Origin of the sequence: Pseudomonas sp. (genome assembly GCF_050739655.1) — a bacterium.
Classification (GTDB): Bacteria; Pseudomonadota; Gammaproteobacteria; order Pseudomonadales; family Pseudomonadaceae; genus Aquipseudomonas.
This window is the reverse complement of sequence record NZ_JBOIBY010000636.1, coordinates 1-55,947: the sequence shown is the minus strand read 5'-3', so window position 1 is coordinate 55,947 and position 55,947 is coordinate 1. Positions and strand designations below refer to the sequence as shown.

At 57.3% G+C, this 55,947-nt stretch carries 54 protein-coding genes (1 of these 54 only partly in view); 22 read left to right on the top strand and 32 right to left on the bottom strand.

What is annotated here, in order from left to right:
* Together ACRESJ_RS30490 and ACRESJ_RS30485 are read left to right on the top strand one after the other, a co-directional pair.
* On the top strand, nt 1–211 hold the 3' portion of the coding sequence (locus tag ACRESJ_RS30490; RefSeq protein ID WP_431761216.1) for an SDR family oxidoreductase. The gene continues 578 nt to the left of window position 1, outside the view; 211 of the gene's 789 nt are visible here — the last part of the coding sequence; the start codon falls outside the window, past its left edge; its stop codon occupies nt 209–211.
* A gap of 27 nt (nt 212–238) precedes the next feature.
* Complete coding sequence (locus ACRESJ_RS30485; protein ID WP_431761215.1) at nt 239–1,471, top strand: dienelactone hydrolase family protein; 1,233 nt, start codon at nt 239–241, stop codon at nt 1,469–1,471.
* A gap of 69 nt (nt 1,472–1,540) precedes the next feature.
* On the opposite strand, the gene ACRESJ_RS30480 is transcribed toward ACRESJ_RS30485, so the two are convergent.
* Nucleotides 1,541–3,058 carry a nucleobase:cation symporter-2 family protein gene (locus ACRESJ_RS30480; protein WP_431761214.1) on the bottom strand — a complete coding sequence of 506 codons (1,518 nt, stop codon included), beginning with the start codon at nt 3,056–3,058 and terminating at the stop codon, nt 1,541–1,543.
* A 243-nt stretch (nt 3,059–3,301) separates the two neighbouring features.
* Here ACRESJ_RS30480 and ACRESJ_RS30475 point away from each other — a divergent pair, with 243 nt between their 5' ends.
* Together ACRESJ_RS30475 and ACRESJ_RS30470 are read left to right on the top strand one after the other, a co-directional pair.
* Complete coding sequence (locus ACRESJ_RS30475) at nt 3,302–3,583, top strand: BrnT family toxin (RefSeq protein WP_431761213.1); 282 nt, start codon at nt 3,302–3,304, stop codon at nt 3,581–3,583.
* Nucleotides 3,584–3,586: 3 nt separating this feature from the next.
* Nucleotides 3,587–3,913 (top strand): BrnA antitoxin family protein, encoded by a 327-nt coding sequence (locus ACRESJ_RS30470; RefSeq protein ID WP_431761212.1) that lies wholly within the window; start codon nt 3,587–3,589, stop codon nt 3,911–3,913.
* Nucleotides 3,914–3,975: 62 nt separating this feature from the next.
* On the opposite strand, the gene ACRESJ_RS30465 is transcribed toward ACRESJ_RS30470, so the two are convergent.
* Nucleotides 3,976–4,803, bottom strand: coding sequence for an arylamine N-acetyltransferase family protein (locus tag ACRESJ_RS30465; protein ID WP_431761211.1), 828 nt, complete (start codon nt 4,801–4,803; stop codon nt 3,976–3,978).
* A gap of 113 nt (nt 4,804–4,916) precedes the next feature.
* Entirely contained in the window at nt 4,917–5,711 is a 795-nt protein-coding gene (locus tag ACRESJ_RS30460; protein ID WP_431761210.1) for an exodeoxyribonuclease III, read from the bottom strand.
* Nucleotides 5,712–5,883: 172 nt separating this feature from the next.
* On the opposite strand from ACRESJ_RS30460, the gene ACRESJ_RS30455 reads away from it, so the two are divergent.
* The gene (locus ACRESJ_RS30455; RefSeq protein ID WP_431761209.1) at nt 5,884–6,177 is read left to right on the top strand and encodes a hypothetical protein; all 294 of its coding nucleotides are present in this window, start codon (nt 5,884–5,886) and stop codon (nt 6,175–6,177) included.
* 56 nt (nt 6,178–6,233) lie between these two features.
* Here the strand turns inward: ACRESJ_RS30455 and ACRESJ_RS30450 are convergent, their stop codons facing one another.
* Nucleotides 6,234–7,640, bottom strand: a complete 1,407-nt coding sequence (locus ACRESJ_RS30450; RefSeq protein WP_431761208.1) for a DUF1254 domain-containing protein — start codon at nt 7,638–7,640, stop codon at nt 6,234–6,236.
* A gap of 144 nt (nt 7,641–7,784) precedes the next feature.
* Nucleotides 7,785–9,356, bottom strand: a complete 1,572-nt coding sequence (locus ACRESJ_RS30445; protein WP_431761207.1) for a sensor domain-containing diguanylate cyclase — start codon at nt 9,354–9,356, stop codon at nt 7,785–7,787.
* Between the two features lie 190 nt (nt 9,357–9,546).
* Between ACRESJ_RS30445 and ACRESJ_RS30440 the strand changes: the two genes are divergently transcribed.
* A complete protein-coding gene (locus tag ACRESJ_RS30440; RefSeq protein WP_431761206.1) occupies nt 9,547–10,017 on the top strand; it encodes a hypothetical protein in 471 nt (156 codons plus the stop codon).
* 64 nt (nt 10,018–10,081) lie between these two features.
* On the opposite strand, the gene ACRESJ_RS30435 is transcribed toward ACRESJ_RS30440, so the two are convergent.
* A complete protein-coding gene (locus ACRESJ_RS30435; RefSeq protein ID WP_431761205.1) occupies nt 10,082–11,830 on the bottom strand; it encodes a L,D-transpeptidase family protein in 1,749 nt (582 codons plus the stop codon).
* Between the two features lie 82 nt (nt 11,831–11,912).
* Between ACRESJ_RS30435 and ACRESJ_RS30430 the strand changes: the two genes are divergently transcribed.
* Both ACRESJ_RS30430 and ACRESJ_RS30425 read left to right on the top strand, forming a co-directional pair.
* Entirely contained in the window at nt 11,913–12,617 is a 705-nt protein-coding gene (locus ACRESJ_RS30430; RefSeq protein WP_431761204.1) for a murein L,D-transpeptidase catalytic domain family protein, read from the top strand.
* Between the two features lie 127 nt (nt 12,618–12,744).
* Nucleotides 12,745–13,536, top strand: a complete 792-nt coding sequence (locus ACRESJ_RS30425; RefSeq protein ID WP_431761203.1) for a transporter substrate-binding domain-containing protein — start codon at nt 12,745–12,747, stop codon at nt 13,534–13,536.
* A gap of 72 nt (nt 13,537–13,608) precedes the next feature.
* Here the strand turns inward: ACRESJ_RS30425 and ACRESJ_RS30420 are convergent, their stop codons facing one another.
* Complete coding sequence (locus ACRESJ_RS30420; RefSeq protein WP_431761202.1) at nt 13,609–13,959, bottom strand: DUF6124 family protein; 351 nt, start codon at nt 13,957–13,959, stop codon at nt 13,609–13,611.
* Nucleotides 13,960–14,401: 442 nt separating this feature from the next.
* Here ACRESJ_RS30420 and dusA point away from each other — a divergent pair, with 442 nt between their 5' ends.
* Nucleotides 14,402–15,397 carry a tRNA dihydrouridine(20/20a) synthase DusA gene (dusA, locus tag ACRESJ_RS30415; RefSeq protein WP_431761201.1) on the top strand — a complete coding sequence of 332 codons (996 nt, stop codon included), beginning with the start codon at nt 14,402–14,404 and terminating at the stop codon, nt 15,395–15,397.
* 54 nt (nt 15,398–15,451) lie between these two features.
* Here the strand turns inward: dusA and ACRESJ_RS30410 are convergent, their stop codons facing one another.
* On the bottom strand, nt 15,452–16,285 hold the full coding sequence (locus ACRESJ_RS30410; protein ID WP_431761200.1) for an undecaprenyl-diphosphate phosphatase: 834 nt from the start codon (nt 16,283–16,285) through the stop codon (nt 15,452–15,454).
* Between the two features lie 532 nt (nt 16,286–16,817).
* On the opposite strand from ACRESJ_RS30410, the gene ACRESJ_RS30405 reads away from it, so the two are divergent.
* From ACRESJ_RS30405 to ACRESJ_RS30395, 3 genes are all read left to right on the top strand, one after another.
* Complete coding sequence (locus ACRESJ_RS30405) at nt 16,818–17,558, top strand: winged helix-turn-helix domain-containing protein (protein ID WP_431761199.1); 741 nt, start codon at nt 16,818–16,820, stop codon at nt 17,556–17,558.
* 265 nt (nt 17,559–17,823) lie between these two features.
* The gene (locus ACRESJ_RS30400; RefSeq protein ID WP_431761198.1) at nt 17,824–18,483 is read left to right on the top strand and encodes a winged helix-turn-helix domain-containing protein; all 660 of its coding nucleotides are present in this window, start codon (nt 17,824–17,826) and stop codon (nt 18,481–18,483) included.
* Between the two features lie 384 nt (nt 18,484–18,867).
* Entirely contained in the window at nt 18,868–20,262 is a 1,395-nt protein-coding gene (locus ACRESJ_RS30395) for an undecaprenyl-phosphate glucose phosphotransferase (RefSeq protein WP_431761197.1), read from the top strand.
* A 325-nt stretch (nt 20,263–20,587) separates the two neighbouring features.
* Here the strand turns inward: ACRESJ_RS30395 and ACRESJ_RS30390 are convergent, their stop codons facing one another.
* The 6 genes from ACRESJ_RS30390 to galE all read right to left on the bottom strand — a co-directional run bounded on the left by ACRESJ_RS30390 (nt 20,588) and on the right by galE (nt 26,809).
* Nucleotides 20,588–22,666, bottom strand: a complete 2,079-nt coding sequence (locus tag ACRESJ_RS30390) for a YjbH domain-containing protein (RefSeq protein WP_431761196.1) — start codon at nt 22,664–22,666, stop codon at nt 20,588–20,590.
* A complete protein-coding gene (locus ACRESJ_RS30385) occupies nt 22,663–23,376 on the bottom strand; it encodes a capsule biosynthesis GfcC family protein (protein ID WP_431761195.1) in 714 nt (237 codons plus the stop codon). Before ACRESJ_RS30385 ends, ACRESJ_RS30390 begins: the two co-directional genes overlap by 4 nt.
* A 44-nt stretch (nt 23,377–23,420) precedes the next feature.
* Entirely contained in the window at nt 23,421–24,086 is a 666-nt protein-coding gene (locus tag ACRESJ_RS30380; RefSeq protein WP_431761194.1) for a YjbF family lipoprotein, read from the bottom strand.
* Between the two features lie 14 nt (nt 24,087–24,100).
* Entirely contained in the window at nt 24,101–25,216 is a 1,116-nt protein-coding gene (locus tag ACRESJ_RS30375; RefSeq protein WP_431761193.1) for a polysaccharide biosynthesis/export family protein, read from the bottom strand.
* A gap of 89 nt (nt 25,217–25,305) precedes the next feature.
* A complete protein-coding gene (locus ACRESJ_RS30370; protein ID WP_431761192.1) occupies nt 25,306–25,542 on the bottom strand; it encodes a hypothetical protein in 237 nt (78 codons plus the stop codon).
* A gap of 250 nt (nt 25,543–25,792) precedes the next feature.
* Nucleotides 25,793–26,809 carry a UDP-glucose 4-epimerase GalE gene (gene galE, locus ACRESJ_RS30365; protein ID WP_431761191.1) on the bottom strand — a complete coding sequence of 339 codons (1,017 nt, stop codon included), beginning with the start codon at nt 26,807–26,809 and terminating at the stop codon, nt 25,793–25,795.
* Between the two features lie 387 nt (nt 26,810–27,196).
* Between galE and galU the strand changes: the two genes are divergently transcribed.
* Together galU and ACRESJ_RS30355 are read left to right on the top strand one after the other, a co-directional pair.
* Entirely contained in the window at nt 27,197–28,030 is an 834-nt protein-coding gene (gene galU, locus ACRESJ_RS30360) for a UTP--glucose-1-phosphate uridylyltransferase GalU (RefSeq protein WP_431761190.1), read from the top strand.
* Between the two features lie 65 nt (nt 28,031–28,095).
* A complete protein-coding gene (locus tag ACRESJ_RS30355; protein WP_431761189.1) occupies nt 28,096–28,515 on the top strand; it encodes a mannose-1-phosphate guanylyltransferase in 420 nt (139 codons plus the stop codon).
* Nucleotides 28,516–28,605: 90 nt separating this feature from the next.
* Here ACRESJ_RS30355 and ACRESJ_RS30350 read toward each other — a convergent pair whose 3' ends face one another.
* The 8 genes from ACRESJ_RS30350 to ACRESJ_RS30315 are packed head-to-tail and all read right to left on the bottom strand — an operon-like array spanning nt 28,606 to nt 38,120.
* Nucleotides 28,606–29,763 (bottom strand): SGNH/GDSL hydrolase family protein, encoded by a 1,158-nt coding sequence (locus ACRESJ_RS30350; RefSeq protein ID WP_431761188.1) that lies wholly within the window; start codon nt 29,761–29,763, stop codon nt 28,606–28,608.
* 27 nt (nt 29,764–29,790) lie between these two features.
* Complete coding sequence (locus tag ACRESJ_RS30345; RefSeq protein WP_431761187.1) at nt 29,791–30,828, bottom strand: acyltransferase family protein; 1,038 nt, start codon at nt 30,826–30,828, stop codon at nt 29,791–29,793.
* 12 nt (nt 30,829–30,840) lie between these two features.
* A complete protein-coding gene (locus tag ACRESJ_RS30340; RefSeq protein WP_431761186.1) occupies nt 30,841–31,944 on the bottom strand; it encodes a hypothetical protein in 1,104 nt (367 codons plus the stop codon).
* Nucleotides 31,935–33,164: a polysaccharide biosynthesis C-terminal domain-containing protein gene (locus tag ACRESJ_RS30335; RefSeq protein ID WP_431761185.1), complete on the bottom strand. Its 1,230-nt coding sequence runs from the start codon at nt 33,162–33,164 to the stop codon at nt 31,935–31,937. Before ACRESJ_RS30335 ends, ACRESJ_RS30340 begins: the two co-directional genes overlap by 10 nt.
* Nucleotides 33,161–34,273 (bottom strand): polysaccharide pyruvyl transferase family protein, encoded by a 1,113-nt coding sequence (locus ACRESJ_RS30330; protein ID WP_431761184.1) that lies wholly within the window; start codon nt 34,271–34,273, stop codon nt 33,161–33,163. Before ACRESJ_RS30330 ends, ACRESJ_RS30335 begins: the two co-directional genes overlap by 4 nt.
* 14 nt (nt 34,274–34,287) lie before the next feature.
* Entirely contained in the window at nt 34,288–35,370 is a 1,083-nt protein-coding gene (locus ACRESJ_RS30325; RefSeq protein ID WP_431761183.1) for a glycosyltransferase, read from the bottom strand.
* 41 nt (nt 35,371–35,411) lie between these two features.
* A complete protein-coding gene (locus tag ACRESJ_RS30320; protein WP_431761182.1) occupies nt 35,412–37,640 on the bottom strand; it encodes a polysaccharide biosynthesis tyrosine autokinase in 2,229 nt (742 codons plus the stop codon).
* Between the two features lie 39 nt (nt 37,641–37,679).
* Nucleotides 37,680–38,120: a low molecular weight protein-tyrosine-phosphatase gene (locus tag ACRESJ_RS30315; RefSeq protein ID WP_431761181.1), complete on the bottom strand. Its 441-nt coding sequence runs from the start codon at nt 38,118–38,120 to the stop codon at nt 37,680–37,682.
* Nucleotides 38,121–38,411: 291 nt separating this feature from the next.
* Here ACRESJ_RS30315 and ACRESJ_RS30310 point away from each other — a divergent pair, with 291 nt between their 5' ends.
* Complete coding sequence (locus ACRESJ_RS30310; RefSeq protein ID WP_431761180.1) at nt 38,412–39,377, top strand: glycosyl hydrolase family 5; 966 nt, start codon at nt 38,412–38,414, stop codon at nt 39,375–39,377.
* Nucleotides 39,378–39,591: 214 nt separating this feature from the next.
* The gene (gene tal, locus ACRESJ_RS30305; RefSeq protein WP_431761179.1) at nt 39,592–40,518 is read left to right on the top strand and encodes a transaldolase; all 927 of its coding nucleotides are present in this window, start codon (nt 39,592–39,594) and stop codon (nt 40,516–40,518) included.
* 221 nt (nt 40,519–40,739) lie between these two features.
* Here the strand turns inward: tal and rssC are convergent, their stop codons facing one another.
* The 3 genes from rssC to ACRESJ_RS30290 all read right to left on the bottom strand — a co-directional run bounded on the left by rssC (nt 40,740) and on the right by ACRESJ_RS30290 (nt 43,421).
* Nucleotides 40,740–41,222: an anti-sigma factor antagonist RssC gene (gene rssC / locus ACRESJ_RS30300; protein ID WP_431761178.1), complete on the bottom strand. Its 483-nt coding sequence runs from the start codon at nt 41,220–41,222 to the stop codon at nt 40,740–40,742.
* A complete protein-coding gene (rssB, locus tag ACRESJ_RS30295) occupies nt 41,222–42,403 on the bottom strand; it encodes a two-component system response regulator RssB (protein WP_431761177.1) in 1,182 nt (393 codons plus the stop codon). Before rssB ends, rssC begins: the two co-directional genes overlap by 1 nt.
* 328 nt (nt 42,404–42,731) lie before the next feature.
* A complete protein-coding gene (locus ACRESJ_RS30290; protein ID WP_431761176.1) occupies nt 42,732–43,421 on the bottom strand; it encodes an MlaA family lipoprotein in 690 nt (229 codons plus the stop codon).
* 198 nt (nt 43,422–43,619) lie between these two features.
* Here ACRESJ_RS30290 and ACRESJ_RS30285 point away from each other — a divergent pair, with 198 nt between their 5' ends.
* Together ACRESJ_RS30285 and ACRESJ_RS30280 are read left to right on the top strand one after the other, a co-directional pair.
* The gene (locus tag ACRESJ_RS30285; RefSeq protein WP_431761175.1) at nt 43,620–44,252 is read left to right on the top strand and encodes an HAD family phosphatase; all 633 of its coding nucleotides are present in this window, start codon (nt 43,620–43,622) and stop codon (nt 44,250–44,252) included.
* 109 nt (nt 44,253–44,361) lie between these two features.
* Nucleotides 44,362–44,625 (top strand): DUF4404 family protein, encoded by a 264-nt coding sequence (locus ACRESJ_RS30280; protein ID WP_431761174.1) that lies wholly within the window; start codon nt 44,362–44,364, stop codon nt 44,623–44,625.
* Nucleotides 44,626–44,757: 132 nt separating this feature from the next.
* Here ACRESJ_RS30280 and queF read toward each other — a convergent pair whose 3' ends face one another.
* Together queF and ACRESJ_RS30270 are read right to left on the bottom strand one after the other, a co-directional pair.
* Nucleotides 44,758–45,588 (bottom strand): NADPH-dependent 7-cyano-7-deazaguanine reductase QueF, encoded by an 831-nt coding sequence (gene queF, locus ACRESJ_RS30275; protein WP_431761173.1) that lies wholly within the window; start codon nt 45,586–45,588, stop codon nt 44,758–44,760.
* 61 nt (nt 45,589–45,649) lie between these two features.
* A complete protein-coding gene (locus ACRESJ_RS30270; protein WP_431761172.1) occupies nt 45,650–46,198 on the bottom strand; it encodes a cupredoxin domain-containing protein in 549 nt (182 codons plus the stop codon).
* Nucleotides 46,199–46,352: 154 nt separating this feature from the next.
* On the opposite strand from ACRESJ_RS30270, the gene ACRESJ_RS30265 reads away from it, so the two are divergent.
* Nucleotides 46,353–47,033: a heavy metal response regulator transcription factor gene (locus ACRESJ_RS30265; RefSeq protein WP_431761171.1), complete on the top strand. Its 681-nt coding sequence runs from the start codon at nt 46,353–46,355 to the stop codon at nt 47,031–47,033.
* Nucleotides 47,033–48,382 carry a heavy metal sensor histidine kinase gene (locus ACRESJ_RS30260; RefSeq protein ID WP_431761170.1) on the top strand — a complete coding sequence of 450 codons (1,350 nt, stop codon included), beginning with the start codon at nt 47,033–47,035 and terminating at the stop codon, nt 48,380–48,382. The genes ACRESJ_RS30265 and ACRESJ_RS30260 overlap by 1 nt, the downstream gene beginning before the upstream one ends.
* Nucleotides 48,383–48,506: 124 nt before the next feature.
* On the opposite strand, the gene ACRESJ_RS30255 is transcribed toward ACRESJ_RS30260, so the two are convergent.
* From ACRESJ_RS30255 to ACRESJ_RS30245, 3 genes are all read right to left on the bottom strand, one after another.
* Nucleotides 48,507–49,751 carry a lipoprotein-releasing ABC transporter permease subunit gene (locus ACRESJ_RS30255; RefSeq protein WP_431761169.1) on the bottom strand — a complete coding sequence of 415 codons (1,245 nt, stop codon included), beginning with the start codon at nt 49,749–49,751 and terminating at the stop codon, nt 48,507–48,509.
* Between the two features lie 63 nt (nt 49,752–49,814).
* Nucleotides 49,815–50,498, bottom strand: a complete 684-nt coding sequence (gene lolD, locus ACRESJ_RS30250) for a lipoprotein-releasing ABC transporter ATP-binding protein LolD (protein WP_431761168.1) — start codon at nt 50,496–50,498, stop codon at nt 49,815–49,817.
* A gap of 7 nt (nt 50,499–50,505) precedes the next feature.
* Entirely contained in the window at nt 50,506–51,756 is a 1,251-nt protein-coding gene (locus ACRESJ_RS30245; protein ID WP_431761167.1) for a lipoprotein-releasing ABC transporter permease subunit, read from the bottom strand.
* 94 nt (nt 51,757–51,850) lie between these two features.
* Between ACRESJ_RS30245 and ACRESJ_RS30240 the strand changes: the two genes are divergently transcribed.
* Both ACRESJ_RS30240 and ACRESJ_RS30235 read left to right on the top strand, forming a co-directional pair.
* On the top strand, nt 51,851–52,432 hold the full coding sequence (locus ACRESJ_RS30240) for a PilZ domain-containing protein (protein WP_431761166.1): 582 nt from the start codon (nt 51,851–51,853) through the stop codon (nt 52,430–52,432).
* 14 nt (nt 52,433–52,446) lie between these two features.
* Nucleotides 52,447–53,169, top strand: a complete 723-nt coding sequence (locus tag ACRESJ_RS30235) for a glycerophosphodiester phosphodiesterase (RefSeq protein ID WP_431761165.1) — start codon at nt 52,447–52,449, stop codon at nt 53,167–53,169.
* Between the two features lie 42 nt (nt 53,170–53,211).
* Here the strand turns inward: ACRESJ_RS30235 and sthA are convergent, their stop codons facing one another.
* Nucleotides 53,212–54,606 (bottom strand): Si-specific NAD(P)(+) transhydrogenase, encoded by a 1,395-nt coding sequence (gene sthA / locus ACRESJ_RS30230; protein WP_431761164.1) that lies wholly within the window; start codon nt 54,604–54,606, stop codon nt 53,212–53,214.
* A gap of 207 nt (nt 54,607–54,813) precedes the next feature.
* The gene (locus ACRESJ_RS30225; RefSeq protein ID WP_431761163.1) at nt 54,814–55,827 is read right to left on the bottom strand and encodes an FAD:protein FMN transferase; all 1,014 of its coding nucleotides are present in this window, start codon (nt 55,825–55,827) and stop codon (nt 54,814–54,816) included.
* Nucleotides 55,828–55,947 lie beyond the last annotated feature (120 nt).

The window sequence follows — 55,947 nt, the reverse complement described above, 5'->3', positions numbered from 1 at the left end:
ACTGGCCGACCGGGTCGGCGCGCCCTTTCATCCGCTTGGACGCATCGGTCGCGGCCACGAGATCGGCAGCGTGGTGGCCTTTCTGTGCAGCGCCGGCGCCGGCTGGATGACCGGTGTCGATGTGCCGGTGGACGGCGGCTTTTCGATTCTAGGCCCGGACCGTGGCGTGTCGCCGCGGGTCTGGTTCCAGCAATACCGTGACAGCCAATAAACCTGATAACCGAATGAGGTAGATGACATGGGCAAGATGATTGAAATCCGGGCAACGGACAGCAGCGCCACGTTCAGCGGTTACCTGGCCCTGCCGGCCAGCGGCAAAGGCCCTGGGGTGGTGATCGGCCAGGAGATTTTCGGGGTCAACGCCAACATGCGCGCGGTGGCCGATTTCTACGCCGAGGAAGGTTATGTGGCGCTGGTCCCGGACCTGTTCTGGCGCCTGCAACCGGGCATCGACCTGGGTTACACCGAAGCAGATTTCGCCGTGGCCATCGACCTGTTCCAGCGCCTGGACGTGGACAAGGCCGTGACGGACATCGACGCCAGCTTCAAGGCCCTGCGCGCACTGCCAGAGGTCGAGGGCACCGGCCTTGGCTATATCGGTTTCTGCATGGGCGGCAAACTGGCCTGGCTGACCGCGACTCGCACCGACGTGGCCTGCGCCGTCGGTTACTACGGCATGGGCATCGAACACCTGCTGCATGAATCGGAAAACCTCAAGGGCCGCCTGGTCCTGCACTTTGCCGAAAACGATGGCTACTGCGACGCCAGTGCCCGCAGCCAGATCAGTGCGCACCTGGCCGGCAACGACAAGGCCGAGATCTATGTGTACCCGGGCGTCGACCACGCCTTCGCCCGAGCCGGGGGCATGCATTACGACAAGTCGGCTTCGCTGATGGCCCATGAGCGCAGCATCGCCGCTCTCAAGCGCGAGATCGGCCCGCACTTCAACCTGTCGGCCCTGTGGGAAGAACACATCCGCCACGAGTTCGACATCCGCGACGTGCCCGCCACCATGGCAACCATGGTCGCCGAACCCTACGTCAACCATATTCCGACCATGACCGGCGGCGTCGGCGCCAAGGAATTGAGCCGCTTTTACCAGCACCATTTCGTCCATGGCAACCCGCCTGACATGAAACTCATCCCGATCTCGCGCACCATTGGCGCACTGCAGATCGTCGATGAATTCATCATGTGTTTTACCCACAGCACCGAGATCGACTGGATGCTGCCCAACGTCGCGCCGACCGGCAAATACGTCGAGATTCCGATGCTGGGGGTGATCAAGTTTCGTGGCGACAAGCTGTATCACGAGCACATCTACTGGGATCAGGCCAGCGTGCTGGTGCAGATTGGCTTGTTGAACCCTGAAGGGCTGCCGGTGGCCGGGGTGGAAACGGCAAGAAAACTATTGGATGAACAATTGCCGTCCAATACGTTGATGGGGCGCTGGACGCAAAGCGAGCAATAGAGAGCCCATAAATGCAAAAGGCCGATCTGTTACTCAACAGATCGGCCTTTTTTTCAAGTGTCTGAAACGTCAGACATGCTCACTGCTTTTCGTGTGAACCGTGCGTGGTTCACCATGCCCGTGATCCACCTCAACCACCGGGATCTCCTTGCCATCACAGTCGTGCAGCTTGCCGTCGCTGAAGTAATCGCCTTCGCGCAACGCCGCCAGATCCTGATAACGCAGCACCCGCTCGGTCCCCGCCGCAAACACCGACTGCTGATCAGAGTTGCCGGCAGTCAGATGGTTAAAGGCCAGGTTCAATACGATGGCCATGATTGCCGACGAACTGATACCCGAATGGAAAATGGTCGCAAACCAGCTTGGGAAGTGGTCGTAGAAGTTCGGTGCGGCGATCGGGATCATGCCGAAGCCGATGGACGTGGCAACGATGATCAGGTTGACGTTGTTGCGGTAGTCGACTTTGGACAGCGTGCGAATACCACTGGCCGCGACGGTGCCGAACAACACGATACCGGCGCCGCCAAGGACAGACGTCGGTACGGCGGCAATGAGCCGCCCCATGAAGGGCAACAGGCCAAGGAGCACCAGGAACAGACCGCCAGTGGCCACCACGTAACGGCTCTTGATCCCGGTTACCGCCACCAACCCGACGTTCTGAGCGAAGGCGCTTTGGGTGAAGGAGCCGAAGATCGGCGCGATCATGCTCGACAGCATGTCTGCACGCAGACCATTGCCCAAGCGCTTGGAGTCAACCTTGGTCTCGATGATTTCACCGACAGCCAGGATATCGGCCGAGGTTTCCACCAGTGTCACCATGACCACGATGCACATCGACAGGATCGCCGCAAAATGGAAGGTCGGCATGCCGAAGTGGAACGGCGCAGGGAACCCGAACATTGGCCCCTGGGCGACAGACGAGAAGTCCGCCATGCCGAGGAACACCGCGACGATCGTGCCGATGACCATTGCCAGCAGGATCGACAGACGGGAGATGGTCGCGCTGCCGATCTTGCTCAAGAACAAAACCAGTACCAGCGTCATCGCCGCCAGGCCAATGTTGGCCATGCTGCCGAATTCCGGAGAATGGCTGTTACCACCCATGGCCCAGCGTGCGGCCACCGGCATTAACGTCAGGCCGATGGTGGTGATCACGATACCCGTGACCAGCGGTGGGAAGAACTTGGTGATTCTGGAGAACACCGGCGTGATCAGCAGACCAATCAGCGACGCCGCTATTACTGCCCCGAGAATCGCCTGGAAGCCGCCCTCCCCGTCTGTGCTGACAATCGCCACCATGGTCGCGACGCCGGAGAACGACACACCCTGAACCAGCGGCAACTGACAGCCGAAAAACGGTAGACCCAGGGTTTGCAGCAACGTGGCCAGCCCCCCCGCAAACAATGAAGCAGCAATCAACAATCCAATGTCTGCCGGCGAGAGACCGGCCGCCTGACCAATGATCAAAGGCACCGCTACGATGCCACCGTACATGGTCAGAACATGTTGCAGGCCGTAAGCCATATTCGCGCCGATCCCAAGATTTTCGTCTTCGGGCCGTTGGTGTGAAACATGGGGCGTTTTCATGTTAGGGGGTTCCCTGGTTTTTGTTATGCGCACACTGTATTCAAGATCAGAGACAAAAGTCTATAGAGTTGTATACAACTTACCCGTCAAGTTATGAACGGTCAGTCATGCAGTCTGTGTGCCATGACGTTCAAACCTGGAAATACATCCCCCCGGCCCATTCTCCTCTGCCCGCTAGGCTTTTGAGTTCCCGACGACCATCGGTCGTGCTTGCTCCTTTCACATACATATAAAGTATGCATAATGAAGCCATTCGAAATTCAGTATCACAAGGCGAAGAACGCAGCCAACAAACTCAAGCATCACGGCATCAGCCTGGCCGAGACGGAACCGGTGTTCCATGACGAACGCGCCCTGACCTTCCAGGACGATGATCATGATGAGCAGCGCTGGATCATCATGGGCCTTGATGGCGAGGGTCGTTTGTTGGTGGTTGCTTACACCTGGCGTGATCCGAATTTCGTACGAATCATTTCCGCGCGCCGCGCCAGCAAAAACGAGCGCCGCCAGTATCAGGAGGCTTGATCCATGAAAGACGAGTACGACTTCAGCCATGCCAAGCGCGGAGCAGTCGCTTCAAGCAAAGGCAAAACCCGAATCACCATCATGCTCGATGATGTCGTCATTGAGGCCGCACGCGCCTTGGCGGAAAGCGAGGGGTGTGGTTACCAGACGGCAATCAACAACACCCTGCGCCGGGCGCTGCTGAAAAATCCGCGCAACGCTGCAGAGCCCAACGCGTCCGGGCACTTGAAAAAAGGCATTACGACTTCCGAACTAAAAGCCCTGGAGATGAAACTTTCGCAAGCACTCAGGGAGATTCACCGCGTGATGGAGCCTGACGCGCAACCGTAGAGGGCACGAAAAAAGGGCAGATTGATTCAATCTGCCCTTTTTTTGTATCCACGAATGCCTGATTACTGCGGCTGAATCAGGCGCTCAAGGGTGCGGATCAGCGATGGGCGGTCAGGTACCCGGATGCCGAATTCATGCTTGAGCAAGGCAGTCAGTTCCTGCACATCAGCCACCTGACGACGCTCGCTCTCGCCTCCCATCGTGTGAATCGCAAAGCTGCCGTTGTTGAGCGTGCGCCGCCATCCTTCCCCCGTCCTCGCCACCATCAGTTGCCTGGCAAACGATGACTGCGGATGAGTCGAGACGTACCAGTTACCGACGGCATAATCGATATCTTCCTGACGCTGCAGATCGAAGATGTACATCGCTCGCCATTCATCGGCGATCCTGGCGCGAAGGGTGTAGCCGTCGACGTGCTGTTCTACGCGGTACGGCTCGTGGGGTGTCTGCTGCTCATCTCGGTTATCGAGCATCAGTGGTGCCGTAGGCACCATGCCACCGAAGCCGACGTCGGTGATGTAGCGTACGCCAGCCAGCGTCACCAGGCTCAAGCGATGGGTTCGTGCGGTCCAGGCGCCTTCCGGCTGCCCCATGACAACCCGCCCGCTGATGCCGTGGGCGTCGAAGCCGAGCTCCTGAAGCAAAGTCAGGTACAGATAGTTGAGTTCGTAGCAGTAACCGCCCCGCCCTTCATGCAGGACTTTACGTTCTATCGACGGCAGATCGATCAGTACCGGTTCACCGGATAAGGTGGTCAGGTTTTCAAACGGGAAAACGCCGGTGTGGCGCAATTGAAGCAAGCGCAAGGTTTCCAGGGTTGGCGCCGGGGGCGCGTCGAAGCCCAGGCGTTGCAGGTACAGCGCACGGTTCGTCAGTCGTGGCTCGCTCATCGTTCAGTCCTTATGCACGCAAGCGGCGGATCGCTCCGCCAGTGGCCGCTATGTATAAGGGATGCAGCGGCGCGACCGACAATTGATTTAGCCAATCGACCCGCAAGTAAACATCAACGCTGCTTACGCGAACCCAATTGAATCCAGGTCGGCGCATGATCGCTGGCATGAGGTTCATTGCGGACCCAGGCATCGACACCGGCCTCCTCCAGATAAGGACTCAAGGCGGGGTTGAGCAGCAGATGATCGATGCGCAGCCCGGAGTTCGTCTGCCAGTGCTGGCGAAAATAATCCCAGAAGGTGTAGACCCGTTCCTGCGGATACAGGTGACGCACGGCGTCGGTCCAACCCTGGTCCAGCAAACGCTGATAACACTCGCGGCTCTCGGGCTGCAGCAAGGCATCCTTGAGCCAGGAGCGTGTGTTGTAGATGTCCAGGTCAGTGGGTACCACGTTGTAGTCGCCGGCCAGCACCACGGGGTGCTCACTGCTTTGCAGCGTTTGCGCATAGCGGATCAGCCGCTCGAACCACGCCAGTTTGTAATCGAACTTCGGCCCGGGCTGCGGATTGCCATTGGGCAGATACAGACACCCCACCAAAACCCCGTGCACGGCCGCTTCCAGATAGCGACTGTGACCGTCGCTGTCATCCCCCGGCAAGCCTCTGCGGCTTTCCAGCGGTTGCGCATCCCGCGCCAGAATCGCCACCCCATTCCACGACGCTTGCCCCTGCCAGATCGCGCCGTAGCCAATGGCCTCAAGCTCAGCGGCAGGGAATGCACTGTCGACAGATTTGAGTTCCTGCAAACAGGCAATGTCCGGTTGCTCGCGCTCAAGCCATGCCAGCAGGTTCGGCAGCCGGGCGCGTATGCCGTTGACATTGAATGTCGCGATTCGCAAATTCTTCATGGCACCATTCTATTTGGCGGGCTCTCTTGGCTGTGACCTCGTCACGTGGCGGTGGTTGCGTCGGCAAAACGAAAGACTAATACCTGTACACCACTCGTCACCCAACCGGCACCAACCAAGCCGCCCTTCACACCAACATCAGGTAGCGACTCACCTTTGGAGACGTACCAGGATGAACATCAAATTGACCTCCCTCTTACTGGCTGGATTGTTGTCGGCGGCTTCCTTGAGCGCCATCGCGCAGACCGGTGAAAGCACCGATGCGAAGGGCACTAAATCCGGCGCCACCAGTGGCCCCGTCATGCCACCCGACAACACGCCCTCCTCCCCCTCAGGCGGCAACGCGGGTGATGGCGGTGCTAACGGCTCATCCAGAGGCAATGCTGGCAGCGACAGTGGCGCTGGTGGCGGCACAGGTTCGGCGGGCGGTGGGACGGGCGGTGCTGGCGGCGGGACAGGCAGCTGAACGCGTAAAGGCAGCCGATGACTCTACATCCTCGGCTGCGTTCAATTGCCTGGAAACTACATCTGCTTGATGGCTGGCGGATTCCACTTGCCATTCAAGGCTTCAGCCTTTGGGCCATAGAGGCGCATGGTCAGGTTGAACGACCCCTTGGGCGCCGGCAGCCAATTGGCCTCAAGTTCCTTGCCGGGGCTTTCGTTCTGGAAATAAATGTCCAGTGAACCATCGGCATTGGTCTTGAATGGCATCCAGCTGCTGACGGCGAAACGGTCAAGCTTGTTACCGACTTGAAAGCCTTCCGGGTCGTACAGCGTGATCGACCAGAACGCATTGACCGGGGGCTCTTGCCCCTTGTCGAAATGCAGCACGTATTTACTCGCGCCATCGAGCGCCTTGCCGTTTTCATCGCCTACGTTCAAGGGATAGATCGCGTCCTCGGGCAAGTTGGCCCCGAGCCCTACCTGCGCAACGATCGCGCGCTTGAGATAGTAATTGCCGTAAACGCCCATGGTGTCGGTGTTCATCGACCAGCCATTAACCACCCGCGCCAGGGTCGGCACCTTCCAGGTCATCAGGGCTTGGGCGTCCTTGGGCGCCGACTCCAGCGCCGCTTTGACTTCCGGGGCCAGCGCGCTCATGTCGAAGGATTTGCCGGGCTCGATGCCGATGCGCTTGATCTGCGCCAGCATCGGTTGATCCGTGCTGTGGGCCGGATGCACTTTGAGCAGTTCAGCTGCGTAGGCGAAATAATCCGCCGCTGACATCGTGTCGACCTGGATCTTCGGCGGAGTCTTCATGTCCACGGCAGGATCGATCTTGACGCTGACCGGCTCAGCCTCTTTGCCCAGCCGCGACAACGGTGTCACGGTATAGCCGGCCTGGATTTTATGCACCGCCGCGTAGTCCGACGCACCATCGGTTTTGGTTCGACCGATCACCCAGACAAAGGGCGTCGGCGCTGGCAAATGATTGAGCCCGGCAGGCACCGTACCGGTCCAGCCCGGTGGCGTCACCAGAAACTGCGCCGCTTCGGTGCCTGTGGTGCGCCAGCCCGGCGAGGCGAATACGTCACTCCACATGTCGAGCATCGGTAGCAGGTAAAAACGCCCGGCAGTGTCTGGAGCTGCAATGACCAGCGGCTCCTTGGTCAAGTCCAGCCATGCAATGGAATACAACGTGTCGAAATTCGAGCGCACCACGCCTTTGAAATCCGCGGGCGGATACTGCGGCACGCTGACAAACATGTTCATCGGACCTTTACCGAACTCCTTGCCCGGTTCGATGTTGGTGAATTGCTTGCGGGTGATGTCCATGGTCAACAGCGGGTAGAAATAGACGTAGGCATCAACACCAATGGCGTGAGCCTCTTCGGGTGTGAGCTTCGATTGCGCCTGACTGACCAGCGGGAAAATGGCACAAGCTGCAACGGTTAGAGCAACGGCTGTCAATGCTTGGGTTATCGGCATATTGGCGATCGTCCATGCGTAGGGGAGCTGTGCCGGGCTCGGCAGAGCTTAGGCAACTCTAGACGATCAAATGAATAACTACTGACAGGCGGACGGTCGGCCAGCCAAAGTGTTTCGGGGGGTGATACAGACTCATGAAGCGCATTAACGATCCGAACGCATCAACGCTTCGACGCCACCCTCCATCGACAGCACGGCCGAGCGGTTTCGACCGCCATGCTTGGCCTGATAGAGCGCCGCGTCCGCCCTCTGGATGAAGACTTCCATACTGTCGTGCCCCGTCGGCACAAATGAATAGCAGCCGAGGCTGACCGTCACATACCCGGTAGGCGATCCGGTATGGCTGATGTTCTTGCCCATGACACTGCGGCGGATTTGTTCGGCAATATTCATGGCACCTTGAATATCAGTGTCGGGCAGCAACACCGCAAACTCTTCACCGCCGTAACGCACCGCCAGATCGGCCTTGCGATGGCAGCAACCCTTGACGGCGCGGGCAACCTGGGCCAGGCAGTGATCTCCCACCACATGGCCGTAGGTGTCGTTGTAGCGTTTGAAGAAATCGATATCGAGGATGATCAGGCTCAATGGGCTTTGCTGACGAGCACCGCGCCCGAACTCAATGTCCAGCGCCCGTTCGAACAAGCGACGGTTGCCCAGCCCGGTGAGACTGTCGTGGGTGGCGATCAGCTCCAGCGCCTGCTGGGCCTGGCGCAAATCCGCCTCGACCCGTTCGCCGACACGCACCTGTCGGATGAACACCCAACCGATCAGGCCAACGCCGAGCATCACCAGCGCGACGATGCCACTGGAGCGAAACGCCGTGTCATACCATCCCGCGAGAATCGAATCCCTGGACGATGCTGCCGACACCACCAATGGATAGGCCTCCAGTTGGCGGTAGCCGTACAAACGAACGACGCCATCCAACACCGACGTGAACATCGCATTGCCGGAGGGTGACCGGGGCAAGAGATTCTGAAAGATTTCGCCCTGGGCCAATGAGCTGCCGATCTGCGACTCCACAAAGGGTCGACGCGCCAGAAGCGTGCCATCGGTCAAGCCCAGAAACATCGAGCCGTTTTCATCAATGCTGAAGCTTTTGAAGAACTGGTCGAAGTACGACATTTTGATCCCGGCCAGCAATACGCCCTGGAACGCGCCGTTCTTGTCGTTCACCCGCTTGGAAACCGGAATGATCCACTCACCGTTTTCGCGGCTGCGAATGGCCGGCCCGATGTGCGCCACGGACGAGACATTCTGCTGGTGGAACTTGAAGTATTCGCGATCCGCCACACCTGGGCCGCGGGGCAGGTTATCGAACGAGGTCACAACCCATTGGCCTTTCTGGTCGAACAGCAGGATGCCGTGAAGTTCATCCAGCGACTGCACGCGCCGCGCGAAGGTTTTCTGCAAGCGCGACCTCAAAGCAGGCGTGAATCCGTCGACCTGTATCCAGTCCACCAGACTGGTCAGCACCAGGTCGGCCTTCATGAAGGTATCTTCGGCCTGCTGCGCCATGGCCCGAGTCACGTTCGACGAGGCGACACGGGCCTGATTCAGGTCGTGGCGCCGGGATTGCTCCAATTGCAGAAAAAGCAAAACACACAGGCCCAGGCACACCGTGGCGATGAACAGCACCGCGGCCTTGCGCAGCGGTAAGCGTTTCAATGCGACGTTTGTGACGTGGTACTGATCGTCAAGGTGTGTGGGCAAAAGCGCTTCCTGATTAGGGAAAGGAATGGGTGCGAGCCCATATCTACTGGTTTCGGGCGCCAAGTTTACGGGGTTACAGGCAAAAAATGGGAGCCACCTTTATCTCGCTTGAGTTGCAGATGACGCAGGACAAAAGCTGGATCACCCTCAAGCAGCTACGATTAGTCCTACATCATGACAAGGAATCGAAATGAGCAAGGCAGACGAACTCGCCGCGAAACTGAAACAACACCAGCGGCATGGCGACACGGATCAGGCTATCGACAGTTGGCCGGGACAAGTCTACGAACTGTACAAGCAAATCGAGAGATGGCTGCTGCCCCTGATAAACGAGGGCCTGGTCTTGCGACGCAATTCCACCCATGTATTCGAAAGCAATCCGCAAGGTGACACTTTCGACTATGCCATCGACCAATTGCTGATCACAGACGACGAGCACAGCATCACCTTCGACCCGATCGCGCGCTTCACGCCGGATGGTGAAGGTCGTATCGAGATTCATTGCAAAGGCAACGAACTTGCCTTACTGCGCACCATTGATGAACACGGCGAAACCCATTGGTGGCTACAAGTGCTCGACCAGGCCACGCCACAACCCGACGCGGTGGCGTTGACTGAAAACAATCTGCTGTCGGTGGTACAGGCCGGGCTGCAGCTTTAGTGCAACAACAAAGGGCGCCCGAGATTGCACCATTCACGGTGATCACGGGCCCTTTCCTGGCTCTTCAGTTGCTTTGATCCGACACAACCATCGGCGTTTGTGCCTGCTGCAAGTCCAGAGCGGGCAACTCCGTCGGCATGTTCAAACGGCGTAAGACCGGGGAATCATAGCCATACACGTCGGGCTTGAACGCCACCCGCCCCTCGTTGCTCATATCCACCGTCCAGTACGCCAAAAGCACCGGCACCTTGACCGGGAGCTTGATGTTTTCGGTCCTGCCCTTCGCCAATTGCTTTTGTATGCCCTCGCTGTTCCAGCGCACCGGATCGTTGAACAGGAGCTCTACCAACTGCAGCGGATTCTCTACCCGGATACAACCGGAGCTGGTGGCGCGCATGGATTTGGCGAACAGCTCGCGGTGCGGCGTGTCATGCAGATAAATCGCGTAATCGTTGGGGAATCGAATGGCCACCTGCCCTAGCGAGTTTTCCGGACCAGCGTCCTGACGCAACGTGATACCGCGCGCGTTGTACCAATCGATACCCGCTGGATCGAGTACATTGCCCTGCCGGTCAAGGGCCCTGATCCGATTGGCAGCCAGGTAGTCAGGGTTCTGTTGAATCTTGGGCAACATATCCTTGTTCAGGATCGTCGGCGGCACGGTCCACGTGGGATTGAAGGTGATGTAGGTAATTTCGGACTGAAAGACCGGCGTGCTGCGAAACGGTTTGCCGACCTGCACCCGAGAACGCCAGATCGGCTGACCGTCGCGGTACAGCGCAATCTTGTAACCCGCGATATCAACTATGACGAACGTGCCCTGAAGCTTGTACAACAGCCACCGCGCCCGCTCCATATTCACCCGGACCTGATCGATCCGTGCTTCCACCGGCACATTCAACGCAGCCAGGGTCGCCGCCCCTGCTACGCCGTCCGCTCCCAGGTATTGCTCGCTCTGATATTTCTTCACCGCTGCGATGACTTTGTCGTCGTAATCGGTCCGCTTGCCCTTGTGCGGTTCAAGATAGCCACCCGCCACCAGGCGGGCACGCAACTGAGTGACCGCCAGGCCATCCATGCCGGGCTTGAGCGACTGACCTTCGGTCACTTTTGGCCAGCCACCGGCATCCCGAACCTGACGCAACTGTGCCAAGGCCACACGCATGTTGCGATAAACCGTCGCTTGCGGGGGTGCTTGAGCAAACGCGCGCGCCACGTCGTGATCATCCAGGGCCGTGAAGAAGCTGTTCACATCTTCGCGGGGATCAACCCCGACAGGGTCGAAGTTCCAATGAAAATCCAGCCGAGCCGGATCGACTTTGCCCCGTCGCAATTGCAACAGCGCGGTGATGTAGGTACGGGTTGCCGCGAGATCGAACGCCGCCGATTGCGCCGGTGTCGGCGCGGTGGCCTGCATCGCCAGTTGTGCCTGGGCCAACTCGGCCACCCGGAAATCAGCCGGCGCCAGGCCATCGATTTGCGTTTCGTTCAGGCTCTTGAGCAGCTGGGTCACATCGCGCCCATTCGTCCAGGCGGCGCGATAGTTGCGGTGCGCATAAAAGTCCAGGACCACGCGGTTGATATCCGCCCGCTGATGCTTGCGCGAGGTGAGCAAGGGCGGGAATGTGGATTGCAGGGGTTCGAGCGTCGCCTGAATGGCCTGACCGACGACGTCATCCGGTGCAGCGGACAATGGATTGGTTTGCGGAGTTACCGGCATGATCGGCGAAGTTTCCGCCAGCGCTGTGCCGCTGATCAGAAAGACCATAAAAAATGCACGGCTTATGACGAATAACCTTGTTAATTGACCCATGGATAATCCTTAATCTCCCGCAATCAAAGGGCTAGCGTCCAACTCGCTGCTAGACTCGAAATATTCCTGATGAGACATTTTTATGGCGCTACACCGCTTTGGCTTCCTATATACAGCGCTGCTGTTGACGTTGGCTACCCTACCACCAGCCTACGCTGATTCGCTCGAAGCCGCGCTGGCCAAGGCTGCTCCAAATGCCAATGCCAAGGTCATTGCCCTGGCAGTGCGCGCCACACAATGCTCCCGCTCCCAAAGCGCTGTTCCGGCACAAAGACTAGCAGTGATCGATTACTCGCTGCCGTCTACCGAACAACGCCTGTGGGTGTTCGACCTGAAAAAGCGCAAGTTGCTGTTCCACGAACTTGTCGCCCATGGCCGCAACAGCGGCGAAAACATGGCCACGCAATTCTCCAACCAAAACGAAAGCTTCGCCACCAGCCTCGGGCTGTTCCGTACCCAGGAAAGCTATCGCGGCCAGAACGGCTATTCGTTGCGCATGGAAGGCCTGGAACCGGGCTTCAACGATAACGCCTATGACCGGGCAATCGTCATTCATGGCGCTCCCTATGTCAGCCCTGTCCTGGCACGGGCCAATGGCCGGATCGGCAGAAGCCTGGGTTGCCCCGCCGTCAGGCCGGCAATTGCTCACAAGCTGATCGACTCGATGAAGGATGGGCAACTGCTGTTTTCCTACTATCCGGACCAGCGTTGGCTGAAGTCGTCTTCCTACATCAATTGCGGTAGCGGCACTGTGGCTTCGTCCGACAAGGCGACTAAACGCCAGTAAACCTCCGCAACACGGTGGAACGGGTATTGATTGGGAGGTTGGTGGCGAGACAGAGGACATTGAGTCCTTCAGGGCTTTCACTACACTCCCTCCTTCAAAACCAATCCATCACAAAAGCCCGATAACAATGAAGATCATCAAAAGCACATGGATGCTCAGTGGCCTGCTCGCCCTATCGTTCGGCGTACAGGCACAGGAAGGCCCTTCACATCTCGATAGCATCATCCAGCAGGGCCAACTGCGGGTTTGCACCACGGGCGACTACAAACCCTATACCTATAAAGCCGAGGACGGCGAATACTCCGGCATCGACATCGCCATGGCCCGCGCCCTGGCCGACAGCCTGGGCGTCAAGGTCGAGTGGGTTCAAACCACCTGGAAAACCCTGATGCCCGACATGCTCGCCGGCAAGTGCGACATCGGCATGGGCGGCATCTCGGTCACCCTCGAAAGACAGAAAAAAGCCTTCTTCAGCACCACCCTCGACGTCGACGGCAAAATCCCGCTGGTGCGCTGCGAAAACCAGGCGCAATACCAAACCATCGACCAGATCAACCAGCCCTCGGTACGCCTGGTCGAACCTGCCGGCGGCACCAACGAAGCCTTCGTCCACGCCTTCCTGCCCAAAGCTCAACTGCAACTGCACGACAACGTAACCATCTTCCAGGAGCTGCTGGACAAGAAAGCAGACGTGATGATCACCGATGCATCGGAGGCGCTCTATCAACAGAAGTTGAAACCGGGCCTGTGCGCGGTGAACCCGACGCAGTACATGCAATATGGCGAGAAGGCCTACCTGCTGCCGCGGGATGACATGACATGGAAGTTGTACGTGGATCAGTGGCTGCATTTGGCCAAGGTGACGGGTAATTATCAGAAGGTGTTGGGGCAGTGGTTGGCGGTGCCTGGGGGGAAGTGACTGGTTGTTGCAAGTAGCGAAAAGGGTGCTCTTCCAGGAGCACCCTTCTTTGTGTGGCCGCGTGGGTAAACTTCACTCAGTGTCCGGCGGATCGACATTATCCAGTGCTCGGTTTACCAACAGCTCACCCACCACCGCCAACTGTTGAATCGACAATGCCAAACTGCGTGATGAGCCTTCGAGCTTACAAGCCAGGTCAGTGGTGAGGACGTTTAGCGAAGCGAGCGTTTCACAGGCGTGACACAGCAAGGTCTCAATGTCGACATCGGGAACGATGGTGAAGACATCACAGATGGGATCCGCGTGAGATGGGTTGCGCAGGCGCTTACTTACAGCACGATTACCGACTTCAGAGAGTTGAGAGTGATCGGTGGGATCGGAAGCAGTTGAAGCTAGAGGTGGATCAGGAGTGATCTTTTTCATTGAATGCGTTCCTAGAATTGATCAAAGGAACTGCCAGCATCACTTCCACATGATGGGTGGCAGCTGTGCGCAGGTGTGGAAGACCGGGGATCCAGGAACCCGGCGCACCCGAAAGTGCCCCGCGCACAGCCGCCATAATTTAACAGCAGACATGAAAAAAGCGCCTGCTTAAATTTTGGTGGCGCCTGTGCGCCTAGATCTTGTGAAGGGCTTCCACACCCTTGTCGCTGATCTTGCAGCGACGAAGAGAGGTCATCTGGCTGATCGGAGGGAGGGCAATATGGGCAAAATGGACGCGATGTGAGGGAGATTTCCTACATTTGCTTGATTGGATCAACATGACGGTTTTTCGCCCGATCAATCGTTCCCGGTTCCGTCCAAGCCCCACCAACCCAATCCTGATAAACTCCCCACCTCCCAGCCTCACCGATTCTGAATCCCCATGTCCGTAACCACCGCCACACCCGCCCCACTCTCCCGCCGCTTCTCCGTCGCCCCGATGATGGACTGGACCGACCGCCACTGCCGATTCTTCCTGCGCCTACTGTCCAAAAACGCCCTGCTCTACACCGAAATGGTCACCACCGGCGCTTTGCTCAATGGTGATCACGAGCGCTTCTTGCGTCACAACGAGGCCGAGCATCCGTTGGCGTTGCAGTTGGGTGGCAGTGTTCCGTTGGACCTGGCCGCTTGTGCGCGGATGGCGCAGGAGCATGGGTACGATGAGGTGAATCTGAATGTGGGCTGCCCGAGTGATCGGGTGCAGAACAATATGATCGGGGCTTGCCTGATGGGGCATCCGCAGTTGGTGGCCGATTGTGTGAAGGCGATGCGTGATGCGGTGTCGATTCCGGTGACGGTGAAGCATCGCATTGGCATTAATGGACGCGACAGTTACGAAGAGCTATGTGATTTCGTCGGTACGGTGCGCGATGCCGGTTGCACGAGTTTTACCGTGCATGCGCGGATTGCGATTCTGGAAGGGTTGTCGCCGAAGGAGAACCGTGAGATTCCGCCTTTGCGCTATGACGTGGCGGCGCGGTTGAAGGCGGACTTTCCAGAGCTTGAGATCGTTCTGAACGGCGGGATCAAGACGCTGGAGGCTTGCCACGAGCATTTGCAGACGTTTGATGGCGTCATGCTGGGCCGTGAGGCTTATCACAATCCTTATGTGATGGCCGAAGTCGATCAACAGCTGTTCGGCAGCACAGCGCCCGTAATCACTCGTGCCCAGGCGCTGGCGCAGCTGCGACCTTACATCGCCGCGCACATCGATTCGGGTGGTTCGATGCACCACATAACCCGGCATGTGCTGGGGTTGGGCACCGGGTTCCCGGGGGCTCGCAAGTTTCGCCAGTTGTTGTCGGTGGATATTCACAAGGCCAAAGAGCCTCTGGCGCTGCTGGATCAAGCCGCCGAGTTGCTTGAAGGGCGTTAATGCCCGCTCCATGAGGTCATGCAGCCAGGCGGTTTGGTCCGCCTGGCTCGGCTGTCAGCCTGCGGCAGCGGCCGTCCAGTTCACCCATCCAAACACCCAGGTTGCCAGGATCAGTAAACCAAATGCGATCCGGTACCACGCGAATGCGGCATAACTGTGGTTCGCAATGAACTTGAGCAATCCGCGCACGGCGATCATCGCGAAAACGAACGCTGTCACAAAACCCAGGGCGAATACCGGCAGGTCACCGTTCTGGAACAGGTCCCGGTACTTGTAGCCTGAATACACGGCTGCGCCGACCATCGTTGGCATCGCCAAAAAGAACGAGTATTCGGTGGCGGCCTTGCGCGACAGGCCAAACAGCAAGCCGCCGATGATGGTCGATCCGGAGCGGGAAGTGCCCGGAATCATCGCCAGGCACTGCGCAAAACCTACCTTCAGTGCATCTGACCAGCGCATGTCGTCCACCTGGTCGATATTCACCACGTGCTCCCGCTGCTCCGCCCACAACATCACAATCCCGCCCACGACCAATGCGACGGCTACGGTGATTGGGTTAAACAGGTACTCATGAATCTTGTCGGCGAATAACACGCCCAGAACAACCGCCGGAAGAAAGCCAATCAGCAGATTCAAGGTAAAACGCTGGGCATTGCGCTGGGTCGGCAAGCCTTTGACGATGTCGAAAATCCTGGGACGAAACTCCCATACGACGGCAAGAATGGCGCCCAATTGAATAATAATGTTGAACGCCATGGCGCGTTCGCCGCCAAACTCCAGTAAATCAGCAACGATAATCTGGTGACCTGTGCTGGATATGGGTAAAAACTCTGTCAGGCCTTCTACCGCACCTAAAATCAATACCTTTATAAGGGTCCAGAAATCCATTAATCCTCCGTCAAATCGCCTTCAAGAGCGACCTGTTAACTGCATCAGGTATCAAAAAACAACTGCCATGGCCTGGCACCAGCGGCGCAGAGTATGTCCTATCAAATCGCACACTCAAGTCATGTTAATAATCGTCCGATTATCAACTTCTTCAGAATAATTTTGAGCTGAAGATGAAAAGGCTCTACCATTCAACAAAATGTGACCAAACTCACATTATTGCTGTTTCTACAGAATAGGGTCGCTGGGCAGGAGGGGTGGGTCTTGTCGCGCCAGACAGTGGCAAAAGGACATACAAAAACAAATCGCCATAGACTCAAAATAGTGGCACAATTCCATATTGCCACCATCTAATGGCCATATCTCACTAGTTCACGCGGCCGAGAAAAGCAACTAAAAGCTTGAAAAGCTTAGTTATTGTTATAAAACTCGAGAGCCACGTCTAAAATCCGCCTAAATGTTACCAATTGTCAGTCACAGATGAGAACCGGTGCTTTAACATCCCGATGTCAGCACCTATTCGAGTCAATGCATGATGCTTACAGGGAACTTGGCAACTAAAAGCCAGCACCGCATAAACGACGAACCTGGGGTCCTCACTCTGGGTCGTACGGACGGTGTGGCTGAGCGTTTTAGTGCGCTAATCGCAAGGCACGTGCGGGCCGATATAGCGCTTGATACCAGTTCGTACACTCATTCATATAAGAAGAACGAACACCCCGGCTCATATCGCGCCATCTTCATCATCATTGACAGCCCACAGGCCCTCGAAGAAGGCCTCGCACTGTTGGAAAACCTGCGCACTGTCAACTTGAAGCCCATCATTTGCGCAGTCATTACAGGTCGGGGCGCCTTCAACAAGATGAAGTACTATCTTGCGGGAGCCGACTTTTGTATCAAGTTCAATACCCTCTCCGACGAAGGTTCTGAGTTACTTGCCGAATTCTTCCGCAGTGAAGAGTGGCAAAGAGATATCAACCTCGTACTCGATCCCACCCGAATCTGTTTGATGGACAGCAGCAAGAAGCTGGACATTTCTTTTGCCGAAATGAAGATTCTGGAAGCATTTGCGCAAACCAATAATCACATACTAAGCCACGATGAAATCGCCGCAATCATGGGGCTCAACAGCAATTTTTACGACCCCAGAGCACTGGAAAAATCGATCAGCCGTTTGCGCGGAAAAATCAAGGACACCTATGGCACAAACGCCATCCAGAGCATTCGCGGGTACGGGTACCGTCTGGCAAGAGGATTGATTTCGACCGCCTGAGTAAAAAATCAGACGTCTTTCTTCATGCAACTAAAAAATACCGGCTCAATCGTTTTATTTGTACTTCAGGGAAATTTTATCGAGTTAATAACCGTCGTAACACTGAACTATAACAATAAGAAGTTAGTCTATAGCAGATCGTGTGGAACCTATCGAGGGCCAATTCAGGGCCCAGACCCTGCCTTTTCGATTACTTCCGAGGGAGTGACTACTCCCCTGCCGATCATCTTTTAGCCAAATTTGGCATGTACTTCAGGAGAGAGACATGGAAATTAGTACAACCCTCCCAAGAAAATATTTTGTCGTCGTTACCCACAGTACAACGTCGCAACGTGAGCTTGAGACCATTTTGTCCAGCGAGCGTTTCAATTCGTTCGGGACATCCCAGGCACAAATGTTTATTGAAGGTGTTGCATCGCCCTCTTCCGCTCCAGTGCTGATGGAATTCACTTACCCAAGCGTTACAAGGAAAAAAGTGGCGCAAAGTATCGAGCATGACACACAGAGAATATTGGCCACTCTCGAATCAGAATGGCTGGCAGCGCAATCCGAAAACCCATTCCACAGCAAGCCGACAACGACTGCGCTAGCCCATGACATCGCCCAGACAATCGAGGGCGATGCGCCTTACAGCAAAGTCTGGCAACTCGACAATGACCAGGGTGCATTGGTTAAAGAAGGTATCGAGATCAGTCTGACCGGATTGGAAGCCACACTTGTCAAGAAAATGCTGAACCATGAAGATCGGGTGGTCAGTCGAGACGAATTGATCCTCAGCATCGGCAGGGAACCGGAGCAATATCGCGGTCTGGAAATGTGCCTGAGTCGCCTGCAAGACAAATTCAAAAGCGCCAGTAATGGTGAACGATTGTTTCGCGCCGTGCGTAACCGCGGTTACTGCCTGATCCAGGAAGTGGTCTGCTGAACGTCTGACCCTGGCAACAACACAAACATGAACAGTGCGACTACAACAATAAAAAGAGCACTTTGTTTGTTTTCTCCCAGCGCTGCCCCCTCCTGCCTTCACCCCTTCTACAATACCTAACACAACATTAAATATTCATCCTTTGGTGATCGACCATTTCTAACGTCCGGCCACTTGCAATTTTATAAGTTGGCAATTTGCCATCTTGTTAGAACTCGTCAGACACCCTCCCTCACCAATAAATTAGTCTATTGACTGACGACAGTTCGGTATATCGATGTTGTTTCCTCAGGACACTCGCTCTAACAACAACAACAATAAGTCTACTTAACAACTCGGTTTTCAACTGTCGAAACCTGAATGGACGTCTTTTGGGGATATATTATGGAACTTACGCTTGGTATTAATCGGAACACCGGCCTCAAGGGACTTACCTTTTGGGGTCAATGGGCGCTGGCGCAGGGTTTTGTTGTTTCGTTGTTGTTCATACTCGCTGAACGACACACCGGAACGGTCGAGTTCTACTACCGAATGTGCGCAACGCTGGCGGTATTAGCCTCGGTTCCGGCTTACACGTTCAGTGGCGTGTATCGCAAAAGAGACAACTACCTGACGGGGCTGGGTCGCCTGTTCATGGGCTGGTCCATGACCATGGCCGCGCTGGCCTTCATCGCATTTGTCTGCAAGGCCGATGAACTGTTTTCGCGCCAGGTGATCCTTGGTTGGGCGGTGTACGGGTTCCTTGGCCAGGCGCTGCTATACGCGCCGCTGCACGCCTTTTCGAAGTTCTATCAGCGGTCTCGCACAAGCGAACATAAAACCTTGATCGTCGGTACTGGGGAGCTGGCACTGGGGTTGGCAAACAAGCTGAACCATCTGGAGAACCTGCCGTTGGTGGGTCTGGTCAGCAATGGTGTCGCTCCTTCCCTGGAACCAGGCGCGCCACGCATCGTCGGCGATCAGGAAAATCTGCTGGAACTGATCAAGACCCATGACATCCGCCGCCTGTACATCACCCTGCCCTTGTCGGAAGCGGCAAAGATCGAAGCCATGTATGTCGATCTGCTGGGTGCCAACGTTGACGTGGTCTGGGTGCCGGACTTGAACAGTCTGACGCTGCTCAATCACTCGGTGAAAGTCGTGGATGGCTTGCCGGCGATCTATCTGAACGAAAGCCCGCTGACCAGCCGCCCTACCGCCGCGCTCAGCAAAAGCCTGGTGGAAAAAAGCGTGGCGCTGCTGGCCATTATCCTGTTGAGCCCGGTATTGCTGCTTATTGCACTTGCCGTGAAACTCAACTCGCAAGGCCCGGTGTTCTTCAAGCAGGATCGTCATGGCTGGAACGGCAAGGTGATTCAGGTCTGGAAGTTCCGCTCGATGCGCGTGCACGATGACCGCGAGGTCAAGCAGGCCAGTCGAAATGACTCGCGTATCACTGCGGTTGGACGCTTCATCCGCCGCACTTCGCTGGATGAACTGCCGCAACTGTTCAACGTCCTGCAGGGGCATATGGCACTGGTTGGCCCACGCCCTCATGCCGTCGCGCACAACAACTATTACTCCGGGAAGATTTTGGCCTACATGGCGCGTCACCGAATCAAACCGGGCATTACCGGTCTGGCACAAATCAATGGTTGCCGTGGCGAGACGGACACCATCGACAAGATGCAGAAGCGTGTCGAGATTGACCTCAAGTACATCAACAACTGGTCGCTGTGGCTTGATCTGAAGATCCTGGTGAAGACGCCGTTCACGTTGTTGTCGAAGGACATCTACTGATGGGCTAGCGTTGCGCAACGCAATACCGCAAGGGGACGCAAGTCCCCTTTTTTGTGGCTGGGATTTGGGGTTTGGCTGGCGATGTTGATGTGCATGGACTGACGCCATCGCGGGCAAGCCCGCTCCCACAGGGGATAGCGGTGTACCTGGATTTATGGTTTGGCCAATGACCATTGTGGGAGCGGGCTTGCTCGCGATGGCGGTGGGTCAGGCAACACTGTTGTTGATGGACTGACGCCATCGCTGGCAAGCCCGCTCCCACAGGGAACGGCGGTGTACGCGGATTTCTGGTTTGGCCCGCAGGTGTTTGTGTCGAGCCCAGTTGCTACTCAGTAATCTTCTCAAAGTTGCGGTAGAACATGTCGTCATCGCGGCTGTCGGTCATGGAGTGCAGCTGGAAGCTTCTATTGAGCCGTGCGCCGCCGTCCCGGGTCAGTGGCGACCAGACGAGGTTGGCGCGGCGCATGGTCGACATGCTCATCAGTTCATCGAACGGAATGGACAGATAGATGCCTTTGTCGAAACTACCTTCGCCGTATTCGGCGCCGGTTACGGTGGTGATCGTCGCCCAGGCACCAAACCGCACCCCGTTGGAAAACTCCCGCGAGATATCGAGCGTGCCGCCCCAATCCCCTGCCAGATAGCGCCCTACGCTGACCGCCGCGAGCGTATCGAATGGCAAGTCCGTGTAGCCGGTGATGTGCCCGGTAAGCACCGAGTAATCACGCAAACCAAACCCCTGATCGAATTCGCGCTGACGCACGTAGTTGAGGTCCGCACCGACAGACCAGCGCTGGCCGGTCGGGCGAAACAGCACTTCACCCCCGACCCCGGCGAACATCGATTCCAGATAGCCGCCGTAGACCATGCCGTACAGGTCTTTGTCCAATTGCTCGGCGTGGCTGAGCTGGAACAGGGGCATGGTGACATCGGAGGTCGTCATGTATTGACGCAAGTCCGTGCGCACACGGGGTAAGCCACTGGGCGCGTCGTAGGTGAACTTGTCGAAGTTGTTCGCCAGGTTTGCACTGAGCAAGCCGTTCCACCAGGTGTTGCGGTTAAACCGGTACTCGGCGTCCGCGTCGGCACTGAACTGATAGAGCAAGCCATCGGGACCGCCAACGTTCTGCTTGAAGCCCAGTCCGACGCCATAACTGAACGGTTGGGGAGCGCCAGTGAAGAGGGTTTTCTCGTTGTGCGGCATCGCCGGATTGATCTCGGTGGTGCGGTGCAGCGTTTGCAGCGGCTCCTCGTTGTTCACCACTTCGCGGAAGGTTTGCCGAGGCACGCTGGTTTCTTCCAGCGGCAGGTCATAGCGCTTGTTCACCAGGGTGAACCAGTCGATGTCGTCATTCACACTGTTGTCCAGAACCCGGCTCGCGCGGCCCACCGCTTTGGACGAATGGAAATAACGCGATTGTTCGCCATACACCAACAACTCGGAGCCGCGCTGGCTGATGCGCTCGACCTTGTAGCCGGCATTTTGCTGCAAGCGTTGCGACACGTCGGCCCAATTGACCTGATCCATCGTCGTGGTCGGCGCCTTCGCCGGCAGCGGTTCGGCTGGCGGATCAAAGGTTTTGGCCGGCGCCTTGCGGCTGACGAAGTTGGTGTGGAAGGTGACGCCGAACATCGCCGTGTTGCCACGCTCCCAAGCTGCGCTGACATCGATCGAGTCAGTCAGCTTGAAGACTGCACCGAGGTTGATCGGCGAGTCCTGCTTGATCTCGTTGTCCTTGGGTTCGTGCTTGTAATCGTTGCCTTCGTATTCCAGTTTCAGGCTGAGTCGATCCCAAGGAGTCTGGTAGGTCACACCACCGAACAATGAAGGGCTACCGCGAAAGTAAGACCCGGCGTTAACGTCACCGGTGCCTTCACTGTCCGGGCGGGTCTTGAAGCGGTCATCGACCCAACCCAGCGGGTTATCGAAGTCGCCGCGATTACCCAGGTAACCCCAGGCGATACCGGCGCTGAAATCAAAATTGTCGTAGCGCTTGTTGGCCACCAGGAACTCACTGGAGAACAAACCCGTACCACCAATGTCCCGGAAACCCAGCGCCACTTCGGGCGCCCAATGGCTTTCTTCCCACAGGCGGGCTTTGAGGTCGACCGCCTTGTCCTTATAGCTCTGGCTGCCGCTCAGCGACTCCGGGCCGTAAGGGCGGTTGGTGATCGCGGTGTAGCGAAACGAGCCCTCCAGCCATTCAAGCGGCTGTAGCGACACGCTGTATCGGCTATAGGGGTCGGTGCGGTTGGCATTCACGCTCAATTCACCGGCCGGCGCCATTCGCGCCGTCGGCGTTTGCAACAAGCCAACGCCACCGAAATCGTTTTGAGTAATGCGCGGCTCCGCATGAGCCAAACCACAGGGCAATAACAGTACTGCTGCAAAACGTAAATTCAACGAACCACCTCAGCCAGCTGCGTGGCAATGAATTCGGCCAACTGCTGATTCAGTTCAGGGATAGGCGGATCAAGGTCATCATTTTTGACCGGGACCAGAATCTTGCTGCCAGCGGCAGGTATCTGCCCGCTCTCGCGATTCCAGTGCGCAATGCCAACCCGCCGCGAGACGCCGTTGGGTTGGATCAGCCACAAGTAATCGGCATCTGCATCGATGAGCGACTCACAGCCTTGCAAATAGTCGCGAGCCTCTTGCAGCGGTCGATAGGGCAACCGGCATGGTTCGGCGACCGCGCCCAACACTTCGACCTCGTCGACTCGCAACGGGTAGATAAGGCGGTCGCCATCGTCCAGGCGCATGTTGCGCGCAAACCCGACTTCCACCGCGACCGGGTCAAGGTCAGCCACCTGGCGCCCGGTGACGGGCATGCGCCTGACTTGCTCGGCCAGACGCACCGCCAGGGCAGCGCGGCTCGGCCTGTCGAAGAGCAGGGCCATGCGCTGCAACACGTCCAGATCGAACAGCACTCCGGCCTTGAGCCGAGCCTGTTGTTCAAGCAAGGACTGACGCAGCAGTACGCCCGCCAGCCAGTAACTTTCGGCATTGGGTTGTGCCACGTTGATCACATCCAGCAAACGGCCACCGGCAGGCAGGTCGACGGGTCCGGGATTGGCGACGTCACCGGTAACAGTGACCGCCCCATGGCTCATGCCGGTGATCAACAGCAGGCACGCAGATAAAACCCTGACCCGCTTCAATGGGCGTGCCTGCGTTCAGGGGTCAATTGAACGATCTTGACCCGCAATTGCGAGGTCAATTGTTGCTCACTCTGCACAATGAAACCGTCAACGGGATCGACCCAATAACGATTGGTCGCACGCAGGCCGATGGCCGGGGCGTCAATCTGCTCATCGACACGTAGCACGGCGTATTCCTTGTTGAGGATTTCGAGGGTTTCCATGGATTTGCGAGAGAACCGACTGTTCAAGGCCACCCCTGTTTCATGGCCTTCATAGAGGTCGATCCAGCGCTGGCTGGTATAGCCATCGGGCACTTGATGAAGGCCCTGTTTGAAGGGTGATGCGTCAGGCAGGCGCGTACCGTCCAGATCGCCCTCAATGCCCAGGCCGATGCTGCGCACCGCGAGGCCATCGCGCATCAGCAGCACCTGTTTGCCGGAAGCGACCCAGAACTGCAGATCCTCTCGCTCACGCACCAGCGCCAACACCCCGGAACCGGACGGTGTGGTCAGCTTGAGTTGGGGATATTGAACCTGCGCCACCTGCTCGGCCGTCACCTCCAACTCATCCGGCCCAACCACCGCTGACTTGAAGTTGGTCAACGAGGCGACCATCAGCGGGTTACAGCCACACAACGACAAGGCCGCTATCAAGCAGACGCCAACTTTCAACGTTCTCACAGTCGGACCCGGCCTTATTTGCTGTTGCTACTGACTTCACTCATGTTCTTCGCAGCGGAAGCGCCCGTGCCGACAATGGAGGCCGATGGCACCAATTGGCTGATGAAGCGATTCCAGCGAGTCACGTTGGCAGGACCCACGTAGACAACGTCCTGGGGACGTACTTCAAAGTGCGTGGCCAGTGCCATGGCGGTCGGCGACTCGGCTTGCAGTTGATAGACTTTTGCCGGCTCCACATCGAGGTTTTCCACACCCCGGATGACGTACACCGCGTTACCGTTAGAAGTGGTCTGACTCAATCCGCCGACCGAGCCCAGGACATCGGACAGGTTCATGGTCGCGGTCTTGAAGCTCAGCGCACGGGGCTGATTGACCTCACCCATGACGTAGATGCGCTTGTTGTCGTTGTAAGGCAGATACAACTGATCGCCACCTTTGAGGTAGACACTCTGCAACTCGGAATTCTGCTGATTGAGCGTGTCCAGATTGAGCGGATACACCCGCCCGTTACGCGTCAGCAACAGACCGGACAAATCGGCATTCGCCGTATCGATACCGGCAGAACCGAGGGCCTCTACGACACTGAGCGGGTTGGTGGAAATCGCTTGCGGACCGGACTTGGAAACGGCACCCGACACCACGACCTTCTGACTGGCGAAACGCAACACGGCGACATCCACCTGCGGGTCGGCAATGAAGGCCGACAGTCTTTGTTCCATGTCCGCTCGCAGCTGCTGGATGGTTTTACCGGCGGCCTGGACTTCCTTGATGAACGGGTAGTAAAGCGTGCCATCGGAACGTACCAGGCGGCCGTTGGCATCAATCTGCTGTTGCGCGCCGGATGGGGCCGTCAGCTCGGGGTGATCCCAGACCGTGATGTACAAGACATCGTTGCTGCCGATGCGGTACTCAGCGGGTGTGGTCAACAACTCCACCGGCACCGACTCACGCTTGTGCGTGGCGCGGTTCATGGAAATGAGCTTGGGGGTGATCGGAATGAGCTCGACCCGGCTGCTTTCACTGCCCCCTTGGCGCGTGATATCGCTGGTGCTCAGGTATTGTCCCGGCGAAAACATACAACCTTGCAAAGCGATACTTGCCAACATTAAAAGATAAACACTACGAGTCATAATGGCACTACGCTATTCAAGGGCGAATCTAAAACAAAGTCACCCGATTTTCATCGGGCGACCTTGTACTGCACCAACAGGTATTTCAGTTAGTTGTGCGTGCCGGTTGTACCCGTGGTACCGGTAGTACCTGTTGTACCGCCGTTTGCACTTCCACCACTGTTGGACGCCGCTACAGCACTTGCGACCATTGCAGTACTGGCTGCAGTGGCTGGGGAAGCCGCCACGTTACCCAATACATTGGTCGCTGTAGTCAGCGGCGCTTCTACCGCGGATGCCCAGTTGCTCAACATCGTCAACAGTGCAATCGCCATCACTTTCTTCATATCAACTCCTTTCTAACATTTGACCTGATTGAAATCGGGTGTTTTGTTAGATTTGAAGAGATCAAGTCGCAAGATTGCGAACAGGTCCGTCGTTCATTCACAGTTTTACCTGACTGATAAATGTCGAACGGCAGGTTTATATCTACGGACTTGCAAAAGGCATTTCCAGTGTATTTTCCCGACGATATCTAACACCCTGACCGGAAATAACATTCAGCTCAAATGGCACTTTGCCGCAGCGCAGACGCATTCAGCCGAGGTATCCCCTGGGGTGATTCGATTGCCAGCGCCAGGTGTCGGTCATCATCTGCTGCAAATTACGCGTCGCCTTCCAGCCCAGCTCTTTCGCTGCCTTGGAGGGATCGGCCCAGCTCTCGGCAACATCACCCGAGCGACGTGGCATCACCCGGAAAGGCACCGGCTGCCCACAGGCCTGCTCGAAGGCTCGCAGCACTTGCAGCACGCTGTAACCATCGCCCGTACCCAGGTTCCAGGTATGGATGCCGGTGCGTTCAGTGATGGACTGCAAAGCTTTCAGATGCCCGTCCGCCAGGTCCACGACGTGGATGTAGTCACGCACACCGGTGCCGTCGACCGTGGGGTAATCGTTACCGAAGATCGACAATTCCTGCAGGCTGCCGACTGCCACCTGACTGATGTAAGGCACCAGATTATTCGGAATGCCATTGGGGTCTTCCCCCAAGTGGCCGCTGTCATGGGCGCCGATCGGATTGAAGTAACGCAACAGCGCAATGCTCCAGCGCGGCTCTGCCTGGAAAAGGTCGCGCAGGACGTTTTCGACGATCAGCTTGGATTGACCATAAGGATTGGTGGGATTGCCCGTGGGGAAGTCCTCGCGAATCGGCATCTGTTCCGGCGCGCCATAAACCGTGGCCGATGAGCTGAACACCAGGCGAAACACCCCGGCTGCCGCCATCGCCTGACACAGCGTGATGCTGCCTCCGACATTGGTCTCGTAGTACTCAAGCGGCTTGCGCACGCTCTCGCCCACCGCCTTGAGGCCGGCAAAGTGCAGGACAGCATCAATGGCGTGCTGCTGGAAAATCCGGTCCAGCAAGGCCCTGTCGCACACATCACCGCGAATCATCAGCGCACTCTTGCCGCAAATGGCTTCTACCGCATGCAATGCTGCATCACTGCTATTGCAAAGGTTATCCAGCACTACAACTTCATAGCCGGCTTCAAGCAGTGCGAGTGTGGTGTGCGAGCCAATATAGCCGGCTCCACCGGTAACCAGAATTTTCATAGCGCGATCCATAGTGGGGAGAGTGCCAAGTAGCGTGTCAAGCCCCATTTAATGAATATGTGCCATGAGCCACACAAACAAGGGCGACAACAACCTAAAACAAAATTAGTTCAACGACTGGCAATAATTATTTTTGCAAGTCAAACTGTATTGCCCGGTACTTATTAGCACTCCGATGCATGCACCACTATCAACAGATACCGACTAAAAATAACTAACAACTATTAAACCGACATCTCATAACATTAAGACGTTATTGGCGCACTGCTAATTGCCATCACCCACGCGGCTCGGGTATTAAAGTAACCCTCAACTAATCATTGCAACTTGCAATCACTCGTTATTGCGCACCATTGGCTGTGCGCCATGAATGCCCAGGATACTTTTATGATTCGTAAATGTTTGTTCCCCGCTGCCGGCTATGGCACGCGTTTCTTGCCGGCGACCAAAGCCATGCCCAAGGAAATGTTGCCGATCGTCAACAAGCCGTTGATCGAGTACGCCGTGGAAGAAGCAAGGGACGCCGGCCTGCAACACATGGCGATCGTGACCGGGCGGGGCAAGCGCGCACTGGAAGACCACTTCGACATCAGCTATGAACTCGAGCACCAGATCCGTGGCACCGAGAAGGAGAAGTTCCTGGCCGGCACCCGTGAGCTCATCGATTCCTGCACCTTTTCCTATACCCGTCAGGTCGAAATGAAAGGCTTGGGCCACGCGATTCTCAGTGGCCGCCCACTGATCGGCGATGAACCTTTCGCCGTGGTATTGGCCGATGACCTGTGCCTGAACCTCAAGGGCGATGGCGTGCTCACGCAAATGATCCAGCTGTACAAGAAATTCCGCTGCTCGATCGTGGCCATCCAGGAAGTGCCCCGCGACCAGACGCACAAATACGGGGTGATCGCCGGCGAGCAGATTTCCGAGGGCATCTACCGGGTCAACAACATGGTGGAAAAGCCCAGTCCGCAAGACGCGCCGTCCAATCTGGCAATCATTGGCCGGTACATTTTGACGCCCGATATCTTTGACCTGATCGCCGACACTCAACCCGGCAAAGGTGGGGAAATCCAGATCACCGACGCACTGATGAAACAGGCGCAGAACGGTTGTGTGCTGGCCTACAAGTTCGACGGCTTGCGCTTCGATTGCGGTGGTGCAGAGGGTTACCTCGAAGCGACCAACTTTTGCTACGACAACCTGTATCTAAAGGGTCTTTGATCAGCCCCTACCCGACTCATTGCTGCACGCGAACCGACGCCCACTCTCCATTCAGGCAGGCCACTATGAACAATGCAAAACCCTCGGCAAACATTGAACTGGAGGTGGGCAACCACGGGGTGATGACCTGGTTGTCACGGCATCAGCCGTTGCCGAGCGCCAACGAGCCCTGGTTGGGCGCCATCCTGTTGGTGGAACGAATCGGCATGTTTCCCTCGTCCGGGGATATTCGTCGCCCGATGCTCGATCCCTATCCCCTACTCGCTCACTTGAAAAAGCTGTACGGCGAACAGGCTCTGGAAATCGATGACCGTGACGGGCTGAAGGTGATTTTCAGCGACTGGCGATTCCGGGTGCGCATTTGCTGCAACGACCCGGCGATCATCATCAATGTGGAAACCCGCTGTGATACTCAGTTGATGCCACTCAAGACCGTGGAGTTGCTGGGACAACTGGATCACTTCGAAACAACCCCATCACTGTAGGAGCGAGCTTGCTCGCGATGGTCGTCAACGATAATGCGCCCTGCCTGAGTAAACGCGTTGTCCAAACGTTTTTCGCAAGCAAGCTCGCTCCTACAGGGTTGCGCCGCAGGTGTCTTGCGGCGATACCTTGCTGTTGCCGCCGACGATCAGGCGATAGAAATAATCGGCAATGACCCGCCCTCCCGTCTCGGGAACAGGATGAATGTTATCCGCTCCGATCATGGGCGTCGGCCCGCTGCTGGCATAGCGCTTGAAGTCGGCGCCGAATGCGCATTGCAGATTGGCATAACGGAGATGTTCTGACCGCGCCCAAGGCTCCAGGACCTGTGCATAAGCTGACATTGGATACGCACTGGAGCGCGTGGTGTCCTGACGCAGAACCAGATTGATGCTTGCCGCCGGTTGGGCCTCGTGCACCATGCGCACCAGCCCCTGAATGTTCTTCAGATACTGCTCGGGTTTCACGCCAAAGCCCTGGTCGTTGCCACCGAGCATGATCAGGTAGATGTCGGCGGGGATTTTCGACACCACGGCCTTCCACTGTGCCTGCCACCGACCGTCGCTGTGGAAAAAGTCCGCGGACGTAGCGCCCGATGCCGCAAGCTTGGACACCCGAACGCCGCCCTGGTCGTTGCTCATCCACAAGCCGAACAGAGTCGGCGCACCTTTCACGACCTCCAGCCTGAACGCCCAATCCGCCGCCGCAGAGGTGCCAGGCAATGGCACTTCCTGAACACCGGAGCCTGTGAGGGTCAGTGAATGCCAACCCTCTGAGGGTGCCCAGCGATAACGCACCTCACTGGACTCTCCATTTCCAAGGTAAAGCAGCTTTGCCTGGGTGATAGCGGTGTTGATTGCAGTTGAGGGACTGGCATCGATCTCCAGCCACGCGCCGGGTCGCCCTGTCACCGTACGGCTGTCGGGGCTGGCCTGGCCAAGGCCGGAGACCTTCCAATCACCGCCGAAGTACTTTTCGCTACTGCGGGTGTATTTGAAATGCGTACCGCCGAGCGCCGCGCCGTGGTTGAAACCGACATAGCCGGGACCAGCAAAACCCGCCTCCCCAACCAGCCGCTGCACCAGCTTGTTCAGGTAGAAATCCTGCCCGGCGCTGTAGCTGTCGCCGATCACGGAGATGGCCAGCACCTTCCCCGCCTTGCCTTCGCGCCACTGGCCGAAGCGTTCGCGAACGTCACCGACCTCAATCACCGAAGCCGCAACAGGACGCGCCTCATCGACTGCAAACATGCGTCATTCCCCTTACCCGAACCTTCATCAAGCTTGTGGCACTGCGCCTACGTTTACCGAAGGTTTTTTAGCGGCTGCTCGCTCACCCAAAAACAACACAGACGTGAAGGTGAAGCGACTGAAAATACTCGACAGCACCACCGGCCCCAGCAAGCCACACAGCACGCCGCCGAGCACCAGGACGCTTTCGTCTTTCACACCCAGGCGCCCCAGGACAAAGCGCGACGTGGCGGCGAACAACACATGAAACAGGAAAATCGCATAGGAATATCCGCCGAGCCAGGTCAGCCATTTCGAGCGCATATCACTGGCCAGCAACGCGAAGCAGGACGCGCAGCCCACCAGCAAACCGATCAGGCTTCGGCGATCGACGATCAACTCGCGATCCACCGCCGCCACATAAAGCAACGTCAGCGATATCAACACGAACACCAACGGGCCGATCACTCTGAGCGTTTGCTTCAACGCGCTGACCTTTTCCTGGCCAATCATTCCCGCTACGAAAAACGGTAGCAGGTAAATCGCCCCGTTGATGCCAAACGCATCGACCTTGAAAGGCGGCAGCAGAAACACCACCGCCGCAAACGCGAACAACAGATATAAACGCGTCGCCGTACTTAACAGGCCACGCCATTGCAGCAGGCCGACAAACATGAAGATGATGAACACCGCCTGCAAAAACCAGAAGTGGTTGATCGGCACGTAGAACGACAACAACGCATCGATCACACCCACATCCTTGTTCACGCCCGGGCCTACCGCTTGCAACACGGAAAACGGAACCCCCACGCAAAACAGCGGCACGATCAGCCGTCGGACCTTACCGCTAAAGAACGCCGGAAAGTCATTGCCCCTGATTTTGTAGATGGAGTAGATGTAGCCCGAAATGAACGTGAACAACGGCATCCGCACATACACCATGGAGTCGGCGAGCACCCGGAACGGTGACCCCAAATCTATTTTCAAGCCGCCGCCCAATGGCCCGATCACGTGATAGAGCACCAGCAGCAGGCACGCCAGGCCGCGCAGGGTTTCTATCTCCAGCGACTTTTTCTTGCTCGACATAAAGCACAAGCCTCAACTCAGGATTCTTGATTCAACCAACACAGGTTTATTGGCGCGCAACATCAATCCCAGCCCGACAAACAGCACCGGTACCACCATGGAAAAATGTCGGGCGAAGGAACCGAAATCCGGTTCGAACAAACCTTGAACCAGCAAAAAGGACAGGGGAATCGCGATCAGTTCCTTGGCCTTGGTCTGGATCGGCACGCCTTTGTAGTCGGTGGATGTGATGACTTTGAACAACAGCAACGAGGTCATGATCATCAGCGCCACGAAGATCACCTGGCCAGGTCCCGACAGCAGGATCAGTTCCACGGGAAACGACAGCCGGAAGAAAATGATCATGGAGTCCAGCGCTTGCGAGACGAAATCTCCGCCACTGAGCCAGGACACGATCAACGACTTCGAACCCTCCTCACCCGCCGTGCGCAATTCGTTGTTACTGGCGCGAATCGACGACACCGAATAACCGAGCGCCAATTGAATCGCCGTGGCGATTGCCAGGTAGAACAGGAACAACATCAGGAAGAAGGTGAAGCGCGACACGTATTTCTTCATCACGCAGACACCGATCCAGGCCAGCGAAAACAGAATCCAGTAGGGCCGGATCAGCACGCCGTAGATCAACGCGGAAAGGAAGAATCCGCCGCGGTATTTGCGCGAATACGAGGCAAACAGAATGGACAGGACCGCCACCGATACGATGATTTCCTTGGTCAGGTTCTCGAGGAAGAACGAACGCACCACACCCCACAAACACAGGGTGAAAAATATCGTCACCGGCATGCGCCGGAAAATGAAGACCGGAATCGCCGTCAGGAAGAAATTGCAAAACATGCCATAGGCCCAGGCATTGGTCAGATTGATGCCCGTGGGCCGTAGCAGAAATGCTGAACACTCGTAGGAGGAACGGTCTGGCGAGAACGGATTCCAGAAATTGCAGTTGTCGGCGCGGGCATAGGACATCCACAGGGTCATGGCATCCGGGCCAGGAGCCCGGGGGACCAGCAGCGGCATGGCCACCGATAGAAACAGGCCGGTGAACAGAATCAGGAACGAGATCGACGAATCGAGTTTCCTGCCGCGAAACTCGATGCACGGCAGCTTCAACCCCATGCCACTGCCCTTTTCGCTTGAGTGGCCCGGGTCAGCACGGCAATCACGGCAAGCTGAACGATGATCGCGAAAACGTTGCCCCAGGCGGCACCATAGATCGAGTAGTGCTTGATCAGCACGTAGCTGACCGGCACCGAAACCAGCAAGCAGATTGCCGCGCTGGCAACTGAAACCCGACTGTTTTTCGAAGCGATCAGCCCGCCCCAGACGATGTCGCCAATGGCGCGCAAGGCGAAGGAAAAAATCAGCACGCCGAGGATCCCGTTGTCCGGACGCGGAACCGTCGCAGCGACGTAGTCGAGCACGACATTGAAGAACAGATAAATCAGCACAGCGACCGCAGCGGACACCACCAGCGAGCGCATGACCCATTTGTTCACGAACAGCTGCCTGACCGTGAACGGTTGTTGATCAGCTTGATAACGCTTGGCGAGCAGCGGAATGCCCACCACCGCGACAACCGCGTAGGACAACGCCTGCAAGGTATTGGCCGCCGACCAGGCGTACACATATTTACCCAGGCTGGCGTAGGGTTCGAGGTCGATGATCAGGAAGCGCTCGGCGTACTGACTCAGCGCAATCAGGCCCGTCCCCAGATAAAACGGCAACCCCGCTTTCCATACCGTCGCCGTGGTCAGCGCAGTCGACGCCCGCCCCTGATGAACATTCACCACAATGGCGTAACCGGCAATCATCACCATCACGTTAGCGATGACCCACAACCACAGCACACTGGCGATCCCGGACACCCAGCCCAGCATCATCCCGCCCACCGCCAACAACGCCCAGAGGCCGGTCTTGATAAAGAACAGCACTGCGCCCCAGGTGGCTTTCTGCGCGGAAAACACGAAGGAGTTGATTTCGAACGACAGGTGTTCGGTGAGCAGCACCAGCGTCACGCAGACAATCAGCGCGGTCGCCGCTTCGACTTCCTGGAACAGTGAATAAATCATCACTGTCACCACCGACAACACCAGCCCTACGGCCAGATACAGCAGCAGAACCTTGTCGACGACCCGTCGCGAGCTGTCACCGACGCTGATCAACCGATTGATTTCGGAACTGAAGCCGACGCTGTAAAACTTCGACGCAATCAACGAGGCAGCCACCACCACGCCGTAGAAACCCAACGCGTCATAGCCCAGGTAATGGGTGATGGCCAACACCAGCAGAAACTTCGCACCTAAAGCCCCGCCTCGGAGCAATAGCCGAAATATCATCGAACGATTCCTTTGATGATGTCGTCCATGATCACAGTCTTGGCTTCGATCTCCCGGCAGGTGTCCGTCAGGCGTTTACCGAAGCTGGACAATGCGTTCGGCGCGTAAACCGTGTTGATGATGGTGTCGACATTGATATCGCCGCCATTGATCACCCAGTCTTCCACGCCCATGTCCTGATAGGCGCCGAAGCCTTTGCGCTCATAGCTGATATGGAACGCCGGGACGCCGGACAACAGGGATTCGATGGCGCCGTGCAGGCGCACGGAAATCACCAGGTCCGGCTGGTACTTGGCCAACGTCGCCTTCAATGGCAGCAAATCTTCGGTGATGCCCAACTCCCGATAGAACGCGCCGTCATCGTTGCCACGCACCGCGCTCTGTACCGCGCAAACCACTTTGCTCTTGTTCTTCAATCGCTGCAGCAGCAACTGCAAGTTCGCCACATAGGCGACTTTCTTTTCCTTGCTCCACTGCGGCGGTTTGCGCAGCACTACACACACTGTTGCCGGGGTCGACGCGCAGTGAGTGAACTTGGGCTGCATGAGGATTTTGCTGGCCAATGCCTGCACGGCCAGATCGGGTGCCCGGTAGACATTTTCACAAGCCTGGAAAAGTGCCGACGACCTGTTGTCCCGCACAAACACCGCATCGGCGCTGGCGTAATGTTCGACGATCTTGCTGCCTCCACCGTGGAATGGCCCGATGCTCTGCGGCAGATACACCGAAGGGACTTTGCTGAGGATGGCCGTTTCCAGTTGCTTGGCGTGCCCCAATTTCAGCTTGATGTGTTCGAAGGCACTTTTGGAGCGCATGTATCCACCGCCGACCCCGACAATCAAATCCGTGTTCTTCAGCAGATCCGCCAGACCGGCGTAGGACTGATTGAGAAACACCGCTTGCTTGACCCGTCCCAGACCCTTGGCCGCCATCACCGGCGCGTCATGGCATGTGTGGGGCAAGTAGTCGAAGGATTGCGGATCGGACGCCACGACACTGATCGACGTGTCTTCACCAAAGTTTCGTTGCACCAGGGCAATCGCCAAATCCACCAGCAGACCATCACCGGAGTTGGATGCACTGTAGCCATGCAGGATCGTTACGTTCATAAGCTGTTTTCTACTTAATAAGTGGGAGCGCGATACACGTCGTAGGTTTGCCGGATCATCAACGCGGCGCTGAAACGCTCGCGGACGATTCGCCGGCTTTCGATGCCGAGTGCCTGCAACGCGGGTTTCTGGATCTTCATCAACCGATCGGCCAGCGCCTGGTGATCACCGGCGGGGAAGACGTAGCCAGACACCCCATGGCTGACCAGTTCGGGCAGCGATGTGCAATCGCTGGAGATCACCGGCAGCCCCAAGGCCATGCCCTCCAGCGGGACCATGGCAAAGCCTTCCCAGCGACTCGGAACAATCAGTGCATCGGCTTTCTGATACAGCGCCTGCACTTCGGATGGCGTGACCCAGGGCAGGTATTCAACGGCGTCCATCGGCGGACACTCGACGGAGTCTTCGTTGACCGCACTGCCCACCACTGTCAATTTCAGGTCGCTGCGCTGCACCTTGGCGAAAGCCTTGAGCAACACATCGAAACCTTTCTGGTAGTCGAGCCGGCCGACAAACAGCAGGTGAATCGGCTCCGGAGCATCGACCTTGGGCGCTTCATCCTTGTGATGAATGCCGTTATAGATCAGCGTCATGCGCTTGCGCTCGATGCCAAACGCTGCCGCTTTGTCCAGCTCGTACTGGCTGACGCAGATGATCACGTCCGTGACTTTCTGCAGCACCCGCTCAATCAGCGAATAGACTTTCTGCTTGGCCGGCGAGCTTTCCATCAGGAATGAAAAGGCATGCGGGCAATAGACGATTTTCGGTTTGCGCCAGGGTTTCAGGAGTACACAAACGCAACGCCCGATCACGCCGGAAAAGGTGCTGTGCAAATGCACCACGTCGGGTTTTTCCTTGAGCATCACTCGGGTCAGTTGCCAGGCAAAACGCAGCAATGACAGCACATCGCGCCCGTTTCTGGCGAAGGTGCGAATGTGGCGTTCATCGATGCCGTGCAACTCTTTCTTCTGGTCCAGCGGCACCAGATAGACCAGCTCATAGGGCGCCGCCTCGTTCTCCGGTGAAGCCGATATCGTCCGGATAACCGTGGCAACCCCACCTTTGATCGTCTCAGCCACGTGCAGTATTTTTTTCACAGCTCACCCACTTCCTTGCCTGTAAGGACAAACGCTGAAATTCAGGATTTGTCGGACGCGTATTCGTAGCTGTAGTAGCCGTAGCCACCATTGCCGTAGTAACTGGCCGCGCGCTTTTCAACGCCATTGAACACAGCGCCTTTCAACTCGATGCCATTCTGGGCAAATCGACGAATCGTCAATTCGATCTCTTTGGCGGGGTTCACCCCGAAGCGGGTAACGATCAGGCTGATCGCTGCTTCTCGGCCGACAATCGCCGCATCCGTCACCGCCAGTAGCGGTGGCGTGTCGATGATCACCACGTCGTACAGCTCACTGAGTTGCGCCATCAGTTCGCGAAAGTTGGCGTGCATCAGCAGCTCTGAAGGATTGGGCGGAACCTGGCCACGGCTGATGAAATGCAGGTTTTGCACGTCGACCTGATTGATGGCCTGCTCAATGCTGCAGCGCTTGACCAACAGGTCCGACAAGCCATTGGTGATCGGTGTGTTGAGCGTCTTGTGCAAATGCCCTTTGCGCATATCGGCATCGATCAGCACTACCCGCTGACCGCTTTGCGCCATGACTGCCGCGAGGTTGGAGGAGACGAATGTTTTGCCGACCTGTGGGCTCGGGCCGGAAATCATGATTCGGTTGTTGGTCGAATCCAGCCCGGCAAAATGCAGGCAAGTGCGCAAGCTACGGATCGACTCAATGGACAGGTCCGTCGGATTACGCTGGGCCAGCAGGTAAGCCGCCTTGTCCGTCCCTTCCTTGGAGCGCGCTTTTTTACTGTCCTCTTCCTGCTGCAACGCGCTGTAGGGAATCGACGCGTACACCGGCAACCCGAGTTGTTCGATGGCTTCCGGGCCTTCCAGCCCTCGGCTCAAGGATTTACGTATCAGCACCAGGGCTACGCCGACAAAGGCACCGAGGAAGGTCGCAATCAGTACGATCAAAGCCTTGCGCGGTTTGACCGGGTTGGTCATGTCGACATCCGCGGTGTCAACCAACCGAACGTTACCCACCGCTCCCGCCCGGACGATGTCCAGCTCCTGGGATTTGTTCAGCAGTTGCGTGTAGATCTGCGACGCCACTTCCACATCGCGTGTCAGGTTCAACAACTCCTGTTGCGTGGCAGGCAGGTCCTGAGCCTTGCCCTCCAGAGCTTTCTGCTGCTGGGACAATTCACCGATCTGCGTCATCAACGCGCGATACGCCGGATGCTGTTTGGTGAACTTGCGATCCAGCTCCGCCTGTTGCATTTTCAACTCGGAGATACGCGTATCCAGACTAACGATCTGTCCCAGTACCGATTGGGTTTCAAGGGAAATGTTGACCGTCTTGCCACGGGTTTGATAACCGTTGAGCGCCTCGCTGGCCTTGGCCAGATCGCGCTTGACCTGAGGTAACTGGCCTTGCAGGAACGCCAGGCTTTGTGCCGCTTCGGCCGAGGTGCGTTGCACATTCTGCTGCACATACAACGAGGAGACTTTGTTGAGGATCTTCACGGCCCGAGTGGCGTCGGTGCTTGCCAGGGCCAGACGGATGATCCCCGATTCCTTGCCTTGCTCGGAAATATCCAGCGCATCCTGATAACTCTGGACAGCAACGATTCTTGGATTGCGCACGACTTCAAACTGAGTGCCTGGGTTCGCCTGCAGTTGGGCGATCACCCCCTCGACGCCCGCTTGCGCGAAGGCTGTACCGACTACCCCTTCCACCAGCAGGTTGTCGTTGTCATCCAGGAGCTGGAATCGATGATCCTCGGCGGCAATCAGCGTGAGTTTCTTGCCCAGCAGTTCCTTGGGCAGATTGAGCCGTGCTATCTCCAGGCGCTCACCGCCCCAGGCGTAGCTGCTCAAGCCCAAACGGGGGGCCGCCACACTGTGCTCGGTTTCACCGCGATAACGTCGGGCGAGAAAACTGCCAATCACCGGAAAAGTGTTGGGCGTGACTTCGATATCCAGGTGCAGGTCGTCGACGGTTTTGCCGATCACAGCACGGGACTTGATGATGCCGATTTCAGTCACCGACGGCGATTGCCCGCCGAGCATGCTGCTCAGATCGGAAAAGCCGAGCATGTCGTTCTTTTTCGGCTCGACCTGAACCAGCGCGTTCGCCAGGTACACCGGCGTCGACAACACCGCGACGGCAACCCCGGTCACCATGAACGCACCGGTGAGCGCGCCTATTAACCATTTTTGATCAATTAAAGTGCCGAATATACCGAGAAGATCAATATCGTCTCGTTCGTTGTCCCGGCTGCTGATTACTGTCGGTAACTGCATAAGTCTGTTCTTACCATTCACTGAGCTGAAGAGTTTCCATCAATATCCGAGGCGCTGCGCCCATGAGCAAACAGCATCTTCAATCAATGCATGGGCATGAATAAAAGCGGCCTTTCCTTGACGATACGGGTCCTGTATTTCTCGCTCGCTCTGCCACTTTCCGAGCAGAAACACTTTGCCCCTCGCGTGTGAGGCAATCTTCAGCACTTGTTTTACATGCTCTTTTTCCATCACCAGAATCAGGTCTGACTCATTGACGATTTCGGGGGTAATCTGCCGTGCCTTGAACCCTTCTGCACTTTGGCCATGGCCTTCCAGAACCTGGCGCGCTGACGGCTCCATGGCTTCGCCGACCCGCGCAGCAAGGCCTGCGGAGGTCACGGTAATCGTTGAGGGGGCCAGCGCGTTACGCAGCAACAGTTCTGCTGTCGGACTTCGGCAAATATTGCCCACGCAGACGACAAGGATCTTTCTGAACAAGGTTTATTTTCCGTGTAATGTCAATCGGCCAATACATCGAGTGGATTTTTTATGACCCCACAAGACTTTCCTGAACTCGGAAATAGATTCGCCCGGTTAAAACAAGTGCATTAAGTACCACGCCCCTAAAAGCCGCCCAACCAGAATTACCGGACTAAAAATAACTGTGATTTTCGAGCGATGGTTTTCCGACAAAAAATAACATCCGCGCACTTGGCAGCCACTTCGTTATCAAAACCTGCGTAGTGAAATAACTATTGGCTAGATGTCATTCTCACTGGGAGAGCAGACATGAAATCAGCAAATATCAAACGGCTTGGCACCCTGACCTTGTTGCTGCTCAGTGCAACCAGTCAGGTTCAAGCCAGCGAACTGTTCCCGACACTGACTAGCTCCAAGACCATCGGCGTCCAGGTCAAGATCCAGAGCTTCACCCCCATCGATGCCGAGCAGATCAAAGCGGCAGGGTTCACCTTCGTGCGCTTTGGCGTATGGAGCAACAGCCTCGGTGGCAAGGCCTATCAAAAGCAGGTCAGCGACGCCTTTGCCGCGGCCAGGTCTGCCGGGCTGCCGGTGCTGATGACCGTGCGCTCCACCAAGCCGCTCACCACGTCACCTGACAATATCGACGAACTTGCGACGGCGGGCGAAGCGTTCGCCAACGCGGTGATGAACCTGGAGGTGTCCTACCGCTCGCAACTGGTGGCGATTGAACTATGGAATGAGCCGGACCTGGAAACCTATTGGCCGACCGGTAAATTCAACACGACGTTTGTGCCGTTCATGAGCGCCACGTGCAAGACGTTGCAAGGAAAGCCGACAACGACGCCCTTGATCGGCTTTGGCTTCGCCCGGGCGCCGAGTGCCAGTACTCCATCAACCGTGGCGCTGAACAAAATTGTCAGTGAATACCCCAAATGCCTGAGCGCTATTTCTTATCACCCCTATGGCATGACGACCGCGCAGATCAGCAATGCCCAAGCGTTTATTCAGCAGAACTTCCATCTGCCGGGGGTCATCAGTGAGTGGGGTATCTCGGCCCTTACCTCTAACGGCGGGATCGAAGGGCAAGCCAGTAAAATCGCCAAGTTCATCACCGATGTTAAAAAACTCAACATCCCGCTCACGTCGATTTATGAATGGAAAAACAGCGACTCGGGCAGTAATGACCGGGAGAAGAATTTCGGCCTGCTGACCTCCGACGGGCAAGCGAAACCGGCACAAATGGCGGTCAAGACTCAGCTGAACGCCGAGTAGGCGTCACCCGACAGGTCGGCTCACAGGTCAGTTGCTTTGAACCTGTGGGCTGATTTGGCATCGTATTAATCGATACCGCGCACCGCACCACGCCCCGCCTTTCAAACATCTGTTTTCAGGTTGTTGCCGCCGGGGCGATCGATACGCCCCGATGCCCTTGAGTGGCTGTCAGCGCTCGGGTAATGTCAACAGACCCACAGGACAGAGCACTCCCATGACTTCCAAGCTGGAACAACTCAAGCAAATGACCACCGTGGTTGCCGACACCGGCGACTTCGAAGCGATCGCTCGCGTTAAGCCGGTAGACGCCACCACCAACCCTTCCCTTCTACTCAAGGCTGCGGCCATTCCCGCTTACGCCGAACTGTTGAACGCTTGCGTCAGCGACTGCAAGGGCGATGTGGGCCTGGCCAGCGACCGTTTTGGCGTCGCGGTAGGGCAAGAAATCCTCAAAGTGATCCCGGGGCGTATTTCCACAGAAGTGGATGCGCGCCTGTCGTTCGACACTGACGCTGTACTCAAGCGTGCGCACCGTCTGATCGAGCTGTACGAAAAGGCCGGCATTGGCCGCGATCGCGTGCTGATCAAGATCGCCTCTACCTGGGAAGGCATCCGCGCTGCCGAGATCCTGGAAAAGGAAGGCATCCAGACCAACCTGACCCTGCTGTTCTCCTTCGCTCAGGCGGCTGCCTGTGCCGACGCCGGAGTGTTCCTGATTTCGCCGTTCGTGGGCCGTATCTACGACTGGTACAAGAAAGCCACCGGCAACGAATACACCGGTGCGGATGATCCGGGTGTGCAGTCGGTAACGCGCATCTACAACTACTACAAAGCCAACGACTACAAAACCGTGGTGATGGGCGCCAGCTTCCGCAACCTGAGCCAGATCGAGCAACTGGCCGGTTGCGACCGTCTGACCATCAGCCCGGACCTGATCGACAAGCTGGCAGCGGATACCGGCAAGCTGGAGCGCAAACTGGCGCCGGGCCAAGCCGGTGAAGCGCGCCTGAACCTCAATGAAGCGCAGTTCCGCTGGCTGTCCAACGAGGACGCCATGGCGACCGAGAAACTGGCCGAAGGCATTCGCCAGTTTGCCCGCGACCAGGAAAAGCTTGAGTCGCTGCTGCAGGCAAAGCTTTGATCTGAGTGGGTGTAATGCAAAAAGGGCGAACCCTGGTGGGTTCGCCCTTTTTTGTGGCTGGCTGGTTTGGTCCTGTGGTGATTGGACGGACGCCTTCGCGGGCAAGCCCGCTCCCACTGGGGGTTTGTGGTGTGGCACAAATCGGATTACTAACGAAGGCCCCATGTGGGAGCGGGCTTGCTCGCGAAGGCGCCTGAACAGGCGCCGAATGACTCAGCGAATCAATGCCGCTCCAGCGCATTCACCAGGTCATGGAACGCCTCACGATTGGAGTCGTTCAAGCCCATGAGGATCTTGTGCGCTTCAAGCACCTTGATCCGTACCACCTCTTCGGACTGATCCTGGTCTGGCAGGTCATCCAGGCATTCCGGGCATGGCACAGGCTTGTCAACGATGTTGAACACCTGCTCGAAGCCCATGGACTGCAACAGACGGGTGATGTCTTCGTGGGTGGTGACGACCGTCGGCAGCAGGCCGACCTGTTGCCGCGACAGGATCGACAGCTTGGCCAAAAGGCCAAGGGTGGTGCTGTCGATGCTGCGGGTTTCGGTCAAATCGATCACGATCGCATTGAAATTCTTCGCTGTGAAGATTTTCTCAATAGTCGCATCCAACGCCGAACACAGGGTCAGGCGAACTTCACCGACGAACTTGAGGACGAAGGTGCCGTCCTGCTCGGCGAACTGGATTCTACCGGTACTCATTAAAGATTCCTGCTCAACACCAACAGGGCGATATCATCCGGCATCTCCCCTAGCGTGGCCAATCCAAAAACCTGCCGCAGACCATCCAGGCTGCCGCCCGCTGCCTTGACCCGTTGGGGCAACGCAGCTTCTTTTTCTTTGAGTGTGGGTTCTGGCAAAAGGTCCAGAATGCCATCAGACATCAGCGTCAGGCTGAACGTCGACGGCAATTCCATCACGTGGTCTTCGTAGGTGGCTTCGTTGAAGAGGCCCACCGGTAAACCACGCCCTTCCAGATAACGAACACTGTCGGGTGTGTACAACACTGGCAACGGCAAATGACCGCCGATGCTATAGGTCAACAAACCTGTCTCCTCGTCGATGACTCCACCGACCATTGTGACGTGTTTGCCCAGCTTACAACTGATCAGGCCCCGGTTGATATGACCAAGGACTTCTGAAGGCTTGAATTCTGGCAATGTGCCGCTGCGCTTGGATTCAAACAGCAAGCGCGTGGTCATGAATTTCAACAGCACAGTGACAAAGGCTGAAGAGGCGCCATGGCCGGAAACATCCGCCAGGTAGAACGCTACCCGGCGCTCGTCGACCCGGAAGTAATCGACGAAATCACCCGACAGGTACAACGACGGGATGATCTGGTGTGCAAACTTGAACTCGTCGATGGTCCAGGGGCTGACCGGCAGCATGTTCATCTGCACCTGGCGACCGGCGTTCTGGTCTTCCTGGAGCAGATTCAGGCTGGCAGCAAGCTCGCGGTTGGCCTTTTCCAGCTTCTCACGGTAACGCTGGTTCTCCAGCAGCAGGCGCGCTCGATCCAGGGCCCGACGCACCGAGTGCTCAAGCACAGCCAGATCTTCGAGAGGTTTGATCAGGTAGTCCGCCGCGCCCAGGCGCAGCGCCTCGACGGCATCATTCATTACGCCAGCACCCGACACCACGATCACCGGCGTTTGCGGCGAGAGTTCGGTCACCTGGCGAATGAGTTCGAGCCCGCCCATCTGCGGCATGCGCAAATCGCAGATAACCAAGTCGGGCTTGTCTTGCTCGAATACCTGAAGACCCTGCTGGCCATTGCTGGCCTGCAAGACGCTGAAACCACTGTCTTCCAAATAGGCGGCGAGGCTCGCGCGCACTACTTCGTCATCATCGATTATCAGCAGCGTGGCACTGGTTTTTGGCATGTGGGCAAACGGCGCCAGAATTAGGTTGGCGTAGCGGCTCGGATTGTGGCCCGGCTCTCACTACTGGATTCGCTTTCTAGCCTCTCTGTCGCACTGTTTTCGAGCACTAGCCCTACACACATGTACACCAGAGGTGCCCTTCTAAGGCGCAGACGGTACTCCCATCCGCGAGGCGTTTCAAGCTCACGACGATGGTCGCTTGACATCCAACCCTGTCAAATCACCGGTAGTTATAAGAACCGTTAAAACCGAAACTCAATGTAAGGACCGCAGGCCTCTAAAAATGAAAAAAGCGGCTCGATGGCCGCCTTTTTCTTATCGATAAAGATCAAAAATCGTCTTCTACCTGACCATCTTTCACCTTGAATTCACGGTTCTGCAGGTACGCGTTACGGATAAACGTGTACTTGTCGCCCGTGATCAACTTCTCGGACGACAGCAGGTTTGCACGGGTATCGACAATGTTCAGGCCGAAAATCGAATTACGTACCGGCACATCGTTGATGTAGGGATACGGGCCGGTATAACTGTCGACGAGCTTCGAAGGTGCATCACGCACGGTACTTGGCCCCAGGAGCGGCAGCATCACGTATGGACCGCTGCCGACACCCCAGTAACCGAGTGTTTGGCCGAAATCTTCATCGTTGCGTTGCAGGCCCATCTTGGTACCCACGTCGAAGAAGCCCAGCAGGCCGAACGTGGTGTTGAAAATCAAGCGCGCAGTGTCGACACCCGCCGCCGCAGGCTTGGCCTGCAAGATATTGTTGGCAAGGTTGGTCACTTCGCCGACGTTGCGGAACATGTTGTGGATGCCGTCTTCAAGGAACTGTGGCGTCACGAACTGGTACCCCTGGGCCAAAGGCTTCAGGGCATAGGTGTCGATCACGTCGTTGAATTCGTAGATTGGACGGTTAATGCTTTCCCAAGGATCGTCTTCCGAAGCTGCCTGGGCAACGAAAGGGACCAGCAACGTGCCGGCACACACACACAGCTGAGCTAAATGATTGCTCCAGCGCATAGAAAACTCCTTGGATTGTACCGTCGCCGGGAGCAAGACCCGACACAAAGGCCACTAGTATAAAACGTAAAGGTCACTTTAGGCAGCATCCCCCCAAGCGTGAGTTCAGGATTGATGTTGATTGTGATCGATTTACATCCGTGTCACTCAACTGTCACCGCCAGCGACTAGCCTCGAGGCTATTTCAGGGTAGTTAACATGCCGCACGCCGAAACCAAGCCTCAAACTGCGCCGAGCCTGACTGCCGTGCTGTTCGGCCTCAGTGGCTGCCTGGTGGATTTCGGTGCTCATACGCGCCGCAACGGCGCCCATGCAGCTGAGCACACCGAGGCCACCCCCGGTGCCCTCGACAGCCTGCATAGCTTGCAGCGCCAGCAAATACCTTGCGCCTGGCTCGATGAGCTGCCCCCGGCGCTCAGCCATTCCCTGGCTGTCGCGTTGCCGGAATGGATCAAGCCGTCTCACTCATCGCAACATTCTGTAGCAACAATTGATACCTGGCCGTCACCCAATGCGTGCTGGCAGGCGTTAATGGCACTAAACGTCGAACGATTGGAGGGCTGCGTACTGGTCAGTGGTGAACCACGCCTGCTGCAATCGGGGCTCAATGCCGGCCTGTGGACTATTGGACTGGCGTCCTGCGGCTCGCTTTGCGGCCTGTCGCCTGCGCAATGGCAGGCACTTTCCCAACAGGAACGGGACATCAAACGCAGCAAGGCAACGGTGCAACTGTTCGGCTTGGGCGTGCATTCGGTGATCGATCACCTCGGTGAACTCGATACCTGTCTGGCGGATATCAATCTACGTCGACTCAAGGGTGAAAAGCCCTGATCGAGATCATGCAGGTTGCGCGAGAGTGGATTAATCTAAAGGTCAGCCATTGACCTTTGGCGTACCGCCGCGGTCTATGCCAGTGCCAATCGAGAGAAGGAAGAACGCCATGTCTGCCCGCGAACTGCAAGAACAGCTCAATGCCCTGCGCGAGCAATTGGAACAGAATCCTCCACTGTCCGAAGCCGAGCGCGACAACCTGCATGAACTGATGCAACAGATCGAACTTCAGCTTGAGCTGGAAACCAAAACCCAGGATGCCAGCCTCGCCGATGGCGTTAACCTGGCTGTCGAACGCTTCGAACTTGAACACCCTACCCTTGCTGCAACTTTGCGCAACATCGGGCAAGCCTTGGGCAACATGGGCATCTGAATTCACAAATTCCTGTAGGAGCTGCCGCAGGCTGCGATCTTTTGATCTTGCCTTTTATAAGATCAAAAGATCGCAGCCTCGTTGCACTCGACAGCTCCTACACAGCTCCTACACAGCTCTCACATCAAATCTTTACTGGCGAACCAGACGATGGTTCGGCAACTGCACCTCTTCAGTACTGCGATACGGATTGATATCCAACCCGCCACGCCGCACGTAGCGCGCATAAACCGTCAGTTTCTCAGGCTTAAGCAAGCGCTGCAGGTCGAGAAAAATCCGCTCCACGCACTGCTCGTGGAAATCCGAGTGCTGGCGGAAGCTGACGATGTACTCCAGCAAACTCGCATGATCGAGCGCCGCGCCACGGTACTCCACCACTACGCTGCCCCAGTCCGGCTGACTGGTCACCGGGCAGTTGGATTTGAGCAAATGACTGTGCACGCTCTCTTCGACAATGCGCGACTCATCGCAACGCAGCAGCTCCGGACGTGGATGCTCGTAGTTGCTGACGCTGATATCCAGATCATCGATGCACACGCCAGGCAAAGCCACGACGCCGTCGGCCTCGACCTCTTTCAGACTGCGAATGCGCACGCCAACCGGTTTGCCGGCAGCGGCCGACAGATCTTTGGCCAGCGTTGATTCAAGGCTCGCGGTATCGGCAAACGGCGTCTGGTTCAACGAATTGAGGTAAAGCTTGAATGACTTCGATTCGATGATGTTCGGCGAATCTGCCGGGATGCTGAACTCGCCGATCGCCACCACAGGCTTGCCCGAAGGCAGGAGCCAGGACAATTCGAAGCAGTTCCAGAAGTCCACGCCCTTGTAAGGCAGGGTTTGTGCCGTCAGGCCCAACTCGGCCCACTTCGCGGTACGCGGGATCGGGAACAGCAGGGACGGCGTGTAAGTGGCGATGTATTCGCTGGACTTGCCCAGCGGCGAATGTTCGGCTGCGGGATGCATGGCGGAAACCTGACTGAATAATCAGCGGATTCTATCAGCCTTTGCTCCCGCCTTTGAGTGCTTACTGACTGACAGTCAATTTGCCGACCATGCCAGCCTGGTAATGACCGGGGATGTTGCAGGCAAATTCGAGATTGGCAGCCTTGCTGAAGGTCCAGGTCAGTTCAGCGGTTTTGCCCGGTTCCACCAGCACACTGTTTGGGTCGTCGTGTTTCATGCCGTTCTTCATGTCGTGCCCCATGGCGCCGTGATCCATACCGGCCATCGCGCCGTGGTCCATTTCCTTCATACCTGTAGGCGTCAGCATGCCGTGTTGCTGCATCTGCAACATTTCCTGCTGGTGCCTGGCGTGCATCGCAGCGTCACCGAGATTGAATTCGTGCAACAACTGGCCCTTGTTCACCAGTACGAAGCGCACCGTCTCACCCGCCTTGATGTCGATGGCCTTGGGGCTGAACGACATGTCGCCCATCACCACTTCAACACTGCGGGTCGCCTTGGCGGCTGGGGCCGGTTGACCAAAATCGAAAGTGTGCGCCGGTGACGCCCATACAGGCGAACTGAGCGTCAGCAAACACACGACTCGCACCAGGGTTTTGCGCAAAAACATAGTCATACTCCAACAAGATAAGGTTCAGCCTGTGGAAAACTCTAAACTGCGCTCACTGCCCGTAACCTGACAATCAGATTACAACTTTGTCAGGTTGGCCCGCACTGTCGGCGCCCGCGGTATAAAGCTTTTGTTCCATTGACCCGAGTCGCCCATGAAACTGCTGATCGTCGAAGACCAACCGAAAACCGGCCACTACCTTCGCCAGGGCCTGGCCGAAGCCGGTTTTAATACTGAACTGGTGGCCGACGGCAGTACCGGCCAGCAATTGGCATTGAGCGGTGAATACGCTTTGTTGATTCTCGACGTGATGCTGCCTGGGCGCGATGGCTGGCAGATTCTGCAAGCCGTGCGCAGTGCCGGCCTGGATACCCCGGTGCTGTTCCTGACCGCCAGGGATGCGGTGGAGGACCGGGTTCACGGGCTTGAATTGGGCGCCGACGATTACCTGGTCAAGCCCTTCGCCTTTTCCGAGCTGCTGGCCCGGGTACGCAGCCTGTTGCGCCGAGGCAGCGTGGCACCCCAGGAAACCAGCCTGCAACTGGCCGACCTGCGTCTGGACCTGATTCGCCGTCGAGTCGAACGCAACGGGCATCGCATCGACCTGACCGCCAAAGAGTTCGCCTTGTTGGAAATGCTCCTGCGCCGTCAGGGTGAAGTGCTGCCCAAATCACTGATCGCTTCCCAGGTCTGGGACATGAATTTCGACAGCGACACCAATGTCATCGAAGTCGCGATCCGTCGATTGCGCTTGAAGATCGACGATGAATTCCACAACAAACTTATCCACACCGTGCGCGGCATGGGCTACGTCCTCGAAGAGCGCGGCGCCTGATGCAACGGCTTTCCTTGAGCAGCCGTCTGGCGCTGCTGTTTGCGGCGTGCACGGCCGTGGTATCGCTGTTCGCCGGGGTACTGTTCAGCCGCGCCAGCGAGGCGCACTTCATCGAGTTGGACCAGCAATTGCTGGAGAGTAAGCTGATTGGCCTGCGTCGGGCGCTGCACGATGTTCAATCGAGCGACAGTGAAGTCAGACTGAACGATGAATTGAGCAGACAGGCCGACCTGTCGCTGCGCATCCGCGGCAGCGATGGCAAACGCTGGTATGACAGTTCGGCGAATCTGCCGGAAACACTACCGCAGAAAGCGGGATTGTCGACGATCAACAACGCGGGCACCGATTACCGTGTGCTCAATGCGCCGCTGATTCCCGATCAGGCCGACTCCCCACAATTGACCCTGTTGCTGGACATCACCCACCACCAACACTTCCTGCAACGCATGCAGCGCCTGATCTGGCTGACTGTCGGCCTGTCGGCCCTGGCCACTGCGTTGCTCGGCGCCTGGGCAGCGCGCAGCGGCTTGCGGCCATTGCGACACATCAGCGCCGTTGCCAAGGGTGTTTCGGCACATTCACTCAATGCCCGCCTTCCCGAAGAAAACATGCCGCCGGAAGTGGCGGAAATGGCCCGCCACTTCAACGCCATGCTTGGACGCCTCGACGACTCCTTTCAGCAACTGTCCGCGTTCTCTGCCGACATCGCCCATGAACTGCGCACGCCCCTATCGAACCTGCTGACCCACACTCAGGTCACCCTGACCCGACCGCGGCCCATCGAGGATTATCGGGAGGCACTGCATAGCAATCTCGAAGAACTGCAATGGATGGCGCAACTGGTCAACGACATGCTGTACCTGGCCAAGGCCGATCACGGCCTGTTGATGCCCCGGCGCGAACCACTGGACCTGGCGCTAGAGACGGATGTGTTGCTGGAGTTTTTTGCGCCCCTGGCTGAGGACGCTGGTGTAAAGCTCAGCCGTGATGGCAGCGCCCGTATCGAAGGTGATCGCAGCATGTTGCGACGGGCGCTTTCCAATTTACTGGACAACGCTCTGCGTTTTACGCCGGCCGATGGCGAGATTCAGGTGCGCATCGTCGATCAGCCCAAAGGCTTGAGCCTGACTGTCGCAAACAGTGGTGAAGGGATTTCCGAAGACTTGCTTACGCGCCTGTTTGACCGTTTTTACCGGGCGGACCCGGCGCGTCATGAAGGCAGCAGTGAGCATGCTGGGTTGGGATTGGCGATTACCCGGTCGATCATCCGCGCCCACGGCGGGCGGATTCATTGCGAATCGGACAATGGATGGACGCGGTTTGTGATTGAGTTACCAAGAGGGGATTGAGGCTAGCAGGTCCGGCCCCATCGCTGGCAAGCCAGCTCCCACAGGTTTTGTGGTTGAACACGAAATTTGTGAACGACACAAAACACTGTGGGAGCGGGCTTGCCCGCGATAGCGGTATCAGCGCTTACGAATACCGCAACGCATGCGCCGGCTCGATCTTCGCCGCCCGCCACGCCGGATAAATCGTGGCCAGGAAGCTCATGACAAACCCCGCCGTGCAGATCAACGCAACATCCGCACCTTGCAGCTCAGAGGGCAAGTTGCTGACGAAATACACATCGGAACTGAAGATGTGCTGGCCGCTGACGCGTTCGATCCAGCCCACCATTTCACTGACGTTCAGCGCCGCGATCACGCCGAGAATGCCACCGATCAGGGTGCCGACAATCCCGATCACCGTGCCCTGAACCATGAAGATCGCCATGATCTGCCGAGGCGTGGCGCCAATGGTGCGCAGGATCGCGATGTCCGCGCCCTTGTCGTTCACCACCATAATCAAGGTCGCGATGATATTGAACGCCGCCACGGCGACGATCATCAGCAACAGCAGGCCGATCATGGTTTTTTCCATCTTCATCGCGCTAAACAGACTGCCCTGGGTGTGGGTCCAGTCATCCGCCCTGTAAGCAGTACCCAGCCCTGTGGCAATGTCACTCGACACTTGGGGAGCAGCGTACAAGTCCTTCACCGCCAGGCGCACGCTCTGCACCTGATTCGGTTCCCAGTGCTGCATCTGCGCGGCGTCGGCAACGTGGATCAGCGCCATCGAGCCGTCGAGTTCGGCGCCAACCTTGAATACACCGACCACGTTCAAGCGCTGCATGCGCGGGGTAATCCCGCCCGGCGCGGTGCTCACTTCCGGCACGATCAGGGTGATCTTGTCGCCGACGTTCAGGCGGAAGCGCCGCGCAGTGATTTCACCGATCACCACGCCAAACTCACCCGGCTTCAAGGCATCCAGACGCCCCTGAACAATGTGCTTGGCGACAATCGACACCTGCCCTTCCAGCGCCGGATCAACGCCACTGACCTGGATCGGCTGCATCGTGCCCTTGTAAGACAGCATGCCTTCCAACTCGGTGAACGGCACCGCCGCCGTCACTTCAGGATTTTTCATGGCGGCTGCCGCGACAGGCTGCCAATCGTCGATAGGATTGACGCCGACGATGGTCGCGTGCGGCACCATGCCGAGGATGCGCGAACTCATTTCGCGCTGGAAGCCGTTCATCACCGAAAGAACAACGATCATCGCCAGCACGCCCAGGGCGAGGCCGATCATCGAGGTCATCGAGATGAAGGAAACGAAGCGATTGCGGCGCTTGGCGCGGGTGTAGCGCGTGCCGATAAAGATCGATAACGGTCTGAACATTCGCTGGGGCACCGTATAAAAATAAAAGACCCGACGCCTTTTCAAACGCCGGGTTTCAATCCGTTAGATGGGAGTCAGGCAACCTTCCTGCAAATGCAGGACGCGGTCCATCTGGCGGGCCAGGTTCATGTCGTGGGTCACTACCAGGAACGCTGTGCGCATCGAGGTGCTAAGTTCCAGCATCAAGTCCTGAATGCCTTGGGCGGTATGGGAGTCGAGGTTGCCGGTCGGCTCATCGAGCATCACCAGGCCTGGGTTGTTCACCAGGGCACGGGCAATGGCCACGCGCTGGCGTTCGCCACCGGACAGTTCTGCCGGCTTGTGCTCCAGGCGATGCCCCAGCCCTACACGCTCCAGCAGTGCCGTGGCACGTTTGCGCGCTTCTGGAATGGCAGTCTTGCCGATCAGCAGAGGCATGCAGACGTTTTCCAGCGCGGTGAACTCGGGCAGCAAGTGGTGGAACTGATACACAAAGCCCAGCGCACGGTTGCGCAGCAGGCCGCGTTTCTTCTCGCTCAGGGCCGAAAGTTCTTCACCATCGAGCCAGACGCTGCCCTTGGACGGCGTATCAAGGCCGCCAAGCAAGTTAAGCAAGGTACTCTTGCCCGAACCCGATTTACCGATAATCGCCACGCGCTCGCCCGGATGCAGTTCCAGCTGCAAACCGGCCAGCACCTGCACCGACTCCGGACCTTCCTCATAGGATTTGCCCAGGCTGCGGCAGCTCAAGATTGCTTTATCACTCATGCCCGACTCACTCATAACGTAACGCCTCCGCAGGCTGGGTACGCGCGGCACGCCAAGCTGGATACAGGGTGGCGAGGAAACTCAGGATCAACGCCGCGGAGCAGACCATCACCACGTCCTGGCTCTGCACCTGCGACGGCAGGTAATCGATGAAATACACGTCGGCGTTGAGGAATTTGTGCCCGATCAGGCCTTCGAGCGCCGAGATCGCGGCGCTGACGTTCAACGCGGCGAAGATTCCGACGACCGCGCCGATCGCTGTGCCGACGACGCCGATCACCGTGCCTTGGACCATGAACGTGCGCATGATCGTGCCTGGCGTCGCGCCAAGGGTACGCAAGATGGCGATGTCGCTCTTTTTGTCGTTCACCACCATCACCAGCGTGGAAATGATGTTGAACGCGGCGACAGCGACGATCAGCAGCAACAGCAGGCCGATCATGGCTTTCTCCATGCGGATTGCCTGATACAGGTTGCCGTGGGTGCGAGTCCAGTCGCGAGCGTAGTAGCGATCCTCGCCCAGCTCCCGGGCGATGCTCCACGCGGTACGTGGTGCCTGGAACAGATCATCGAACTTCAGGCGAATACCCTGGACCTGATCCGGCTTCCAGCGATGCAGCCGCGCCAGATCCTGAAGGTTGGTGATACCCAGGTAGCCATCGAGCTCGCCCGCGCCGACGTGGAAGATGCCCACCACGGTAAAGCGTTTCATGCGCGGGAACATACCGGCCGGTGTCACGGTGACTTCCGGCGCCACGAAGGTCAGCTTGTCGCCAATTGCCGCCCCCAGTTTGGCGGCGGCCTTGTCGCCGATGACGATGCCGAACTCGCCGGGAACCAGGTCGTCGAGTTTGCCCTGCTTCATGAAGTTATCAATGATCGACACCTGTCGCTCCAGTGTCGGGTCGATGGCATTGAGCAGGACTTTGGAGACCTTGCCGTTATTGGTCAGCAAACCCTGCATTTGCGTGAACGGCGCCACGGCCGTCACCTGTGGGTTCTGCTTGACCTTGGTGGCCAGGCCTTGCCAATCGCTGATGGCTTCACCGGATTCGATGGTCGCGTGAGGCACCATGCCCAGCACGCGGGTGCGCATCTCATGATCGAAGCCGTTCATGACCGACAGGACTACAATCATCACAACCACGCCAAGGGCGAGCCCGATCATCGAAGTCAGGGAAATGAAGGACACAAAATGATTGCGACGCTTTGCACGGGTGTAACGCGTGCCGATAAATACGAAGAGAGGTCTGAACATGTCGGGGCTTGTTCGGAGGGAAAAGGAACGTCCTTGTGGCGGGGGTCGATAACCAGCTTTACACTCAGACCACCGCCGCTACCATGGGTTCGCCATGTCGACATTAGATGAAGAAGATCGCCGCGAATACTACCGTATCGATGACACGATCGCACTGGAAATTCGGCCCCTGTCCGCTACCGAAGCCACAGGCCAGGAAGTGTTGCAGGATGCTTCCCCGCTCTTCAACCTGCTCAGCGAACTGCACCTGAGTGAATTCGAGTCGCAACACCTGTTGCGCCAGATCAGCGAGCGCGACCGCACCACCGCCGCGTTTCTGAAATCACAGAACAAGCGCATCGATTTGCTGAGCCAGGTAATCGCCATCACCGTTCTCGGACAAATCGGCGAGCCGCAGCCGGTGATCATCTCCGAAGGTGGCATCGACTTTCAGCACCCTGCCCCGTTCGACGTCAATGCGCGCCTGTCGGTCAAACTGGTATTGATGCCCCAGGCCCTTGGCCTTTTGCTGCGTGCTCGCGTCACCCATTGCGACCGCAAGGGCGAAGGTTTTGACGTCGGCACCGAGTTCGAACACCTGACCGATGGCCAGCGGCAACTCTTGGCTCGCCATATCTTGCAAAAGCAGGCTCAGGAACGACGACTGGCCCGCGAACAACTCGAATCAGGCAACTAATTTAAGGAAGAACCGTGACCCTCATCTACGGCCATCGCGGCGCCAAGGGCGAAGCACCGGAAAATACCCTGACCAGCTTTCAGGAATGCCTCAAGCACGGCGTTCGCCGCTGCGAACTGGACCTGCACCTGTCCATGGACGGCGAGCTGATGGTCATCCACGACCCGACGCTTAAGCGCACCACTGACCGCCGCGGCAAAGTGGTGGAACACACCGCAGCGGAGCTGGTGACCATCGATGCCCGCAAGGGCGGCCCGGGCTGGATCAAACCCTGTCCGATTCCGACGCTGGAACAGCTTTTCGAGAAATGCGATTTCGAGCACTGGCAACTGGAAGTCAAAAGCGCCTCACGCACCCGCGCGGCGACCACCGTGCTGGCGATCCGCGAAATGGCGCAACGCCATGGCTTGCTGGACAAGGTGACGATCACCTCGAGTTCGCGCGAAGTGCTCAAGGCAGCGCTGGACCTGGTGCCGGACGTTTCCCGAGGCCTGGTAGCCGAATACGCCTGGCTCGACCCATTGAAGGTCGCGGCAAGCTATGGCTGTGAGATTCTGGCGCTGAACTGGACCCTGTGCACGCCGGAACGCCTGCAGAAGGCGCAGCGTCAGGGGCTGCATGTTTCGGTGTGGACCGTCAACGAGCCTGCGCTGATGCGCAGACTCGCCGACTTCGGCGTTGACAGCCTGATTACAGACTTTCCCGGTTTGGCCACCGCCACGCTCGAGAATTGCTGAAATTGGTCTCCCCGGCCGGCTCAGGCCACCGGCCGGAGCCGCTCAAAAAAGCCGGTTGAGACCGTCGTACGCCGCCACCCGATAGGCTTCGGCCATGGTCGGGTAGTTGAAGGTGGTGTTGACGAAATACTTCAACGTGTTCAACTCGCCCGGCTGGTTCATGATCGCCTGACCGATGTGCACGATCTCCGACGCCTGATAGCCGAAGCAGTGCACGCCCAGCACCTCCAGGGTTTCACGGTGGAACAGGATCTTGAGCATGCCTTGCGGTTCGCCGGCGATCTGCGCACGCGCCATGCCCTTGAAGAACGCCTTGCCCACTTCGTATGGCACTTTGGCCTGGGTCAGTTCCTGCTCGTTCTTGCCGATCGAGCTGATCTCGGGAATGGTGTAGATCCCGGTCGGCACGTCGTTGACGAAGCGCCAGCTGCCGTTATCGACGATGCTGCCAGCGGCCGAACGGCCCTGGTCATGGGCAGCACTGGCCAGGCTTGGCCAGCCAATCACATCACCCGCGCCATAAATGTTCTGGATGCCGGTGCGGTAGTTTTCATCGACTTCGATCTGGCCACGGCTGTTGACCTTCACGCCAATGTTTTCCAGCCCCAACTGATCGGTGTTGCCGGTACGGCCGTTGCACCAGAGCAAGGCGTCGGCCTTGATCTTCTTGCCGGACTTGAGGTGCAGGATCACGCCGTTGTCCACGCCTTCGACGCGGTCGTAATCTTCGTTGTGGCGAACCGTGATGTTGTTGTTGCTGAAGTGATAACTCAGGGCTTGGGAAATTTCCGAGTCAAGGAAGCTCAGCAATTGACCACGGTTGTCCACCAACTCCACCAGCACACCCAAGCCACTGAAGATCGAAGCGTATTCGCAACCGATCACGCCAGCGCCGTAAACGATGAGTTTGCGCGGGGTGTGACCGAGGCTCAGGATGGTATCGCTATCGTAGATACGCGGATGATGGAAATCGATGTCCGCCGGGCGATACGGGCGCGAACCGGTGGCGATGATGATGTGCTTGGCCACCAGCTTTTCGACCACGCCATTGGCGCAAACCACTTCAATGGTTTGCTCGTCGGCGAAACTGCCGGTGCCGAAGAACACATCGACGCGGTTACGGGCGTAGTAGCCGGTGCGCGAAGCGACTTGTTTGGAGATGACTTTCTCGGCGCTTTTCAGTACGTCCGGGAACGAAAACCAGCGCGGCTCACCAATGGCCCGGAACATCGGGTTGGTGTTGAACTGCATGATCTGACGGACCGAGTGACGCAGTGCCTTGGAAGGGATGGTGCCCAAGTGAGTGCAGTTGCCGCCGACCTGGCGACGGCTATCGACCATCGCCACCTTGCGCCCTGCTTTGGCGGCGTTCATTGCCGCGCCTTCTCCTGCCGGGCCGGAACCCAACACCACCACGTCGTAGTTGTAGACAGCCATGCGTACTCCTCAGAACAGGCCGTGGCGCCAGCGGCACCTGCGGCTAAATCACGCCAATCTGTGGCATGAAGGAACAATTTGGGGTCAGTGCAGAACCCGGACACAGTCTATAGAAGCGTCAACGCCGCGCACATTAACCCTTGGTCGCGTCGTAGGCTACTTTTGCCTGCACTACAACGCCAGTTTTCAATGTTTGAATCACCGCAATCATTGGTTTTTTCCACCACTGAGGCGTTCGAAAGCGTGACTGGTGCGTGTGACGAAACCTGTATCGGCACGAATCACAAAAAATGCGCCAATATCGTGTTTTTCTGCGAAGTCCCAACCGCGCTCCGGGCCAAGGATCAACAATAGCGTCGACAGGCCATCGGCCATTAACGCAGAAGGATGAATGACCGTAACGGACGCCAGCGCATGTGCGACCGGGGCTCCGGTTCGGGCATCGAAGGTGTGGGAATAACGCCGACCATCCTGCTCGAAATAGTTACGGTAGTCGCCGGAGGTGGAAACACCATAGCCGTCGACTGTGATGATGCGTTCGGCGACCTGTTGATCGTCACGGGGCTCTTCCAGCGCGATGCGCCATGGTGAGCCGTCAGGCTTCTTGCCCGCCGCCTTGAGCTCGCCGGTGGCTTCGGCCAGGTAATTGTGAATGCCGAGCGCTTCGAGCCGTGCTGCGATCACGTCGACTGCGTAGCCAGCGGCGATGCTGTTGAAGTCGACTTCAACGGCGGCGTCCTTGCATAGCTGGTCATCGACGATGCGCAGATGTGCGTGACCAACACGCTGTCGGACTTCGGCAAGCGCATCAGCAGTCGGGACTATTTCTTCGCGAGCCTGAGGGCCGAACCCCCAAAGATTGAGCAGCGGCTCCACCGTCAGATCGTAGGAGCCTTCGCTCTGCACTGACAGCTGCTCGCCGACGCGGACCAGTTCGAGAATGGGCGCGGGCATTTTCTGACAACTGTTGGCGGGCAGCGCATTGAAGCGTTCGATATCGGAGTCGCTGCGATAGGTCGACATTTGTTGATCGACTTGCGCGAGGATTTTTTCGACTTCAGCCTGAACCACTGCCGGCTTGGGCAGGTCGGCGTGACGCACATACTTGATTGAATAGGTACTGCCCATGGTCGGGCCGCTGAAGCTTTCCAAGGCATCGTCGCCATTGCCACAGCCGGACAACACCAACACCAGGAAAATACCCCACTGCCTGATCAACAAATCCTGATTCCCCCGCAACCCTTTGACACACCGTCAGAGGCGGCCATTATGCGATAGAACTGTGGGAGCGGGCTTGCTCGCGAATGCGTTGGGTCAGTCAAAATTGATGTCGACTGACAC

Excerpts from the sequence above, each read along its gene's own strand:
- ACRESJ_RS30485 (WP_431761215.1), top strand. The coding sequence starts at position 239 with ATGGGCAAGATGATTGAAATCCGGGCAACGGACAGCAGCGCCACGTTC.
- ACRESJ_RS30480 (WP_431761214.1), bottom strand. The coding sequence starts at position 3,058 with ATGAAAACGCCCCATGTTTCACACCAACGGCCCGAAGACGAAAATCTT.
- ACRESJ_RS30475 (WP_431761213.1), top strand. The coding sequence starts at position 3,302 with ATGAAGCCATTCGAAATTCAGTATCACAAGGCGAAGAACGCAGCCAAC.
- ACRESJ_RS30470 (WP_431761212.1), top strand. The coding sequence starts at position 3,587 with ATGAAAGACGAGTACGACTTCAGCCATGCCAAGCGCGGAGCAGTCGCT.
- ACRESJ_RS30465 (WP_431761211.1), bottom strand. The coding sequence starts at position 4,803 with ATGAGCGAGCCACGACTGACGAACCGTGCGCTGTACCTGCAACGCCTG.
- ACRESJ_RS30460 (WP_431761210.1), bottom strand. The coding sequence starts at position 5,711 with ATGAAGAATTTGCGAATCGCGACATTCAATGTCAACGGCATACGCGCC.
- ACRESJ_RS30455 (WP_431761209.1), top strand. The coding sequence starts at position 5,884 with ATGAACATCAAATTGACCTCCCTCTTACTGGCTGGATTGTTGTCGGCG.
- ACRESJ_RS30450 (WP_431761208.1), bottom strand. The coding sequence starts at position 7,640 with ATGCCGATAACCCAAGCATTGACAGCCGTTGCTCTAACCGTTGCAGCT.
- ACRESJ_RS30440 (WP_431761206.1), top strand. The coding sequence starts at position 9,547 with ATGAGCAAGGCAGACGAACTCGCCGCGAAACTGAAACAACACCAGCGG.
- ACRESJ_RS30435 (WP_431761205.1), bottom strand. The coding sequence starts at position 11,830 with ATGGGTCAATTAACAAGGTTATTCGTCATAAGCCGTGCATTTTTTATG.
- ACRESJ_RS30430 (WP_431761204.1), top strand. The coding sequence starts at position 11,913 with ATGGCGCTACACCGCTTTGGCTTCCTATATACAGCGCTGCTGTTGACG.
- ACRESJ_RS30425 (WP_431761203.1), top strand. The coding sequence starts at position 12,745 with ATGAAGATCATCAAAAGCACATGGATGCTCAGTGGCCTGCTCGCCCTA.
- ACRESJ_RS30420 (WP_431761202.1), bottom strand. The coding sequence starts at position 13,959 with ATGAAAAAGATCACTCCTGATCCACCTCTAGCTTCAACTGCTTCCGAT.
- dusA (WP_431761201.1), top strand. The coding sequence starts at position 14,402 with ATGTCCGTAACCACCGCCACACCCGCCCCACTCTCCCGCCGCTTCTCC.
- ACRESJ_RS30410 (WP_431761200.1), bottom strand. The coding sequence starts at position 16,285 with ATGGATTTCTGGACCCTTATAAAGGTATTGATTTTAGGTGCGGTAGAA.
- ACRESJ_RS30405 (WP_431761199.1), top strand. The coding sequence starts at position 16,818 with ATGATGCTTACAGGGAACTTGGCAACTAAAAGCCAGCACCGCATAAAC.
- ACRESJ_RS30400 (WP_431761198.1), top strand. The coding sequence starts at position 17,824 with ATGGAAATTAGTACAACCCTCCCAAGAAAATATTTTGTCGTCGTTACC.
- ACRESJ_RS30395 (WP_431761197.1), top strand. The coding sequence starts at position 18,868 with ATGGAACTTACGCTTGGTATTAATCGGAACACCGGCCTCAAGGGACTT.
- ACRESJ_RS30385 (WP_431761195.1), bottom strand. The coding sequence starts at position 23,376 with ATGAGCCATGGGGCGGTCACTGTTACCGGTGACGTCGCCAATCCCGGA.
- ACRESJ_RS30375 (WP_431761193.1), bottom strand. The coding sequence starts at position 25,216 with ATGACTCGTAGTGTTTATCTTTTAATGTTGGCAAGTATCGCTTTGCAA.
- ACRESJ_RS30370 (WP_431761192.1), bottom strand. The coding sequence starts at position 25,542 with ATGAAGAAAGTGATGGCGATTGCACTGTTGACGATGTTGAGCAACTGG.
- galE (WP_431761191.1), bottom strand. The coding sequence starts at position 26,809 with ATGAAAATTCTGGTTACCGGTGGAGCCGGCTATATTGGCTCGCACACC.
- galU (WP_431761190.1), top strand. The coding sequence starts at position 27,197 with ATGATTCGTAAATGTTTGTTCCCCGCTGCCGGCTATGGCACGCGTTTC.
- ACRESJ_RS30355 (WP_431761189.1), top strand. The coding sequence starts at position 28,096 with ATGAACAATGCAAAACCCTCGGCAAACATTGAACTGGAGGTGGGCAAC.
- ACRESJ_RS30350 (WP_431761188.1), bottom strand. The coding sequence starts at position 29,763 with ATGTTTGCAGTCGATGAGGCGCGTCCTGTTGCGGCTTCGGTGATTGAG.
- ACRESJ_RS30345 (WP_431761187.1), bottom strand. The coding sequence starts at position 30,828 with ATGTCGAGCAAGAAAAAGTCGCTGGAGATAGAAACCCTGCGCGGCCTG.
- ACRESJ_RS30340 (WP_431761186.1), bottom strand. The coding sequence starts at position 31,944 with ATGGGGTTGAAGCTGCCGTGCATCGAGTTTCGCGGCAGGAAACTCGAT.
- ACRESJ_RS30335 (WP_431761185.1), bottom strand. The coding sequence starts at position 33,164 with ATGATATTTCGGCTATTGCTCCGAGGCGGGGCTTTAGGTGCGAAGTTT.
- ACRESJ_RS30330 (WP_431761184.1), bottom strand. The coding sequence starts at position 34,273 with ATGAACGTAACGATCCTGCATGGCTACAGTGCATCCAACTCCGGTGAT.
- ACRESJ_RS30320 (WP_431761182.1), bottom strand. The coding sequence starts at position 37,640 with ATGCAGTTACCGACAGTAATCAGCAGCCGGGACAACGAACGAGACGAT.
- ACRESJ_RS30310 (WP_431761180.1), top strand. The coding sequence starts at position 38,412 with ATGAAATCAGCAAATATCAAACGGCTTGGCACCCTGACCTTGTTGCTG.
- tal (WP_431761179.1), top strand. The coding sequence starts at position 39,592 with ATGACTTCCAAGCTGGAACAACTCAAGCAAATGACCACCGTGGTTGCC.
- rssC (WP_431761178.1), bottom strand. The coding sequence starts at position 41,222 with ATGAGTACCGGTAGAATCCAGTTCGCCGAGCAGGACGGCACCTTCGTC.
- rssB (WP_431761177.1), bottom strand. The coding sequence starts at position 42,403 with ATGCCAAAAACCAGTGCCACGCTGCTGATAATCGATGATGACGAAGTA.
- ACRESJ_RS30290 (WP_431761176.1), bottom strand. The coding sequence starts at position 43,421 with ATGCGCTGGAGCAATCATTTAGCTCAGCTGTGTGTGTGTGCCGGCACG.
- ACRESJ_RS30285 (WP_431761175.1), top strand. The coding sequence starts at position 43,620 with ATGCCGCACGCCGAAACCAAGCCTCAAACTGCGCCGAGCCTGACTGCC.
- ACRESJ_RS30280 (WP_431761174.1), top strand. The coding sequence starts at position 44,362 with ATGTCTGCCCGCGAACTGCAAGAACAGCTCAATGCCCTGCGCGAGCAA.
- queF (WP_431761173.1), bottom strand. The coding sequence starts at position 45,588 with ATGCATCCCGCAGCCGAACATTCGCCGCTGGGCAAGTCCAGCGAATAC.
- ACRESJ_RS30270 (WP_431761172.1), bottom strand. The coding sequence starts at position 46,198 with ATGTTTTTGCGCAAAACCCTGGTGCGAGTCGTGTGTTTGCTGACGCTC.
- ACRESJ_RS30265 (WP_431761171.1), top strand. The coding sequence starts at position 46,353 with ATGAAACTGCTGATCGTCGAAGACCAACCGAAAACCGGCCACTACCTT.
- ACRESJ_RS30260 (WP_431761170.1), top strand. The coding sequence starts at position 47,033 with ATGCAACGGCTTTCCTTGAGCAGCCGTCTGGCGCTGCTGTTTGCGGCG.
- ACRESJ_RS30255 (WP_431761169.1), bottom strand. The coding sequence starts at position 49,751 with ATGTTCAGACCGTTATCGATCTTTATCGGCACGCGCTACACCCGCGCC.
- lolD (WP_431761168.1), bottom strand. The coding sequence starts at position 50,498 with ATGAGTGATAAAGCAATCTTGAGCTGCCGCAGCCTGGGCAAATCCTAT.
- ACRESJ_RS30245 (WP_431761167.1), bottom strand. The coding sequence starts at position 51,756 with ATGTTCAGACCTCTCTTCGTATTTATCGGCACGCGTTACACCCGTGCA.
- ACRESJ_RS30240 (WP_431761166.1), top strand. The coding sequence starts at position 51,851 with ATGTCGACATTAGATGAAGAAGATCGCCGCGAATACTACCGTATCGAT.
- sthA (WP_431761164.1), bottom strand. The coding sequence starts at position 54,606 with ATGGCTGTCTACAACTACGACGTGGTGGTGTTGGGTTCCGGCCCGGCA.